The 57,671-nt window shown below is 69.7% G+C and carries 48 protein-coding genes and 1 other RNA gene (2 of these 49 cut by a window edge); 30 read left to right on the plus strand and 19 right to left on the minus strand.

Going from position 1 to position 57,671, the window contains the following annotated elements; translation table 11 throughout:
• Both N798_RS16120 and N798_RS16125 read left to right on the plus strand, forming a co-directional pair.
• Positions 1–715 carry the 3' portion of an alpha/beta hydrolase-fold protein gene (locus tag N798_RS16120; RefSeq protein WP_035950575.1) on the plus strand. 32 nt of this gene lie to the left of the window's left edge, so 715 of the gene's 747 nt are visible here — the last part of the coding sequence; its start codon lies off the left edge, out of view; it ends in the stop codon at positions 713–715.
• A gap of 84 nt (positions 716–799) precedes the next feature.
• The gene (locus N798_RS16125) at positions 800–2,065 is read left to right on the plus strand and encodes an ATP-grasp domain-containing protein (RefSeq protein ID WP_035950578.1); all 1,266 of its coding nucleotides are present in this window, start codon (positions 800–802) and stop codon (positions 2,063–2,065) included.
• Positions 2,066–2,152: 87 nt separating this feature from the next.
• On the opposite strand, the gene N798_RS16130 is transcribed toward N798_RS16125, so the two are convergent.
• The 6 genes from N798_RS16130 to N798_RS16155 form a co-directional block, all read right to left on the minus strand.
• Entirely contained in the window at positions 2,153–3,073 is a 921-nt protein-coding gene (locus N798_RS16130) for an endonuclease domain-containing protein (protein ID WP_035950581.1), read from the minus strand.
• A gap of 165 nt (positions 3,074–3,238) precedes the next feature.
• Positions 3,239–4,903 (minus strand): phosphoglucomutase (alpha-D-glucose-1,6-bisphosphate-dependent), encoded by a 1,665-nt coding sequence (gene pgm, locus N798_RS16135; RefSeq protein ID WP_035950584.1) that lies wholly within the window; start codon positions 4,901–4,903, stop codon positions 3,239–3,241.
• A complete protein-coding gene (gene glgB / locus N798_RS16140) occupies positions 4,900–7,296 on the minus strand; it encodes a 1,4-alpha-glucan branching protein GlgB (RefSeq protein WP_084100907.1) in 2,397 nt (798 codons plus the stop codon). Before glgB ends, pgm begins: the two co-directional genes overlap by 4 nt.
• On the minus strand, positions 7,293–8,783 hold the full coding sequence (locus N798_RS16145; protein WP_052117462.1) for a maltokinase N-terminal cap-like domain-containing protein: 1,491 nt from the start codon (positions 8,781–8,783) through the stop codon (positions 7,293–7,295). The genes glgB and N798_RS16145 overlap by 4 nt, the downstream gene beginning before the upstream one ends.
• Positions 8,776–10,506, minus strand: coding sequence for a maltose alpha-D-glucosyltransferase (treS, locus tag N798_RS16150; protein ID WP_035950587.1), 1,731 nt, complete (start codon positions 10,504–10,506; stop codon positions 8,776–8,778). The genes N798_RS16145 and treS overlap by 8 nt, the downstream gene beginning before the upstream one ends.
• Before the next feature lie 4 nt (positions 10,507–10,510).
• On the minus strand, positions 10,511–12,556 hold the full coding sequence (locus N798_RS16155; protein ID WP_035950590.1) for an alpha-1,4-glucan--maltose-1-phosphate maltosyltransferase: 2,046 nt from the start codon (positions 12,554–12,556) through the stop codon (positions 10,511–10,513).
• A 110-nt stretch (positions 12,557–12,666) separates the two neighbouring features.
• Here N798_RS16155 and glgP point away from each other — a divergent pair, with 110 nt between their 5' ends.
• Complete coding sequence (glgP, locus tag N798_RS16160) at positions 12,667–15,267, plus strand: alpha-glucan family phosphorylase (protein WP_035950593.1); 2,601 nt, start codon at positions 12,667–12,669, stop codon at positions 15,265–15,267.
• Positions 15,268–15,360: 93 nt separating this feature from the next.
• On the opposite strand, the gene N798_RS16165 is transcribed toward glgP, so the two are convergent.
• Genes N798_RS16165 through N798_RS16175 form a run of 3 tightly spaced genes read right to left on the minus strand, consistent with a single transcriptional unit; the run spans position 15,361 to position 19,328 of the window.
• Positions 15,361–15,954 (minus strand): hypothetical protein, encoded by a 594-nt coding sequence (locus N798_RS16165; RefSeq protein WP_035950594.1) that lies wholly within the window; start codon positions 15,952–15,954, stop codon positions 15,361–15,363.
• 36 nt (positions 15,955–15,990) lie between these two features.
• Positions 15,991–17,004, minus strand: coding sequence for a TAXI family TRAP transporter solute-binding subunit (locus N798_RS16170; protein WP_035950597.1), 1,014 nt, complete (start codon positions 17,002–17,004; stop codon positions 15,991–15,993).
• Entirely contained in the window at positions 17,001–19,328 is a 2,328-nt protein-coding gene (locus N798_RS16175; RefSeq protein ID WP_084100910.1) for a TRAP transporter permease, read from the minus strand. Before N798_RS16175 ends, N798_RS16170 begins: the two co-directional genes overlap by 4 nt.
• Before the next feature lie 141 nt (positions 19,329–19,469).
• Between N798_RS16175 and N798_RS17620 the strand changes: the two genes are divergently transcribed.
• The 5 genes from N798_RS17620 to N798_RS16205 all read left to right on the plus strand — a co-directional run bounded on the left by N798_RS17620 (position 19,470) and on the right by N798_RS16205 (position 24,927).
• On the plus strand, positions 19,470–19,805 hold the full coding sequence (locus N798_RS17620) for a hypothetical protein (protein WP_052117463.1): 336 nt from the start codon (positions 19,470–19,472) through the stop codon (positions 19,803–19,805).
• Between the two features lie 231 nt (positions 19,806–20,036).
• Positions 20,037–20,507 carry a hypothetical protein gene (locus N798_RS18940; protein WP_188450356.1) on the plus strand — a complete coding sequence of 157 codons (471 nt, stop codon included), beginning with the start codon at positions 20,037–20,039 and terminating at the stop codon, positions 20,505–20,507.
• Positions 20,508–22,163: 1,656 nt separating this feature from the next.
• Positions 22,164–22,442 (plus strand): hypothetical protein, encoded by a 279-nt coding sequence (locus N798_RS16195; protein WP_035950606.1) that lies wholly within the window; start codon positions 22,164–22,166, stop codon positions 22,440–22,442.
• 120 nt (positions 22,443–22,562) lie between these two features.
• Positions 22,563–24,224: an Eco57I restriction-modification methylase domain-containing protein gene (locus N798_RS16200; RefSeq protein ID WP_035950609.1), complete on the plus strand. Its 1,662-nt coding sequence runs from the start codon at positions 22,563–22,565 to the stop codon at positions 24,222–24,224.
• Positions 24,211–24,927, plus strand: coding sequence for a PaeR7I family type II restriction endonuclease (locus N798_RS16205; RefSeq protein WP_035950612.1), 717 nt, complete (start codon positions 24,211–24,213; stop codon positions 24,925–24,927). The genes N798_RS16200 and N798_RS16205 overlap by 14 nt, the downstream gene beginning before the upstream one ends.
• Before the next feature lie 292 nt (positions 24,928–25,219).
• Here N798_RS16205 and N798_RS18245 read toward each other — a convergent pair whose 3' ends face one another.
• From N798_RS18245 to N798_RS18255, 3 genes are read right to left on the minus strand one after another with little or no spacing between them, the layout of a single operon-like run.
• Positions 25,220–26,209, minus strand: coding sequence for a hypothetical protein (locus N798_RS18245; RefSeq protein ID WP_156971780.1), 990 nt, complete (start codon positions 26,207–26,209; stop codon positions 25,220–25,222).
• A 13-nt stretch (positions 26,210–26,222) separates the two neighbouring features.
• The gene (locus tag N798_RS18250; protein ID WP_156971781.1) at positions 26,223–26,867 is read right to left on the minus strand and encodes a hypothetical protein; all 645 of its coding nucleotides are present in this window, start codon (positions 26,865–26,867) and stop codon (positions 26,223–26,225) included.
• Positions 26,868–26,870: 3 nt separating this feature from the next.
• Complete coding sequence (locus N798_RS18255; RefSeq protein ID WP_156971782.1) at positions 26,871–27,410, minus strand: hypothetical protein; 540 nt, start codon at positions 27,408–27,410, stop codon at positions 26,871–26,873.
• Between the two features lie 940 nt (positions 27,411–28,350).
• Here N798_RS18255 and N798_RS16220 point away from each other — a divergent pair.
• From N798_RS16220 to N798_RS16270, 11 genes are all read left to right on the plus strand, one after another.
• Complete coding sequence (locus N798_RS16220) at positions 28,351–28,998, plus strand: Pr6Pr family membrane protein (RefSeq protein ID WP_035950621.1); 648 nt, start codon at positions 28,351–28,353, stop codon at positions 28,996–28,998.
• A 171-nt stretch (positions 28,999–29,169) separates the two neighbouring features.
• On the plus strand, positions 29,170–29,583 hold the full coding sequence (locus tag N798_RS16225) for a hypothetical protein (protein ID WP_035950624.1): 414 nt from the start codon (positions 29,170–29,172) through the stop codon (positions 29,581–29,583).
• 146 nt (positions 29,584–29,729) lie between these two features.
• Positions 29,730–30,842 (plus strand): peptide chain release factor 2, encoded by a 1,113-nt coding sequence (gene prfB / locus N798_RS16230; protein WP_035950627.1) that lies wholly within the window; start codon positions 29,730–29,732, stop codon positions 30,840–30,842.
• Positions 30,843–30,880: 38 nt separating this feature from the next.
• Positions 30,881–31,357 (plus strand): TY-Chap domain-containing protein, encoded by a 477-nt coding sequence (locus N798_RS16235; RefSeq protein ID WP_035950629.1) that lies wholly within the window; start codon positions 30,881–30,883, stop codon positions 31,355–31,357.
• Between the two features lie 227 nt (positions 31,358–31,584).
• On the plus strand, positions 31,585–32,040 hold the full coding sequence (locus N798_RS17625; protein ID WP_052117464.1) for a hypothetical protein: 456 nt from the start codon (positions 31,585–31,587) through the stop codon (positions 32,038–32,040).
• Positions 32,041–32,141: 101 nt separating this feature from the next.
• Positions 32,142–33,734, plus strand: coding sequence for a hypothetical protein (locus N798_RS16245; RefSeq protein WP_156971783.1), 1,593 nt, complete (start codon positions 32,142–32,144; stop codon positions 33,732–33,734).
• Entirely contained in the window at positions 33,734–34,045 is a 312-nt protein-coding gene (locus N798_RS16250) for a hypothetical protein (RefSeq protein ID WP_035950632.1), read from the plus strand. The genes N798_RS16245 and N798_RS16250 overlap by 1 nt, the downstream gene beginning before the upstream one ends.
• The gene (locus N798_RS16255) at positions 34,042–34,575 is read left to right on the plus strand and encodes a hypothetical protein (protein ID WP_035950634.1); all 534 of its coding nucleotides are present in this window, start codon (positions 34,042–34,044) and stop codon (positions 34,573–34,575) included. The genes N798_RS16250 and N798_RS16255 overlap by 4 nt, the downstream gene beginning before the upstream one ends.
• On the plus strand, positions 34,575–35,678 hold the full coding sequence (locus tag N798_RS18820) for a peptidoglycan-binding protein (RefSeq protein WP_156971784.1): 1,104 nt from the start codon (positions 34,575–34,577) through the stop codon (positions 35,676–35,678). The genes N798_RS16255 and N798_RS18820 overlap by 1 nt, the downstream gene beginning before the upstream one ends.
• Positions 35,671–36,354: an ABC transporter ATP-binding protein gene (locus tag N798_RS16265; protein ID WP_229708314.1), complete on the plus strand. Its 684-nt coding sequence runs from the start codon at positions 35,671–35,673 to the stop codon at positions 36,352–36,354. The genes N798_RS18820 and N798_RS16265 overlap by 8 nt, the downstream gene beginning before the upstream one ends.
• Positions 36,351–37,442, plus strand: coding sequence for an FtsX-like permease family protein (locus N798_RS16270; RefSeq protein ID WP_035950636.1), 1,092 nt, complete (start codon positions 36,351–36,353; stop codon positions 37,440–37,442). The genes N798_RS16265 and N798_RS16270 overlap by 4 nt, the downstream gene beginning before the upstream one ends.
• Before the next feature lie 2 nt (positions 37,443–37,444).
• On the opposite strand, the gene N798_RS16275 is transcribed toward N798_RS16270, so the two are convergent.
• The gene (locus tag N798_RS16275; protein WP_156971785.1) at positions 37,445–38,467 is read right to left on the minus strand and encodes a helix-turn-helix domain-containing protein; all 1,023 of its coding nucleotides are present in this window, start codon (positions 38,465–38,467) and stop codon (positions 37,445–37,447) included.
• Positions 38,468–38,887: 420 nt separating this feature from the next.
• Between N798_RS16275 and N798_RS16280 the strand changes: the two genes are divergently transcribed.
• Positions 38,888–40,294 carry a D-(-)-3-hydroxybutyrate oligomer hydrolase gene (locus N798_RS16280; protein ID WP_229708313.1) on the plus strand — a complete coding sequence of 469 codons (1,407 nt, stop codon included), beginning with the start codon at positions 38,888–38,890 and terminating at the stop codon, positions 40,292–40,294.
• A gap of 119 nt (positions 40,295–40,413) precedes the next feature.
• Here the strand turns inward: N798_RS16280 and N798_RS16285 are convergent, their stop codons facing one another.
• A complete protein-coding gene (locus N798_RS16285; RefSeq protein WP_035950641.1) occupies positions 40,414–41,991 on the minus strand; it encodes an MDR family MFS transporter in 1,578 nt (525 codons plus the stop codon).
• Entirely contained in the window at positions 41,988–42,587 is a 600-nt protein-coding gene (locus N798_RS17635) for a MarR family winged helix-turn-helix transcriptional regulator (protein ID WP_052117466.1), read from the minus strand. Before N798_RS17635 ends, N798_RS16285 begins: the two co-directional genes overlap by 4 nt.
• Positions 42,588–42,746: 159 nt before the next feature.
• Between N798_RS17635 and ftsE the strand changes: the two genes are divergently transcribed.
• The 6 genes from ftsE to N798_RS16320 all read left to right on the plus strand — a co-directional run bounded on the left by ftsE (position 42,747) and on the right by N798_RS16320 (position 49,215).
• A complete protein-coding gene (ftsE, locus tag N798_RS16295) occupies positions 42,747–43,541 on the plus strand; it encodes a cell division ATP-binding protein FtsE (protein WP_084100918.1) in 795 nt (264 codons plus the stop codon).
• Positions 43,538–44,443 (plus strand): permease-like cell division protein FtsX, encoded by a 906-nt coding sequence (ftsX, locus tag N798_RS16300; RefSeq protein WP_035950642.1) that lies wholly within the window; start codon positions 43,538–43,540, stop codon positions 44,441–44,443. The genes ftsE and ftsX overlap by 4 nt, the downstream gene beginning before the upstream one ends.
• Before the next feature lie 283 nt (positions 44,444–44,726).
• Positions 44,727–46,058 carry a M23 family metallopeptidase gene (locus N798_RS18825; RefSeq protein WP_035950644.1) on the plus strand — a complete coding sequence of 444 codons (1,332 nt, stop codon included), beginning with the start codon at positions 44,727–44,729 and terminating at the stop codon, positions 46,056–46,058.
• A gap of 98 nt (positions 46,059–46,156) precedes the next feature.
• Positions 46,157–46,642 carry an SsrA-binding protein SmpB gene (gene smpB, locus N798_RS16310; protein WP_035950647.1) on the plus strand — a complete coding sequence of 162 codons (486 nt, stop codon included), beginning with the start codon at positions 46,157–46,159 and terminating at the stop codon, positions 46,640–46,642.
• A 3-nt stretch (positions 46,643–46,645) separates the two neighbouring features.
• Positions 46,646–48,613 (plus strand): DUF2207 domain-containing protein, encoded by a 1,968-nt coding sequence (locus tag N798_RS16315; protein WP_229708311.1) that lies wholly within the window; start codon positions 46,646–46,648, stop codon positions 48,611–48,613.
• 77 nt (positions 48,614–48,690) lie between these two features.
• Positions 48,691–49,215 (plus strand): type 1 glutamine amidotransferase domain-containing protein, encoded by a 525-nt coding sequence (locus N798_RS16320; protein WP_035950735.1) that lies wholly within the window; start codon positions 48,691–48,693, stop codon positions 49,213–49,215.
• 71 nt (positions 49,216–49,286) lie between these two features.
• Here N798_RS16320 and N798_RS16325 read toward each other — a convergent pair whose 3' ends face one another.
• Complete coding sequence (locus N798_RS16325) at positions 49,287–49,460, minus strand: CsbD family protein (RefSeq protein WP_035950650.1); 174 nt, start codon at positions 49,458–49,460, stop codon at positions 49,287–49,289.
• Positions 49,461–49,542: 82 nt separating this feature from the next.
• Positions 49,543–52,935, minus strand: a complete 3,393-nt coding sequence (locus tag N798_RS16330; protein ID WP_035950653.1) for a pyruvate carboxylase — start codon at positions 52,933–52,935, stop codon at positions 49,543–49,545.
• A 137-nt stretch (positions 52,936–53,072) separates the two neighbouring features.
• Between N798_RS16330 and N798_RS16335 the strand changes: the two genes are divergently transcribed.
• Positions 53,073–53,990 (plus strand): phosphatidylinositol-specific phospholipase C/glycerophosphodiester phosphodiesterase family protein, encoded by a 918-nt coding sequence (locus N798_RS16335; protein WP_308738180.1) that lies wholly within the window; start codon positions 53,073–53,075, stop codon positions 53,988–53,990.
• A gap of 48 nt (positions 53,991–54,038) precedes the next feature.
• Here N798_RS16335 and N798_RS16340 read toward each other — a convergent pair whose 3' ends face one another.
• A complete protein-coding gene (locus tag N798_RS16340; RefSeq protein WP_035950658.1) occupies positions 54,039–54,416 on the minus strand; it encodes a winged helix-turn-helix transcriptional regulator in 378 nt (125 codons plus the stop codon).
• Between the two features lie 107 nt (positions 54,417–54,523).
• On the opposite strand from N798_RS16340, the gene N798_RS16345 reads away from it, so the two are divergent.
• Positions 54,524–55,384 carry an SDR family oxidoreductase gene (locus tag N798_RS16345; RefSeq protein WP_035950660.1) on the plus strand — a complete coding sequence of 287 codons (861 nt, stop codon included), beginning with the start codon at positions 54,524–54,526 and terminating at the stop codon, positions 55,382–55,384.
• Positions 55,385–55,450: 66 nt separating this feature from the next.
• Here the strand turns inward: N798_RS16345 and N798_RS16350 are convergent, their stop codons facing one another.
• On the minus strand, positions 55,451–56,602 hold the full coding sequence (locus N798_RS16350) for a M14 family zinc carboxypeptidase (RefSeq protein WP_035950663.1): 1,152 nt from the start codon (positions 56,600–56,602) through the stop codon (positions 55,451–55,453).
• A gap of 228 nt (positions 56,603–56,830) precedes the next feature.
• On the opposite strand from N798_RS16350, the gene ssrA reads away from it, so the two are divergent.
• Both ssrA and N798_RS16355 read left to right on the plus strand, forming a co-directional pair.
• Positions 56,831–57,197, plus strand: a transfer-messenger RNA (tmRNA) gene (gene ssrA, locus N798_RS17945).
• A gap of 96 nt (positions 57,198–57,293) precedes the next feature.
• Positions 57,294–57,671 carry the beginning of a phosphatase PAP2 family protein gene (locus N798_RS16355; protein ID WP_035950666.1) on the plus strand. The gene runs 462 nt beyond the window's last position, so the window shows 378 of its 840 coding nt (coding positions 1–378); its start codon is at positions 57,294–57,296; the stop codon falls past the right edge of the window.

Below are 57,671 nucleotides of genomic sequence, written 5' to 3' on the forward strand. Positions count from 1 at the left end.
GGGTCACGACGCCCAACTCAGGGTGGTGCGGCACGGCCATTGGGGCCGACCGCTGCTCGCCTTCCCCAGCGAGGGTGGGAGCGCCGGGGACTTCGAGGCCAACGGCATGCTCGACGCCGTGCGCGACCTCGTCGACGCCGGCCGGGTGAGCATCTTCGCGGTCGACTCCATGGACGGCTTCACGTGGTCGGACAACACCGTTCCGACCGACGAGCGGGCGGCCCGCCACGGCGGCTACCAGGCATGGCTCGACGAGCAGGTCGTTCCGTGGGTCGCGGGCGAGACCGGCGGGACGCTCGACCTCATCACCTTCGGGGTCTCGCTCGGGGCCTACCACGCCGTCCAGTTCGCGCTCCAGCGCGCCGACGTCGCAACCCTCGCGATGGGCTTCTCCGGCAACTACGACCCGACGACGTGGAACTCGTGGGGCGACCTCGGTGACGCGACCTACTTCGCCAACCCCGCGGCATACGTGCCGGGTCTGCACGGCGACCACCTCGAGTGGCTGCGGTCGCGGCTCTCGGTGCTGCTCGTCGTGGGGGAGGGGCCCTTCGAGGTGTCGCCGACGCAGTCGCTGCCGCAGACCCGCGCCTTCGCGGAGGTGCTGGCGCGACAGGGGATCCGTCACGAGCTCGACGTCTGGGGGCACGACAGCGCGCACGACTGGCCGTGGTGGCGCCGCCAGCTCGCACACCACCTGCCACGGTTCGTCTGACCCCTCACCCACCTGCCCCGACCGCACCCACCACGACCCAGCGCACCGACCGGACCACCGCAGCACCCGACGAAGGGAACGCACATGGCACCGAAGACCGACCACCTCATCGGGCTCCTGCTCGGCGCGGAGGACGACTGGCCCACCGCCTTCGAGGCGTTGGCGAGGCGGCTCGGGGTGATCCGCACGGCGGACGGTGCCGACCACCGGGTGAGCTCGGAGCGGCTGACCATCGAGCCCTTCAACCTGCGCGACAAGCCCCGGCACGACCTCGTCATCGACCGGCTGGCGCACTGGTACTACCACCCCCGTGAGTGGCTCAAGAAGGTCTCGCTCATGGACGACGTCTACCTGCTCAACAGCCCGTTCACGTTCCAGTCGATGGAGAAGCACTCGGCCTACTGCGCGCTCATGCGGCTCGGGATGCACGTGCCCGACACCGTGCTCGTCCCCTACAAGAACCCCGTCGACAACGCGCGGTGGGCCTACACGTCGAGCCGCTACAACAAGAGCTTCGACCTCGACGCCATCGCCGACGAGCTCGGCTACCCGATGTTCATGAAGCCCTTCGACGGCGGCGCCTGGCGCGGTGTGTCGATGATCAAGGACCGCGAGGCGCTGCACCACGCCTACGACGACTCCGGCGAGATGCTCATGCACCTCCAGAAGGCCGTCGACGGGTTCGAGGTCTTCGCCCGCGCGCTCACCATCGGACCCGAGACGATGACGATGAAGTTCCAGCCCGACGAGCCCATGCACAACCGGTATGCCGTGGAGCACGGCTTCCTCGCCGAGGAGACCGGTCGCGAGGCGGTCACCATCGCCCAGACCGTCAACGCCTTCTTCCGGTGGGAGTTCAACTCCTGCGAGATGCTCGTGCGCGACGGCGTCGTCTATCCCATCGACTACGCCAACGCCTGCCCCGACGTCGCCGTGACCTCGCTGCACTACTACTTCCCGTGGGCGATGAAGGCGCTGCTGCGCTGGTCGATCTTCTGCACCGTCACCGGTCGCAAGGCGCGGACCCAGGTCGACACGGACCCGTGGTTCGCGATCGCCGACGACGAGGGGCTCGACTACTCGGCCAAGCTCACGGCATACCAAGGCCTGGCGGACGACCACTTCGAGACCGAGCGCTACCGGGAGTTCTGCGAGACCTCGCTGCCGCACGTCGACGAGATGGTGCACGAGTGGGTCGGGTCCGAGGAGTTCCGCACGCTGCTCCAGACGACGATCCACCAGACCTACCCGCCGCACGAGTGGGAGAAGTTCGAGGGCCACTTCGGTGGGTTGCTCGGCATGTGGCTGAGCGACGAGCAGCACCGGCTGGGCTCGCGAGCCGACGCCTGAACGCTCCCGGGCTCGCGAGCCCGGGTGCCGCTCCCGAGCCTCGTCAACGGGGCTCGGGGGCGGCATGAGGGCTCGCGAGCCCATCGCTCAGGCGGCGGCGAGCAGACCACGGATACGGGCAACGAGTGCCTCCGGCCGCCTCAGGTCGCTCCACGTCACCCGGACGACCCGGAACCCGGCGGCCCGCAGCCGGTCCTCACGGCGCTTTTCCTCGATGAGGGCACGCCTGCCGTCGAGGCCGTCGTACTTGACTGCACCGTCGAACTCCACCACGACGCGCTCGCCGACGAGGAAGTCGACACGTCCCATGAAGCCGTCGGCGTCGCTCAGCGAGACCTGTGACCGCACGTCCAACCCCGCCCCGACAAGGATGAGGCGCGTCCGCGTCTCACCGGGGGACTCGCACGACGGGTCCACGGCCGCGATGGCGCCGCGCGCCTGACCCGTGCGATAGCGCACCGCGAGCTCGACCAGGCTCTGGGACAGTGCACTGACGGTCGTCATTCCACGCTTGAGTGCGGCGTCCATGGCGACCACGCCGGCCTCCACGCCGCTGCCGACAGCGGTGAGCACGCACGCGTCCGGCACGCTCACTGAGGTGGCCGTTGGGTGGGAGATGAGCGCGCGCTGGGCCGCGGTGGCCACGTGGACGTGGTGCCCGGTCCGGCGCTTGCTCGTCCGCACGGCCGCGACGACATCGACCACGGAGGTGTCCACCGCGAACAGGGGCAGGCCGAGGAGGGCGAGGGCGGCGTGGTGCGAGGCGAGCCACTGCGGGCGGTCGACGAGCACCCCACGGACAGTCAGCTCGTAGCGTGTGTGCGCCGGTGCCGCCTCCCACACCGACGTCTCGACGAGCAGGCCTGGCCTGATCCGGTGCAGGCTCCCCGAACGCACCGAGGCCTCGAGCACGCCGGGCGTCACGTGCGCCGCGAGGGCGAGGCGTCGCGTGACGAGCCCTCGGTGGTCGCGGGCGAGTCGGGCAAGGGAGTGGGGCAGGTGGCTCATCCGCTCAGGGTGCTCCAGATGCCGCCCGACGCCGCGGCGTTCTCCACAGGGAGCCCGAGACGGCGGGGCTCCCGAGCCCCACATGCTGCTCCCGAGCCTCATCAACGAGGCTCGGGAGCAGCATGTGGGCTCGCGAGCCCGGTCGTTCACCTTTGCGGGTATCGCTCAGGTGCCGAGGGCGGCGTCGACGACCTCCTTGGCCTCGGCCTGCACCTGAGCCAGGTGCTCCTCGCCCCTGAACGACTCGGCATAGATCTTGTAGACGTCCTCGGTGCCGCTCGGCCTCGCCGCGAACCAGGCGGACTCGGTGACGACCTTGAGCCCGCCGATCGCGGCACCGTTGCCCGGCGCCTCGGTGAGCTTGGCCGTGATCGGCTCTCCCGCAAGGCTTTCGGCACTCACTCCGTCGGCGCTGAGCGCCCCCAGACGGGCCTTCTGCTCGCGGTTCGCCGGGGCGTCGATGCGGGCGTATGCCGGTGCGCCGTGCTTCGCGGTGAGCTCGGCGTAGTGCTCGCTCGGGCTCTTGCCGGTCGCCGCGAGGATCTCGGACGCGAGCAGCGCGAGGATGATGCCGTCCTTGTCGGTCGTCCACACCGAGCCGTCCATCCGCAGGAACGACGCGCCCGCCGACTCCTCGCCACCGAAGGGGCCGGAGCCGTCGAGCAGCCCCGGCACGAACCACTTGAACCCGACCGGCACCTCCACGAGTCGCCGCCCGAGGTCCTCGGCGACGCGGTCGATCATGGAGCTCGACACGAGCGTCTTGCCGACGAACCCGTCCTCGCGCCACTGCGGACGGGCGCCGCCGTAGAGGTACTGGATCGCCACGGCGAGGTAGTGGTTCGGGTTCATGAGCCCGGCGTCGGGCGTGACGATGCCGTGCCGGTCGGAGTCCGCGTCGTTGCCGGTCGCGATGTCGTAGTCGTCCTTGCGGCCGATGAGTGAGGCCATGGCGCTGGGGGAGGAGCAGTCCATGCGGATCTTGCCGTCCCAGTCGAGCGTCATGAAGCGCCACGTCGCGTCGACGAGGGGGTTGACGACGGTGAGGTCGATCCCGTGCCGGTCGGCGATGGCGCCCCAGTAGTCGACGGCTGCGCCGCCGAGCGGGTCGGCGCCGATACGGACGCCCGCCTCCTTGATCCGGGCGAGGTCGACGACCGAGGGCAGGTCGGCGACGTAGGTCCCGAGGAAGTCGTATGCCGTCGCGCCGGCACGTGCTCGCGAGAAGGGGATTCGCTTCACGCCCTCGAGACCGACCTTGATGAGCTCGTTGGCACGGGCGGCGATGACCTTCGTCGCGTCCGAGTCTGCGGGTCCGCCGTGCGGCGGGTTGTACTTGAACCCGCCGTCGCTCGGCGGGTTGTGCGACGGCGTGACCACGATGCCGTCCGCGAGACCGGCACCGGACGGCATACGGTCGACGCCGGAGACCTTGCCGCGGTTGGCGACGAGGATCGCGTGCGACACCGCGGGGGTGGGGGTGTAGCGGTCGGCGGAGTCGACGAGCACGGTGACGTCGTTGGCGGCGAGCACCTCGAGGGCAGACGCCCACGCGGGTTCGGACAGGCCGTGGGTGTCGCGCCCGAGGAAGAGCGGCCCGTCGAATCCCTGCTCGCGGCGGTAGTCGACGATCGCCTGGGTCGTCGCGAGGATGTGGTCCTCGTTGAACGCCGTGTTGAGCGACGAGCCGCGGTGCCCCGACGTGCCGAAGGCGACCTGCTGGTCGACGTCGTCGGGGTCCGGCTTGAGCGCGTAGTAGGACGTGACGAGGTGCGGCACGTCGACGAGGTCGGAGGGCTGGGCGGGCTGCCCCGCGCGGGACTCGGTCATCGTTCCTGCTCCTCGATCGCCGGGGTGGGGATGGTGACGGTGCGGTGCCGCATCTTCGACGCCGTCCCGGGGGCGGGCACGTCGTCGCGGACCGACTGCTGCGGTGCCGGCGGGCGGGTCGGCGCCGGCTCGGCGACCGGCTCCTCCGTCGTGTCCTCCGTCGCGTCGGCGGCGTCATGGGCGTCCTCGCCACCCTCCTCGACGACGGGCGCGAGGTAGAGGGCGGTGAGCCCGGCCAGCCGCACGACGACGTGCCAGGGCTGCGAGTTCCACGGCTCCTCGACGGCGTCGAGGACGAGGTCGGCCTGGCTGGGGGTGCCGTGCTGGTCGTAGCCGCTCGTGTCGAGGACGACCTTCCACTGTCCACCCGACGGCACACCGACGCGCAGCCACTCCTTGGCGTCGCCGCCGAAGTTGACGACGCACGCGACGACGTCGCCGCCCTGTCGCGACGGCTCGGCGAAGCGGACGAAGGAGTAGGTGTTGCCGCCGTTGTCGTCGGCGTCGAGCCACTCGAACCCGGCGGGCTGGCTGTCGAGCGCCCAGAGCGCCGGGTGCTCGCGGTAGACGCGGTTGAGCTCCTTGACGAGGTTGTGCACGCGGTAGTGCGCCGGCTGGTCGAGCAGCCACCAGTCGAGCGACTTGCCGTCGGCCCACTCGCTCGGCTGCGCGAACTCGCAGCCCATGAAGAGCAGCTGCTTGCCCGGGTGCGCCCACATGTAGGCGAGGAACGCCCGCACGGTGGCGAGCTGGTCGGTGCGGTTGCCCGGCGCCTTGTTGACGAGCGAGCCCTTGCCGTGGACGACCTCGTCGTGGCTGATCGGCAGGACGTAGTTCTCGCTGAAGGCATACATGAGCGCGAAGGTGAGCAGCCCGTGGTGGTGCTGGCGGTGGTAGGGCTCCTCGCCGAGGTAGCGCAGCGAGTCGTTCATCCAGCCCATGTTCCACTTGAGCCCGAAGCCGAGGCCGCCCTCGCTCGTCGCCCTGGTGACACCCGGCCACGACGTCGACTCCTCGGCGATCGTCACGATGCCGGGGACCCGCTTGTATGCCGTGGCGTTCGTCTCCTGGAGCAGCCCGATCGCCTCGAGGTGCTCACGGCCGCCGTGGACGTTGGGCAGCCACTCGCCGTCCTTGCGCGAGTAGTCGAGGTAGAGCATCGAGGCGACGGCGTCGACGCGCAGCCCGTCGACGTGGAACTCCTCGAGCCAGTAGAGCGCGTTGGCGACGAGGAAGTTCCGCACCTCGAGGCGGCCGAAGTCGAAGATGTGCGTGCCCCAGTCGGGCTGGTCGCCGCGCCGCGGGTCCGGGTGCTCGTAGAGGGGGAGCCCGTCGAAGCGGGCGAGCGCCCATTCGTCCCGCGGGAAGTGCCCGGGCACCCAGTCGAGGATGACGCCGATCCCGGCCTGGTGCAGGGTGTCGACGAGGTACTTGAAGTCGTCCGGCGTCCCGAAGCGCGACGTCGGGGCGTAGTAGCCGGTGACCTGGTAGCCCCACGACGGGCCGTAGGGGTGCTCCATGACGGGCAGGAACTCGACGTGGGTGAACCCGAGGTCGACGACGTAGTTGACGAGGTGCTCGGCGAGCTCGCGGTAGGTCAGGCCCTGTCGCCACGAGCCGAGGTGCACCTCGTAGACGCTCATCGGGCCGGTGTGCGGGTTCGACTCGGCGCGCCTGGCCATCCACTCGTCGTCACGCCACGTGTGCCGTGCCTCGTCGACGACCGAGCCGGTGCGCGGCGGCTCCTCGGTGCGTCGAGCCATTGGGTCGGCCTTGGTGCGCACGATGTCGTCGGCGCCACGGATCTCGTACTTGTAGGTCGCGCCCGCGCCGACGCCGGGCACGAAGAGCTCCCACACGCCGCTGCTGCCGATGAGCCGCATCGGGTGGATCCGGCCGTCCCAGCCGTTGAAGTCGCCGACGACCCGCACCGCCTTGGCACGCGGGGCCCACACCGCGAACGACGTGCCACGCACCGCGCCGAGCGGGCCGGGGTACTCGTGCACGCGGGCACCGAGCACGGTCCACAGCTGCTCGTGACGCCCCTCGCCCACGAGGTGCAGGTCGACCTCGCCGAGCGTGGGGGCGAAGCGGTAGGGGTCGTCCTGGACGTGCTCGTAGCCGTCGCCCCAGTCGACGAGCAGCCGGTAGTCCATCGTCTCGGTCGTGCCCGGACGCACGGCCGACCACACGCCCTCGGCCTCGTGCTCGAGCGCCAGCTCCTCGCCGTCGGCGAAGCGCACCCGCACCGACGCAGCCATCGGCCGCATCGCCCGGATCCGCAGGCCTCCGTCCTCGAGGTGCTGTCCGAGCAGGTCGTGCGGCTGCTGGTGGCGCCCATGGATGAGCGCGTTGATCGCGCCGCTGACTTCGTGGGCGGGTGTCGGGGTCACGGGGTGTCCTCCTGGGAGTGGGACTGCGGGGCTGCGGCGTGCTGCTGGAACCCGGATGCGAGGCGCTCGATGGCCGCGAGCGGGATGTCGACCCACGCCGGGCGGTTGCGCACCTCGTAGACGACCTCGTACATCGCCTTGTCGAGCTCGAACGCGGCGAGCAGGGCGGCCCGGTCGCGTGGGTCCTCACCGGCGGTCGCGGCGTAGCCGTCGAGGAACGCCTGCTGCGCCGTCGTCACCCACTCGCGCGCTGAGCCTCCGGTCTCGTGCTCGACGGCGCCACCGGCGTAGTCGAAGCTGCGGAGCATGCCGGCGATGTCGCGGATCCACTGGTCGGGCTGGACGCGCTCGGACAGCGGCCGCAGCGGCTCACCCTCGAAGTCGAGGAGCACCCATCCGCCATCAGGCGTGTGGAGCACCTGACCTAGGTGGTAGTCGCCGTGGATCCGTTGCAGCGCAGGCCAGCTCGCGTTCTCGGCGGCGTCGAGCACCGACCCGACGGCGTCCTCCAGGTGGTGCAGCGCACCCACCTCGGCGGCCGCCGTGGCATAGCGCAGGCGCATCCCGCCGAGGATCTCACGGACGACCTTCTGGTCGGTGGGCGTCGTGCCGAGCGCCTCGGCCAGGGTCGCGTGCACCTCGGCCGTGGCCTCGCCGAGGGCGCGCGCCGGACCGCTGAAGTCCTCACCCGAGCGCACGGCGGCGGCGGCCACGCGCCACGCGTCCTCGACCCCCGGCAGGAACTCCTGCGCGAAGGCGAAGTGCCCGTATGCCGTTCGCTCACCCTCCGCGGACGGCTCACCGCTCCCGTCGGGCTCGGGCCACTGCCCGGCGACCGACCCGACGACGGCGGGCACGCGGGCGCATCCCGCCTCGCGCAGCGCCGACTGGAGCACGACGTCGGGGTTCTCGCCGGCCGAGAGCATGCGGAAGACCTTGACGATGACCGGCACCGACGCACCGGAGGAGTCCTCGCAGTCGAGGATGACCGAGGTGTTGGACTGCTCGCCCGAGAGCACGCGCGAACCGACGACGCGCACGTCGCGCGACCACGCCGCACCCGGTGTCGCCACGACGGTGTCGTCGAAGGCGTCGCTCGCGGCCGTGGACTCCGCATGCACCCGGCCCTGGACGAGCTCGAGGAGCTGACCGGCATACACGGGGTCGTGCGGTGCGTCGTAGACCCAGCGCGGTCCGAGGACCGAGTGCTCCATCGTGCCGACGAGGGCGTGCTCGGCACCCTCGAGCGGCGCGCCGCGGTAGGTGAGCGGCACCTGGTAGACGACGGGCCGGGGTCCCGAGGCGTCGGCGACGACGAGGACCTCGACACCCACCTCGCCCGCGGGGTCGCCGAGTCTCCACGACGTGAGGCGACGGACGTCGGGGGAGGTGCCCTTGCCGGCATACCAGCGCTGTGAGCCCATCCACGCCTGCACGAGCTCGACCTTCGTCGGCGTGAGGGTGGCGCCCTTGTGGAGCTCAGCCACGGTGCTGCGCCTCCGACCGGCTCTCCTCGCCGACGCGCAGCCAGAAGAAGTCGCGGCTGCCCATCGTGATCGTCACGCGGCCGTCGGCGGCGATCCACGGGAAGTTCGCGCCACCGAAGAGGTCGAAGAGCTGCTTCTCGCCGAGGTGCTCCGGCAGCTGGATCGTCGCCGCCTGCGGCTTGTCCGAGAGGTTGTTGATGCAGAGCACCGTCTCGCCCGGGTGGTCGCGGTCGCCCGACCACGAGCGCGTGAAGGCGAGGATCGACTCGTTGTCGGTCGGCGTGATGACGAAGTCGCCGAGGCCGAAGGCCGGGTGCAGCCGGCGGACGCCGAGCATGCCGCGCAGCCAGTGCAGCAGAGAGTGGCCGGTCGCCATCTGCGCCTCGACGTTGACGCCGTTGTAGTGGTAGACGAGCGAGGAGATGACGGGCAGGTAGAGCTTGCCCGGGTCGGCCGCCGAGAACCCCGCGTTGCGGTCCGGGGTCCATTGCATCGGCGTGCGGACGGCGTCGCGGTCGTTGAGCCAGATGTTGTCGCCCATGCCGATCTCGTCGCCGTAGTAGAGGCACGGCGAACCGGGGAGCGAGAGCACGAGGGCGTGGATGAGCTCGATCTCGGCACGGCTGTTGTCGAGCAGGGGAGCGAGGCGGCGCCGGATGCCGACGTTGGCGCGCATGCGGGGGTCGGGGGCGTACCAGCCGTACATCGCGGCACGCTGCTCCGGCGTCACCATCTCGAGGGTGAGCTCGTCGTGGTTGCGCAGGAAGGTGCCCCACTGCGTGCCCGCGGGGATCGCGGGCGTCTCGGCGAGGACGTCGATGATCGGCTGCGCCTTCTGCTCGCGCAGCGAGTAGTAGAGCATCGGCATGACCGGGAAGTGGAAGCACATCTGGCACTCGGGGTCGTCCTCGGTGCCGAAGTAGTCGACGACGTCGGCGGGCGGCTGGTTGGCCTCGGCGAGCAGGATGCGGCCCGGGTACTCCTCGTCGACCATCCTGCGCAGCTTGGCGAGGAACTGGTGCGTCTTCGGGTGGTTCTCGCCGTTGTGGCCCTCCTCCTCGTAGAGGTAGGGCACGGCGTCGAGGCGGAAGCCGTCGATGCCCATGTCCATCCAGAAGCGGACGACCTCGAACATCGCGTCGTGGACGGCTGGGTTCTCGAAGTTGAGGTCCGGCTGGTGGCTGAAGAAGCGGTGCCAGAAGAACTGGCGCCGGATCGGGTCGAAGGTCCAGTTCGAGGTCTCGGTGTCGATGAAGATGATGCGGGCGTCGGTGTACTTGTCGTCGGTGTCGGACCAGACGTAGAAGTCGCCGTAGGGACCCTCGGGGTCGCTGCGCGAGGCCTGGAACCACGGGTGCTGGTCGCTCGTGTGGTTCATGACGAAGTCGGTGATGATCCGGATGCCGCGGGCGTGCGCCTCGGTGATGAGCTGCTGGAACTCCGGCAGCGTGCCGAACTCGGGGAGCACCTGCGTGTAGTCGGCGATGTCGTAGCCGCCGTCACGCAGGGGGCTGGCATAGAACGGCGGCAGCCAGAGACAGTCCACGCCGAGCCACTGGAGGTAGTCGAGCCGGTTGATGACGCCCTGGAAGTCGCCGGCGCCGGACCCGTTGGAGTCACCGAAGGCCCGGACGAGCACCTCGTAGAAGACGGCCGTCCTGAACCACTCGGGATCGTGCTTGAGCCCCGGCTGGGGGAGTCCGAGTCCTTGCGTCGCCGTCACGTCGTCAGTACCTCTTCAGCTCGATGATGTGGACCGGCTCGTGGTCCGGTCCGAGGTGGACCATGGTCTCGCGCAGGAAGTCCCACCACTGGTCGGTGATGAGGTCGTGCGCGCGGAAGCCCTCGTCGGGGTGGAGCCCCATCGCGGGCATGTCGAAGACGACGCGGCTCCAGCGGGTGCTGTGCGGGTCGAGGTTGGCGATGACGATGACGACGTCCTCGTGCTCCGGTGCGCCGGTCGTCGGGTCGGCCGGGACGACGCGCCGCTTGCTGAACGCCATGATGTTCTCGTCGTCGACGTGGTGGAAGGTGATGTTGCGCAGCCAGTGCAGCGCCGGGTGGGCGCGCCGGATCTCGTTGAGCCGCCTGAGGTACCACGCGAGCGACTGCCCCTCCCGGGACCCGCCGGGCTCGTAGTCCTCCCAGTGCCGGTTCTTGTACTGGTACTTCTCGTTGTCGATCTGCTCCTCGGCGCCCGGGCGCGCGACGTGCTCCATGAGCTCGTAGCCGGCGTAGATGCCGTAGGTCGGGACGAGGGTGCCCGCGAGCGCCGCGCGCAGCTTCCACGCCGCGGGCCCGCCGAACTGCATGTAGGGAGTGAGGATGTCGTGCGTCGTCGGCCAGAAGCTCGGTCGCATGTAGTGCGCGGTCTCGGTGGCGAGCTCCTCGACGTACTCCTGCAGCTCGGGCTTGGTGTTGCGCCACGCGTAGTAGGTGTAGCTCTGCTGGAAGCCGACTTTGGCGAGGGTGCGCATCATCGCCGGCTTCGTGAACGCCTCGCTCAGCCAGATGATCTCCGGGTGGTCACGCGCGACGTCCTGGATGAGCCACTGCCAGAACTCGACCGGCTTCGTGTGCGGGTTGTCGACACGGAAGAGCGTGACGCCGTGGTCGATCCAGACCTGGACCATCCGGCGCATCTCGGCGTAGGCACCCGCGGGGTCGTTGTCGAAGTTGAGCGGGTAGATGTCCTGGTACTTCTTCGGCGGGTTCTCGGCGAAGGCAATGGTCCCGTCCGCACGCGTCGTGAACCACTCCGGGTGCTCCTTGACCCACGGGTGGTCGGGCGAGCACTGGAGCGCGATGTCCATGGCGACCTCGAGCCCGAGACGCCGCGCCTCCGCGACGAAGGCGTCGAAGTCGTCGAACGTGCCGAGGTCGGGGTGGATCGCGTCGTGCCCGCCGTCGGGGGAGCCGATGGCGTAGGGGCTGCCCGGGTCCTCGGGTCCGGCGTCGAGGGTGTTGTTGGGACCCTTCTTCGCCGCCTGGCCGATCGGGTGGATGGGCGTGAGGTAGATGACGTCGAAGCCCATGCCCGCCACCGCGGTGAGCCGCTTGGCCGCCGTGCGCAGCGTGCCCGAGCGCCACTCGTGCGTCGTGTCGTCGTAGACCGCGCCCTCGCTGCGGGGGAAGAACTCGTACCAGGCGCCGGTGAGCGCGAGCTCCCTCTCGACGAGGAGCGGGTATGCCGTGCTCGGGCTCACGAGGTCCCTCACCGGGGTGGTCGTCAGCTCCTCGTGCACCGGTCCGTGGGTCACGGCCGACAGCCGCGCCAGCGGGGGACGGCTGTCGTCGGTGAGGGCCGTGAGCCCGGTGAGGACGATGTCGCGGCCCGCGGGGCTGCGGCCCTCGGACTCGGCGGCCCGCTCGAGGAAGAGTGCGCCCTCCGCGAGCATGAGGTCGGTGTCGACGTCCGCCTGGACCTTGATGGTCGCGTCGTGCTCCCAGGTCCCGAACGGGTCGGACCATCCCTCGACGCGGAACGTCCACATGCCGGGACGATCCGCGGCGACCGTGGCCTCCCAGGCGTTGAGCCCGGGGTTGGTGCAGACCATCGGCGAGACGTGGTCGACGCCATCCGGGTCGGTGAGGACGACCGACGCGCCGACGGCGTCGTGGCCCTCGCGCAGGACGGTCGCGCTGACGAGGAACTGCTCTCCGACCACGCACTTCGTGGGTCGGGCCCCTCCGTCGACGAGGGGCTCGACGTCGAGGACGGGGATGCGGCCGATGGGGGACTGGGGAGGAGTGCTCAGCGGCGTTGCGGTCACGTGCCGACGCTATCGTCCTCGTGCCGTCGGGGACGAGTTGTGACCGCAGTCGGAAACAGTGGGCGGAAACGTTTCCGCCACGCCGGGGCGTGACCTTAGGATGCACCCTCGTGAAGGCCATCCGTCGCTTCAGCGTCCGCCCCGTCCTGCCCGCCCGCATCGCCCCGCTGGGCGACCTCGCGATGAACCTGCGCTGGAGCTGGCACCCCCCGCTGCGCGACCTCTTCGAGAGCATCGACCCCAAGCGGTGGGCCTCCGTCGGCGCCGACCCGGTGGCGATGCTCTCGGCGACGTCCGTCGAGGAGCTCGACGCCCTCGCCGCCGACGACGCCTTCGTCGCCCGCGTGGAGGAGGCGAAGCAGGGCCTCGACCGCTACCTCGGGGAGGACCGCTGGTACCAGCAGTGGTCCGCGGAGCAGGGTGACGCCGGTGCTCCGTCGTCGATCGCCTACTTCAGCCCGGAGTACGGCATCGCCGCCGCCCTGCCGCAGTACTCCGGTGGCCTCGGCATCCTCGCCGGCGACCACCTCAAGTCCGCCTCCGACATCGGCGTGCCGATCGTCGGGGTCGGCCTCTTCTACAAGACCGGCTACTTCCGCCAGAGCTTCAACCGCGACGGCTGGCAGCAGGAGGACTACCCCGTCCTCGACCCCGACGGCCTGCCCCTGTCGCTGCTCCGCGAGGAGGACGGCACGCCGTGCCACATTGTCCTCGGGCTTCCCGGTGGCCGTGAGATCCGCGCCCAGGTGTGGCGCGCGCAGGTCGGTCGCGTGCCGCTGCTCCTCCTCGACTCCGACGTCACCGGCAACGACGACGCCGCCCGCGCCGTGACCGAGCGCCTCTACGGCGGCGGCGGCGAGCAGCGCCTCCAGCAGGAGATGCTCCTCGGCATCGGCGGCGTCCGCGCCCTGCGCCTGTGGTCGCGCCTCACCGGCGCCCCGACGCCCGACGTCTACCACTCCAACGAGGGCCACGCGGGCTTCCTCGCCATCGAGCGGATCAGCGAGCTCGTCACGAGCGCCGGCCTCTCCTTCGACGAGGCGCTCGAGGCCGTCCGGGCCGCGACCGTCTTCACGACGCACACGCCGGTGCCCGCCGGCATCGACCGGTTCGAGCGCCGCCTCATCGAGATCTACTTCGGCGGCGACCTCGCCCCCGCCGGCGTGCCGCTCGACCGCCTCCTCGCGCTCGGCGCCGAGACCTACGAGGGCGGCGACGCCTCGGTCTTCAACATGGCCGTCCTCGGGCTCCGCATCGCCCAGCGCGCCAACGGCGTCTCGAAGCTCCACGGTGTCGTCAGCCGCGACATGTTCGACGGCCTCTGGCCGGGCTTCGACGCCGACGAGGTGCCGATCACGAGCATCACCAACGGCGTCCACGGCCCGACGTGGGTCGACCGCAAGGTCTACGAGCTCGCCGACCGGCACTCCGACGCGGTCGACATCGACACGACCGTGCTCGACAGCACGGACTCGTGGAAGGCGATGGCCGACCTCCCGCGCGACGAGGTCTGGGCGACCAAGCGACAGCTGCGCGAGCAGCTCGTCCGCGAGGCCCGGGCCCGGATGCGCGCGTCGTGGGTCAAGCGCGGCGCCTCCTCGGCCGAGCTCGGCTGGACCGACGAGATCCTCGACCCCGACATCCTCACGATCGGCTTCGCCCGCCGCGTGCCGACCTACAAGCGGCTCACGCTCATGCTGCGCGACCCCGCCCGCCTCAAGAAGCTGCTGCTCGACCCCGAGCGCCCGATCCAGATCGTCATCGCCGGCAAGTCGCACCCGGCGGACGAGACCGGCAAGCAGCTCATCCAGCAGATGATCAAGTTCACCGACGACCCCGAGGTCCGGCACCGCATCGCCTTCCTGCCGAACTACGACATCGCGATGGCCCAGCACCTCTACCCGGGCTGCGACGTCTGGCTCAACAACCCGCTGCGTCCCTTCGAGGCGTCGGGCACGTCGGGCATGAAGGCCGCCCTCAACGGCGCCCTCAACCTCTCGATCCTCGACGGCTGGTGGGACGAGTGGTTCGACGGCAACAACGGGTGGGCGATCCCGACCGCCGACGGTGTCGAGGACCCCGACCGCCGCGACGACATCGAGGCCAACGCGCTCTACGACCTCATCGAGAACCAGGTCGCGCCGCGCTTCTACGACGTCGACGAGAACGACCTCCCGCAGAACTGGCTCGCCATGGTGATGCACACGGTGTCGACCCTGGGCCCGAAGGTCCGCGCGAGCCGCATGGTGCGCGAGTACACCGAGCGTCTCTACGTCCCCGCGGCCCGCTCCGGATGGGCGATGCGCGATGGTGACTATGCCGGCGCGAAGGACCTCGCGGCATACGCCACGAAGGTCAAGGAGGCCTGGCCCAAGGTGAGCGTCGACCACGTCGAGTCGACCGGTCTCGGCGACAGCCCCGAGATCGGCGAGACCCTCCACGTCAACGCCTACGTCTCGCTCGACGGGCTCGACCCGGCCGACGTCGAGGTGCAGGTGGCGCACGGCCGCACGAACCACCGCGGCGACGAGCTGCACGACGTGACGACGCTGCCGCTGCACCACTCCGAGACCTACGAGCAGGGCCGCCACCAGTTCTCCGGCGACCTCGTGCTCAAGACGAGTGGCGCGTTCGGCTACACGGTGCGGGTCGTGCCCAAGCACGCCGGCCTCGCGACGCCCGCGAGCCTCGGCCTCGTCGCCACCGCCTGACGCCCCAGCTTTTGCTCCCCATGCGGGAACGTTGAGGGTCCGGAGGGAACATTTCCCTCCGGACCCTCAACCTTTCCTCCGTATGCCGGCCCCTCACCAGATGAAGCGGGGCAGCATCCAGAGGACGAAGCCGAGGACGACGGGCAGGGCCACGGCCGCGGAGCCGTGCTTCTGGACCGGCTCATGGCCGGTCCAGCCGACCGCCCGCCGCATCCGCAGCGCCACGACGACGAGCCCGGCACCCAGACCTCCGGCCAGCAGCCCGAGGCCGACCCGCTGCAGCGCGCCGTAGGTCCCGGTCCACGTCGTCGCGACCCGCTCGCCGGCAGCCTCGAGTCCGACGACGTCGCCGTCGGGCTGCGAGAGCATGACGCCGCGGGTCACCTCGGCGCCCCGCAGTCTCGCCGAGGCCCGGTCAGGCAGCGACACCTCCTCGGCACGTCCCGACGCCGGCTCGAGGTCCCAGTCGTCGCCCGCATCCCGCCGTGAGTAGTGGGGACCGTCGACCGTGACGTCGGTGCGCACGAGGCACATCCCGCTCGCCTCGCTCCCGCACGTCCGGCCCTCCGCGACGACGCCACCCCACCGGGCGGCGCCGACCGCGTTGAGAGCCGTGAACAGACCGACGACGAGGAACACGACGCCGAGTGGGAGCAGCACGAACGGCCGCGCGAAGACCTTGCCCATCGACGGCCCTGTCGTTCCGTCCCCGTCGATCGAGCCTCAGCCGAGCTCGTCGAGCGCCTTCTGCGACCCCGGGTGCAGCTCGACCGGCTCGGACTCCTTGGCCGTCGCCGGGTCGAGGTCCTTGGCCGCCGGGTGCACCTTCTCGAGGTCGGCCTTCTTGTCGAAGAGCAGCTTGGTCAGCGCGCAGGCGTTGTTCTCGGACATGTCCGAACGGACCAGCAGCACGTTGGGCACGACGACCGTCTTCGCGTCCGCCGGCGTCTTGTAGGTCGCCGCCGGGATGACGTCCTCGGCATAGACCGGGTTGACCTCCTTGAGCTTCGGCAGCAGGGGAGTGATGTCGATGAACTGGACCTGGTCGCCCATCGCCGTCATGAGGTCGGTGATACCGCCGGTCGGCAGGCCACCGGACCACACGAGCCCGTCGATGCTGCCGTCCTTCATGCCGTCGACGGTCTTGGTGAGGTCCAGCCGTTGCGCCTGCACGTCCTTGGCCGGGTCGAGCCCGGCAGCCTGGATGAGCCGGTTGGCGATGACCTCGGTGCCCGACTTCGGCGAGCCGGTCGAGATGCGCTTGCCCTTGAAGTCCTCGACCTTCGTGATGCCCGACTTCTTCGACACGACGACCTGCGTGTAGTTCGAGTAGATCCGCGCGAGAGCCTTGACGTCGGCCTTCTTGCCCTCGAACGCGCCCTTGCCGGTCACCGCGTCGGCCGCGGTGTCGGCGAGCGAGAACGCGATGTCGTACTTCTTGTCGACGAGCTGCTGGATGTTCTGCACCGATGCACCGGTCTCGGCCGCGGTCGCCTTGAGCTCGGTGTTGGCGCTGATGACCTGCGCGAGGCCACCGCCGAGCGCGTAGTAGACGCCCGTGCTGTTGCCCGTCGCGATGGTGATCTGGCCGGCGCTCGCCGTGCAGTCGTCTCCTCCAGATCCCCCGCTCGCCGCGGAGTCGCTGGTGCGGTCCTGCTTGCCACCGCAGCCGGCGAGGGCCAGTGCGGTGACCGCGGCCACCGCGACGACGGATGTGCGAACTCGGTTGCGACTCATGCCTTTTCCTCCAGTTTGGTGGTGCCTTCGTCAGCTGTGGGGGTATGCCGTGTGCTCGCCCTCGTGAACCACGCGAGGGCCACGGCGGCGGCGAGGAAGACGAGCCCGACGCCGATCGAGAACGGCTGCAGATAGAGCAGGAGCCCGGCGGCGGGGACGCAGAGGGCGCGGACGACGGGCTTGACCGGGCCGAAGAGCCAGCCGCCCGTGATGACCGCGAGCGCGGCGACGGCGAGCATCGACACCACCGTCGTCCAGACGATCGAGAGCGCGTCGCCCTGCATGAGCAGGTGCGAGCCGTTGTCGGTGATGACGAAGGCGAGCGGCGCGAGGAAGGCGGGCAGCGTGTACTTCCACGCGTTCCACATCGTCCGGATCGCGTCACCACCGGTGATCGCCGATGCGGCGACGGCCGCCAGAGCCGTCGGCGGTGAGACCTCGGAGAGGACGGCGTAGTAGAAGATGAACATCGCCGTCTCCGGCGCGCTCACCCCGAGCGTCTGCAGCGCCGGGCCGATGACGACCCACGCGATGATGAACGACGCCGTCACCGGCACCGCGAGCCCGAGCACGGCGATCGCCACGGCCGCGAAGACCGCGGTGAGGACGAGCACCCCGGTCTCGTTGCTCGTGAGCGCCTGCGCCGCGGACACGAGCATCGACGCGAGCGACTGGCCGATGCCGGTCTTGACGATGACCGAGGTGATGATGCCCGCCGCGGCGCACACCGAGGCGACGGGCAGGACCGAACGCACACCCATGGCGAGACCGCGATAGAGGTCCACGGCATACGCGCGCAGTGCCTGGGGGAGCGGGAGTCGCGACGCGTCGGGGTCGAGCGGATCGCGGCCCGAGACGAGGCGCTCGACGAGGCCGAAGAGGGCGGCGACACCGGTCGCGTAGACGACCGCCTTGAAGGGCGGGATGCCGAGCGCGAGGAAGCCGACGATGACGAAGAGCGAGAGGAAGTGGTAGCCGAAGCGCATGAGGAGCTGGAGCGCGCTGCGGGTCGCGACGTGCACCTCGCGGGCGCCGAAGCGGCGGGCGTCCATCTCGACGGCGAGGATGATGCCGAGGTAGTAGAGCAGCGTCGGGATCGTCGCCCAGAGCAGCACCTGGAGGTAGTTGACGCCGAGGTACTCCGCGATGATGAACGCCGCGGCGCCCAGGGTCGGGGGCGAGAGGATCGCGCCGATGCCGGCCGCGGCGAGCATGCCGCCGGCGGCTTCACGGGGGTAGCCCGCTCGTTTGAGGATCGGCCACGAGACCGAGCCGAGGCTCACGGCGGTCGCGGTGCCGGAGCCGCTCACGGTGCCGAGGAGGAAGCCGCTCAGCGCCACGGTGCGACCGGGCGCACTCGAGCTCTTGCGGAACGCCGCGAACGAGATGTCGATGAAGAAGCGGCTCGCACCGGTCGCCTCGAGCACCGCGCCATAGATCGTGAAGAGGACGATGTAGGTCGCGGCGACGTCGAGCGGGATGCCGAAGAAGCCGGACGCGTCGTTGTAGAGGCCGTTGATGATGTCGCCGAAGTTCATGCCCGCGTGGCTGATCGACCACGACACGGGCAGGAAGCCGCCGTAGTAGGCGAACGCGAGGAAGACCGCGCAGACGATGGGCAGGACGAGCCCGGTCGTGCGGCGGGTCGCCTCGATGACGAGGAGCAGCAGCAGCGTGCCCATCGCGACGTCGACGGCGCCGAGCGAGCCCTGCCGGTCGAGGAAGGCGTTGAACCCGCCGCCACCGTCGCCGATCGTCACCGGGAGGACGGGGTAGAGGCAGACGAGCAGGGCGAGGGCGGCGAGGGCCCAGTCGAGGATGCCGGGGTCGTCGCTGCCGGGCGCCGGTCGCGCCGGTCGCGCCGGTCGCTCCGGTTGCGCCGTGGTCGCCTCGGTGTCGTCGCGTATGCCGTCCCGCTCGGTCTCGCTCGCGCGTGCGCGTCGACGGGTGGCGCGGTAGCAGACGAAGACGAGGGGGAGGACCGCGGCGAGGAAGAGGATGAGGTAGTACTGCCCGCCCTGCCGCAGCGGCGAGAACACCTGGTAGAGCACGAACATCGACACGAGGAAGCAGACGGCGGTGAGGACCTCGTCGAGCCGGGGGGACAGGCGGCGGCCGGGGCGCTCCTCGTCGTACTCGCCGATGAGCCCCTCGACGTCGGTCGTCGACTCCTCGCGGACCTCGCGCAGGCTCGTCGACGTCGTGGCGGACGAGTCGCCGGCGGAGCGGGCGTCAGCGGAGCCGGCGGGTGCGTCGGCAGGGTCCGGAGGCACCGTCCGCTCGACGTCGTCGCCGGACCGCGTGACCTCCGTTGGTCGACCCATGGCACCCCAACCTAGTCAGAGGATGGGCCGTTCGGGCCGGTGGCGGGTCGCCCATCTGGCGACGGACGAACGGGGCCGAAGGCCTCTGTTCCGGTCGGCGCCACCGGCCCACGCTGGACGCAGGCATCGAGGAGGTGCGCGATGGACTGGGACCTGGGCCTGCGTGGTCTCGGCACGCTCGTCGCCCTGTCGCTGGCGTTCGGCGCGGTTGCCGGGCTGCTCGTCGGTAACGGCGTCGCCCATCGCCTGGACGCCATGGCCGTCACGGCGCTCGCGTGCACCGCCGTCGGGATCGTCGTCAGCGAGGTCGTCCTCGGGTCGAGCGGGGAGGCCCAGCCGGTCGACAGGCTGGCGCGCAGCGGTGTGCTGGTGGCCGGCGCCGTCACGACGGTCGTCGTCGTGCTCGTGATGCGTCGCATGTCCCACCGGGGGGCGCCGAGGGCGCGGGGCCGGACAGCCGGAGGTCGGCGGGCATAAGGGCGGTGGCCGCGCGGCGGGGAGGTCGGCGTGCCGCCGCTCGAGTGGCTGGGTCCCGCGTGGCTGGTTAGCCTGTGGTCTGGGTTCGACCGAGGGGCTGTGGACAACGCCACGGCGCTAAGGCCGAATCCTGCTTGCATGGCCGGGTCGGTGGGACCGACGGGTCAGGGTCGGAGGTCGCGCGTGAGCCGGGAAGGCGAGCGCGCGCAGCACTGGGGAAGGGGGCGCGTCGTGGACGCCGTGCGCACCGTGGAGGCCGAGGTTCGTGAGCTCGTCCGTCGCTCCGGGGTCGACCCCGCCCGCGACCCGAAGGCCGTGCAGCGGCTCGTACGCGACGCCGTCGCCGACTACGACCAGCGCTCGATGCACGGCGGCATGCCCGTCCTCAGTGACGTCACGCAGGCGGAGAAGTCGGTGTGGGACACCGTCGCCGGGTTCGGACCGCTGCAGCAGTACTTCGACGACCCGACGGTCGAGGAGATCTGGATCAAAGATCGAGTGCCAGCCGGCTTTTCTCGCTCCGCAGGATCGACCCAGCGCGCAGGCACAGGCTGCGTCTTCTCTGACAAGGAACGAGGCGACGTCCCGGGTGGAGTACTCGTCTGCCTAATGGCTGCGGGTCTATTTGCGGTCGCCATGACGATGGCAGAGAACCAGATCGATTCAGTCTTAGCGTGGGCAGCTCGATTGATTCCTTGGTGATGCGCTGACTGCTGGATCGCCGGTATACCTTGCACAACCACCAGGCAATGATCGACTACCCGTCGGGAGCAACAGGGCATCGTCCAACACGCGATTAGGCCGTCAACCACGCAAACGGCTTGTCGTGACCTGATGTGTGCTGCGAAACGCTCAAACCCAAGAGGCCGATCCGCCCAGTCCGTTGGGTGAGGCAGCAAGGCGTTCACCCGAACGAGAATCGAGACAGGTTCACCCGCCTCGCACGACCACCTGATAGATAGCCTGTCGCGATGGTTGCGACACACCCGTGGGCTCTTGAGCGGTTGGAGGGCGTCAGCACCGCCGCCATAGCCCGTCGAGAAGGCGTCTGCCATCAATGGGTCTCTCGCGTGACCAAACCGTATGGCCCGTTTCCCCGCGCTGGTACTCCCTCTCGGGAGACCGTAGCTGTCTGGGTGCGAGAGCGATGGGCTGGCAAGTCGGCTGCTCAAGTGGCTCGGGAGCACGGCGTCAGCGTCGAGCGGGTGCAGCGCGCAACACGAGAACATGGCCCTTTCACAAACAAGTTCCAGATCGACAAGCACGTCACGATCACTCAAATCAGCGATCGACTACGCGTGCCAGTACCCACGCTCTGCAAGTGGGTATCGACGGGATTCCTTATCGCTCCTCAGGTGTCCTCGAAGCGGCGGCTCTGGACGGTGGAGAACTTCGAGGACTGGCTCGAGCGAGCCGCACTTGAGACCTGTCCCCTGTGTGGAGCCATGACCCGAGACCAAGCGCGGCACGCAGGAGCCGTGCACCGGTGACAGATCTCTCATCATCTCTAAGCCGGGGGCCTGGGTTGGCGTACACCGTCCCTGCAACGACATAACGCGCAGGCGCAGAGGCATGGATCAATGACCGCTTACGGCGGGTTGTGAAGGTAGCTTTCCGCGGCTTCAGATTGCCAAGGCGTTCAGCCGGGATCAACTGGCGCAGCGCGAACGCGGCGATGTCGCCTATCTATCACGAGCCCCTGACCCGTTACACCGTTGTTGAAGCCCACCGCGGCTCGGTATTCCGGCCACGACATCACGCGTCAGCGGTGTCAGGGCGTGGGCCATGGGTCCGCGCAACTAACGGTTGAACCTGAATCAGGAAGATGTGTCCATCATCGTCGCGAACAGTCGCGCTGATCGACGGCTGATGACACCGACTGATGGCTCCCGTGTACGCCTCGCTCTCGTCAAAGGCCTTGTCGGCTGCCTTCTGCGGCGATCTCGGCTCGGCGGGCAAGGCCGAGCGTCTGCATAACTTGGGCGACGTGAGTCTCGACGATGCGCGGCGACAGGTAGAGGCGTTGGGCGATTTCCGATTGGTGTTGCCGCCCACGAGAAGTCGAACCAGTCCATCTCGGCATCAGTGTTGCTCCCCCATCCGCTCTTGGGCCGAGGTAGTGCCCTACACGGCCGGCGGGCACAGCGGTCGCCACGGTGTCCTCGCGAGCAGGGTCGCGGATGGCCCGCAACGTTTCGTCTTGGTCCCCGAGCCAGGACAGGTGGTCCGAGCCAGCGCGCTCCAACAGCTCAGCGCCAAGGATCTGGTCGGCCATCTCGCGACCGCACTCCACCGGTATCTCCATGTTCTGAGTTGAGTGAATGAGAAGGTGGGAACTCGGATATCGGCCAAGGTGTCGTGGGCGTCGACGTCGAGGTGGAGCCTCAGCGAGGCGGCAACGGCCCCCGGAGAATAGACCAGCCGCTGGTCCCCGAGACGGCGACGATTCTGCTCACCGCCGCGAGGTGCGCGACCTCGTCGAGCGGATGCCCAAGTCGTCCGGCCGACGCCCGCCTCGCCTCGGACCTCCAGCAGTCCTCGGCGGCCATGGTTCTCAACCCTCTAGCCGGTAAGGCCTACCTCGATGCACCGCTCGACGTACAGCGGGCGGTGCTCCGCTCGGCGATGAAAAGGTGACCGTCCTGCCAGCCCGAAGCGCGGCAGAACATCGACTGACGAGCAGCTGCTGATCGTGGGCACGGGCGCATGATGAGTCCGCGTCAAGCCGCTGTCAGGCCTCGCAGCTAGGGTCAGGCTGTGCCCGACTCTGACTGGACCAACTACGGAGAGATCTTCACGCGCCGATGGGTAGTGGACACCATCTTGGACGCTGTCGGTTACTCGTCCGAGGCCGACTTGACGACCCTTCGGCTGTGCGAGCCGTCTTGTGGTTCAGGTGCCTTTCTGGGCCCGATCGTCGAGCGGCTGATCGCGAGCGCGAAGCGTCATGGTGTTCCGCTAGACGTGCTGGCCGGTGCGATTCGTGCCTACGACTTGCAGCCCGAGCACGTCGATGTGTCTCGACGGAAGTGCGTCGATCTGTTGCTCGCGGCTGGGGTCGATTCATTAGTTGCTGTGAAGCTGTCGGAGCAGTGGGTCAAGGTCGCTGACTTCTTGATTGACCCGGTTGATGAAGAGCCGGTCGACGTTGTGGTCGGGAACCCGCCGTACATCCGGTACGACGACCTTCCCTCGGCGGTGGCGACGGCCTATCGGCTCGGCTGGCCGACAATGCGTGGTCGAGGCGACATCTACGTTGGCTTCTACGAGCGCTCGCTGCTCATGCTCAAGCAGGGTGGCCGGGTCGGTTTCATCTGCGCCGACAGGTGGATGCGTAACCAGTACGGCGCACCGCTGCGGGCATTCGTCTCTGATGGCTTTGCGGTTGAGCAGGTGTGGACGATGCACGACGTGGACGCGTTCGAGGCCCAGGTCTCCGCCTACCCCGCAATCACTGTCATGAGCCGACGCCCTCAGGGTTCTGTCGTTGTTGCCGACACTACGTCCGCCTTCGGGGCGTCGAGTGCAGTAACGCTGCTTGAGTGGGCACAGAACGCGGAAGGATCCAGCGGCTTTTCCGACGTAGGCGTAGCGGCTCACAGAGTGCCGCATTGGTTTGAAGGGTCGGAACTGTGGCCGACGGGCTCGCCGGCCCGACTGGCCTTGATCGAGCTGCTGAATGACAATTTCGAGCCGCTTCACAACCCGAACACGGGCACCAAGGTCTCGATCGGCGTTGCCTCCGGCGCAGACAAGGTGTACGTCACGAAGAACCCAAACGTGGCCGAGCCCGACCGGATGTTGCCACTAGCGATGCGGCGTGACCTCATGCGAGGCGAATTCGAGTGGCAGGGCAACTACCTCGTCAACCCTTGGGACTCCGATGGCCAATTGGTCGACCTTGCGGACTATCCCCGCATGGCGGCGTACCTCAGCGAGCATCCCGGCTTGAAAGACCGGCACGTCGCCAAGAAGGCCCCCGCTTCATGGCATCGCACGATCGACAAGGTGACGCCCGGCCTCACTGAGAAGCCCAAGTTGCTCCTGCAGGACATGAAGGCGCACATCCACCCGGTGCTCGAACCGGGTGGCCACTATCCGCACCACAATCTGTACTACGTCACCTCGGACTCTTGGGATATGGAGGTTCTGGGCGGACTGCTGTTGTCGCGGATTGCGCAGGCATTCATCGAGGCCTACTGCGTCCGAATGCGTGGCGGCACGCTGCGCTTCCAGTCGCAATACTTGAAGAAGATCCGAGTGCCCGATCCGGGCTCTGTGAGCGAAGCAACTGCCGAGGCGCTTCGAACGGCTTTCCGCCAACGTGACGTTTCTGCTGCGACGCTCGCCGCTGCGCAGGCATACTCCATCGACCCTGCGCACTACGAGCTAATGGAGACACCCGTTGCTACAACCTGACGAGATCGAGCCGCTACTCATCAATTTCTGGGCGAGGCGAGGCGAGTCCGCGCAGCGTCTTGCGGCCGCAGGGCGCTCCAACACCGGTGCTCAAGCGCGAGATGCCCTTCACATGCAGAGCATGGCTACATTCGTGCGCCAAATGTTCATCGACGCGGGGCTCGACTCGAGCGACGTGGTGCTCGATCGCGCCGTTCCAGGCTTCTACCGACGCTCCAAGGAGTGGGACGTGGTGGCGATGCGTAAGGGCCACCTCGTGGGCGTCGTCGAGCTGAAGTCGCAGGAGTCGAGTCCGGGCAACAACGCGAACAACCGACTTGAGGAAGCGGTCGGGAGCGCGGTCGATGCACACACGGTGCAGGACTACTCAGGCGTGTATGGCGATCTGGGTGTGTGGGCCGCCTGGTGCATGACCTTCAACGCCAACTGTGAGACCGGCGCCCCCGTGGGTTACAAGTTCAACCGCGCACCGCTGTTTTCAGTCGACCCGGAGTTCGAGCCGATGACCTACGCGTCCCAATACGAGATTGCGGTCCAACGATTTATCGCCACCAACGTCTACAACGCGGCATGGATGCTTACTACCTGGATCAACGCGGACAGTTCCATCGGCTACTACGAGCCGGTGCCGACCGCGACGGCGGCAACACTCCGCACCCAGATAGAGGCACGCGTCCAGTTCGCCCTGCAAGTCCTTGGATAGGTTTGGCTTTCTAAGCTCCTCGCATTGTATTGGTGGACCCCAGGCCCAGCCGACTCCCCAAAGTCCTGAGAATCGAATCGCGGACGTGTGTGGAGGCCCGACCTGAGTCGATCCAAGCCTACTCGTCCACGATCGGGGCGATGGTCCTCCTCTCCGGCGCTGTCCTCACCGGCGCCCCGCCTGCAATTCCGCCCCTGAGTCGGTAGAGCTGAGAAGCCACGCAGCGGTTCCTCTACCTAACGGCATTGACGTCGATGCTGGGCACGCCAACGATGCTCATCGATGAGTGAGCTCAGAGCCGTGCAAGTATGTCGCGCAGCAGGTCGCGTGCCTCTTGTGTGAACGCTTGGCGGTTGGTCCGCCTCCATTCAGAATCCGCGCTATGCACTCGCTTTAACTCAGGAAGCAACTCAAATGCCGTGTCCTGCAGCAGCTTCAGGCCTTCCTCCTCATGCGTCATCTCCTCGTCCAACGCAAGGTCATATTCGCTCTGTCCCCGATATATTGAAAACTGACCGCTTGCCGTGACCTCCAGCGAGGCGCGCAAAGAGAGCGCTTCGGACCAAACAACAAATTTGGCAGGGCCAAATCGGTTAAGAGTGCCAGCTAGAAGCGCGAGCAACTCCGGCCGGTCCATCTCCACGCCTCGCGACATGTTGGTAGGTCGATAGGCCATATCCTGATTGGACATCGACCGGACGTTGACGACTTCTAGGTCGTCGTTCAGTTGCGGGTCATGGGTGGCGCGATACAGAATCCACCGGAAAAAGTCGTCGTCTCCGAATTCTAAGTCGTTTGAGTCACGCATCACTGCGGCCGAGTCGTCCACGCTCTGTAGTAGGTCTTCCACTGCAGGAATGACGTGGGCTCGAAGGCGCGTGTCATTTCTCTCGCCTAGCAAACCCAGCACTTCGCCATCCTCAACGCCCTCGGCGAATGTGATGTCCGCGGCTCTAAGCCGGGCAGTGACTCGGCTGTCCGCCTCTACGCCGAACACGCGTTCCAGTGTTCGGTCAGGCTCGTCCCAGTAGAGCCGTGCGCGCACCTGGTCGGGGTAGTCCTCCGACTCAAGAACTGGCTCTGGGCGGCCACCGGTGGGACGGTTGCGGAGTACCTGCCCGATAAGTTGGTCGGTGTCGTCCCTGACCGAACCCCATCCGCGGGTGCCTGGTTCCCCGGTGTAGCGGGCGTCCCTTAAGGCGGCCGCGATGTCCTCTAAAGGTGCGCTCGTCAGTATTCGGACTGGCGTTACCGAGATCTGTCCAGATGTCGTCGTCGGCATGCGTCCCCCATGTCTAGCTCAGCTCGACGGCCTTCACCGAGGCGTCAAGGTGTACCAGACGCGCGAGCGCGCGTCCTCTTCTACTAGAAGATCGCAGCGCATATTTTACCTTGCAGCGGACGGGGAGGCCCTTGCTCACCGGTTCCCACTCGACGCGCGTAAGCGCCACCGTCCCGACCTGGTCAAGGTCAGGCAAGTTGTGTTCAAAGCCTGCTGTCGCCATCTGGAACGTGATGTTCGTCGGCGACATGTCCTCGCTGAGGTGAAACACCCCATCAGGTATCACCCGGATGTAGAGCCACACCTGCTCCTTGGACAGGCGACGCATCAGGATCCAAGAAAGCAAGGACCGGTCAGGGGCTTGAACCTCGTGTGTGATGAGACGTCGCTTTCGAGAGTCGCTAGAGCGAATGGAGAACACACGGTCCTCAACGACGACTTTGTCACTCTTCCACACCAGCTTCAGAGAAGGAATCTTCCAAATTCTCGTGCTTGCGAGCCCCGAGAGGGCTAATGCCACAACGACTGCGAACGCTTGTGCGGCTAGGAACGGAGGAGTCCACCCGAATTCCTCTTTGATCCACAAGACCGCAAGGTAGCTTAATAAGGCGGTGGCAGTGCGCAGCAGCCCGTCGATCGGGCCGAACCATGATTTCACCTGTCAGGATCCGGTCCCGTAGCCGAGAGCCCGCTCAAGATCCTCGCGGAAACGTTTGAACGACTCATCTCGCCGGTATCGAATCTCTCCATCCCGGTTTACTTGCAGTTCCTCCGCAGAGTGCGGTATCCGGGCCGTTATGCTAACCACCACAGCATCATTTTCGAGAATGACCAAATCAGCCGATTCTAAGGAACCGTGCAATTTCACGATGTTCTTCAGTGACGCTTCGAGTCCTTCTTCCAGCTCCGACGGCAGAGGCTCAAAGTTTGAATCTCGAAGGTCCAGTTCAGAGATGCGGTACCCATGTTGAGCCAACTCGTGTGCCAACTCAAGTAGCCCCCGGGTTCCGAGGATCTTCGGCCGAGTGCCATTTTCCTTATCCTCGTAGTCCCACGGCCGGGCATCGACCCTCTGGTCGACCGCGTCAAGAAGCTCCGCGCCGGACGGGCCGGGCTGCACGACGAGCTGCTTTGTCGACACGTACGGCATCATGCCACCGCCCACCGACGGGTGATGGCATACGGAGTTCTTGGGCGCCATGCTGGGTGCATCGAGGGCTGGTCGCGGAAGCGCGAGGCCCCAGCGCAGAGGGCCACCAGCACCGACACTGGGTCAGCGCTCGTGGCATCGGCGTCGTCGGTCATCGTGCATCCCTTCTGGCTTGGTGGAGAAACTTGGGGGAGATATCGCGCCTAACCCGGAGGTGTAGGCCGCGCGGCAAGGGGAGGGGCTCCCCGCCAGGCCCTCGGCGGCAGCCTCCCGGCAATGGGTTAACCCCCGGGGAACTTTTTCTTCGGCCGGGGAATGGTGTGGGTGGGTGCCCCATGGCTGGCGGTGAGGCGCTGCTGGGTAGGGCCAGCTGACGCCTACCGGCAAAGTAGGTGAGGTTCAGCTACCCAACGACGGGGGCGCGGATCTCGTGTCCGGCGCGGAGTGACCTCTGGCTGTCGACGACGGTCGCCCGTTCGGTCTGTGCCTTGCGGATGGTGCCTACCGTTGCTCGGTTTTCGCCGAGGTTGGGCCGGTGAAGGGTGATGCCGGCGCGGAGCCCGTTTCAGGCCAGGAGTTAACGGACGTGGGCTCGCTCGACATCGCCTGTTCCGCGTCGCCACGCCTCACCACTGGCGTCCGCGGCATACCGAGGTGGTGTCGGTGAGGCGGTCCCGCTGAGCAACGCGACCGTCCAGCAGACCGCGGCCGACTACGTGTCGCGCCGACCCCCGGCCCGAGACACTGACCGAGTGGGGTCTCGGCAGCAGCACCGGCACCCCCGACGGGACGAGCGCCGTCGTCAGCTTGTCCGGGGTCGCCGACGTGCCGTTCGTCGGCTGGCTCCTCGGTGACGGCGTGACGATCACCGTCACCTCACGCGCCCGCGCCGACCTCGTCCGGTAGCCGCGCGCATCCACGCCACGCCGTCCCACCTTCGCGAAGGCCGAGGTTGCGGTGTTTCGGCGGGAGACGCAGCGACAATGACCCCGTGGACACCGCGCGGTCGGCCCGCTCCTGGCACCTTCTCACTGCCGTCGTGGCCTGGGTGGCCCTGCTGCTGCAGCTCGTCCTCGTCGTGCGGGGCAGCGTCGTGCTCGACGACGCGGCGCCGCCGGGACTGAGCACGCGGCTCATCCGCTACATCTCCTACTTCACGATCCTCACCAACTTGCTCGTCGCCGTGACGACGACGACGCTCGCGCTGGCGCAGGACCGCTACCCGACGTGGTGGAAGGTGCTCCGGCTCAACGCGATCGTGGGCATCACCGTGACCGGGCTCGTCCACTGGTTCCTCCTGCGGCCGCTGCTCGACCTCGACGGCGCCGACTGGCTCGCCGACAAGCTGCTCCACGTCGTCGTGCCGCTGCTCGCCTTCGTCGGCTGGGCCGCCTTCGGGCCGCGTGGCAAGGCGGAGCGCCGGCTGCTCCTCGCCTCGCTCGCCTACCCGGTCGGATGGCTCGCCTACACATTGGTGAGGGGAGCGGTGACCGGCTGGTACCCCTACCCGTTCCTCGACGTCGGGCTGCACGGCTACGCCGGCGCACTGGCCGCCTGTGCCGGGGTCGCCGTCCTCTTCGTCGCGCTGACGTGGGGGTTCATCGCGGCCGACCGGCGACTCCCAGAAGGGCGACGCTGACCCGAAACTGACCCGAACGGAGGAAAGCAAAATGCCTCCGACGGGCTACGGGCATTTCCGACAATCCTCGGACAGCCCTTCGCGTGCAGGAGAACGATCGTGGGTCAGGAGCCTGCCGCACCCAGGCGACGCTCCCGTCACCACGGCGGTGCTCCGAGAAGGGGATCCGTCATGCACCACTTCGCCTCGCGCCTGGTCAAGTCCGTGGCGCTCACCGCGGCACTGGGCCTCGCGACCGCCACAGGAGCTGCAGCCCACGAGTGCTACAACGCCAGCCGCTCCGACAAGGGCAACGAGATGGCCGGCTCCAAGTCCCAGGCCTGGTTCACGCTTCACGTCTCGGACATCATCGCCGGGGAGGTGGCAGAGGACATGTACGACGCAGAGACCGGCGAGTGCATCCTCGGGGAGCTCGAAGCCAGCGGAGTCCCCGCGTCGTTCACCATCAAGATCCGTGCCGGCAAGGACGGTCTCGTCGGCGGTCCCAACAACGCGGACGGCCACGGCATCGACCACATCTTCCCGGCCTACGGCGACTCGATCATCGGCGCCTACGACACCTGCGGTGTCGAGCCGCCCATGTAAAGACGCGGGGGGCGGTGGCGGGTGGCCGGGACAGGGTCGGTCACCCGTCACTCGTCCACCAGCACACAGGCCACGGACCGACGATGGGGCGACGGCGGGCGGCGCGTGGTGAGGACACGGCATACGGGCACGTAGTCTTGGCTCTCGTGGCCACCGACTTCACCCAAGAGATCAAGGACCTGCGCACGACGATGACCTCCGTGCGCGAGGTCACCGACCTGACCGCGCTCGAGGCCCAGATCAGCGACCTCGAGAGCCAGGCGGCGGCCCCCGACCTCTGGGACGACCAGGAGAAGGCGCAGGCGGTCACCTCCGCCCTCTCCCGGGCCAAGGCCGAGTTCGACCGCGTCACCGGCATGGACGCCCGCATCGACGACCTCGAGGTCCTCGTCGAGATGGGCCAGGAGGAGAACGACGCCGAGACCCTCGCCGAGGCCGAGAAGGAGCTCGTCAAGGTCAAGAAGGCCGTCGGCGAGCTCGAGGTGCGCACCCTGCTGTCCGGTGAGTGGGACGAGCGCGAGGCCGTCGTGACGATCCGCGCCGGCGCCGGTGGCGTCGACGCCGCGGACTTCGCCGAGATGCTCATGCGCATGTACCTCCGCTGGGCCGAGCGCCACGGCTACCCGACCAAGGTCATGGACACGTCCTACGCCGAGGAGGCCGGCATCAAGTCGGCGACCTTCGAGGTCAACGTCCCCTATGCCTACGGCAACCTCTCCGTCGAGGGCGGCACGCACCGCCTCGTGAGGATCAGCCCCTTCGACAACCAGGGTCGCCGTCAGACGAGCTTCGCCGCCGTCGAGGTCATCCCCCTCATCGAGCAGACCGACTCCATCGACATCCCCGAGAACGAGCTCAAGATCGACGTCTTCCGCTCATCAGGCCCCGGCGGCCAGTCGGTCAACACGACCGACTCCGCGGTGCGCATGACCCACATCCCCACGGGCACGGTCGTCTCGATGCAGAACGAGAAGTCGCAGATCCAGAACCGCGCCGCCGCGCTGCGCGTCATGCAGTCCCGCCTCCTCCTGCTCAAGCGCGCCGAGGAGGCCGCCGAGCGCAAGGAGCTCGCCGGTGACGTCAAGGCGAGCTGGGGCGACCAGATGCGCTCCTACGTCCTCAACCCCTACCAGATGGTCAAGGACCTGCGGACCGAGTACGAGACCGGCAACCCCACCGCGGTCTTCGACGGCGACATCGACGGCTTCATCGAGGCCGGCATCCGCTGGCAGATCGCCGAGCGCAAGGCCGAGGACTGAGTCCCGTAGCGGGGCAGTGGATCTGACGGGAGCAACCCATGACGTATGCCGTGGAGCCACCTCCCGGGGGACCGGTCGACTGGGGCGCGTGGTCCCGTGACCTCGCCGCCACGATCCGGTCGCTCGCCGACGGCGACTCCGTCACCGTCACGGTCTCGGAGTTCCCGCGACCGCACCTCGTGCGCAAGGCGAGGTTCTTCGGGGTCATCCCGGCCCGCTACGAGGACATGGCTCCGTGGGTGCGGGTGCGGCGGGACGAGGACCACGCCGTCTGCGAGCTCGTCGGCAGCGAGGAGTTCGGCGGCGACTTCTTCTTCAGCCCCGACGAGGAGTCGACGCTGGCGGAGATCGGGTGGCGCGAGCCCGGACCGATCTCCATGGAGGAGCGGGTCTGGAACCGGTGGTTCCCCGACGACGTGACGCAGACGGCATACCTCTCGAGGGACGACGCGCAGGCGGCGGCCGAGCTCGTGACCCGCACCCTGCGCGACGTCGTCTACGCCGCCGAGGCGTGACACAGACGCCGTCCCAAAGGGCCATGACCGGTAGTTGACACCCTCGAGACTACCGCGCTGAAACCAGCGAATTCTGCTGTGCAACAGCGGAATTCACCTTCCCGATTTTGTGTGCCGGCAGCGGTGCGAGCCGCGCCGTCCCGAAGTCCTTGTCCCCCTCTTGCAGCCGGACCTACGTTGCAGCCAGTCCCACCACAACGAGGTGGGGGACGACGAAAGGGGAAGGTATGAACAAGATCCTCCGTCGGTCCGTCTTCGCAGCAACTGCGGGGGCGGCCCTGGCCGGGGCCACCTTGGTCGCGGCGCCGGCACAGGCGTTCACGTCGAGCAGCTCCGTCTACGTCGGTGGCACGAACTACTACGTCAAGGCGTGGTCGTGCAACCTCTACTGGAGCTCGTGCAGCTGGGACGCCGAGACCTCGATGTCCAACTCGAAGAGCTTCACCCACCGCGGTGACGTCAAGGCCAACGGCATCAGCGTCTCGATCACGATCTCCGCCGACGCGGGTGCCACGATCACCGGCAACTCGACCACATTGGCGACGGCCAGGGAGTCGGGCTACGGCCGCTACAACTACATGGCCGGCGTCGCCCGCCCCAGCGTGTTCTCGGTCTCCGTCGCGTCGCGTTCGCGCCTCGACACCGCCGCAGCCGACCCCAGCTCCGGCTGGACCACTTGGTGACGATGAGCTCGACACCGGGCCCCCTCCCCGCAATGGAGGGGGCCCGGCCCTCGGCAAGCCTACGGCCGCACGGCGTCCGTCGGCTCGTCGGAGCCGCCCTCGTGGCGGCCGTCGTGGCCTCGCTCACCGCCTGCCGACCGAGTTCGGACGACGAGGGCGGTGCGGCCGCGCCCGGGGCCGCAGTCGCCGGCGCGTCCTTCCGCTCCTCGAACGGCCTCTACTTCCCGCCCGAGCTCTGGAGCGCCGTGGGGGAGTCCCGCGAGGCCGGCATGCTCCGGGCACTCGCCACCGCCCAGGCCGGTGGCGCCCTCGACCGCACCCCGTGGGCGGCGAAGGACACCCCCGCCCTGCTCGCCGACGAGTCCTCGCCCCTCGAGGCGGCGTGGCTCGTGGCGCAGGGCTCCGAACCGGTGGGTGCCGGTTCGGGGGACGGGTCCACGCCACCGACCGGGTGGGCCCTGGCGATCGCCTCGGGCGAGTGGCTGCAGGTGTGGATGGCCGACGACCTTGACCGCGCCCGCGGGGGGCGAGCCGTCCTCTCGGCTGCCGACCGCAGCCGACTGGAGGCGGCCCGCACGGGGGCGGACGCACTCGGGCAGCACGTCGCGGCCGCGGTCCTCGCTCGCCGGGACGGTGTCTCCGGCGCGCCCTTGCCCACCCTTCCCGAGCGCGCCCGCACCGACAGCCCTCGCGAGGCGGCGCTGCTGCTCATGCTCCGCGGACTCGGGGGTGAGCCGCCGGAGGTCCACAACGCGGGCCTCGTCCCGAGCCTTCTCGCGGCTGCCCGCACCGACGACTGGGTGCTCTACTACCTCACCCGGGCCTATGCCGCCGCCGGCCGCCTCGAGACTGCCCGCGCGGTGCTCGCCCGCTTCGACTCACGCCGGGTCCTGCCCGACGGGTCCGTGCTCGAGGTGCCCGAGTTCAACGGCTCGGTCGGCTCGACCTTCCGCATGGTCCGCTACCACTCCGGACGACAGGACCTCGACGACTTCCTCGGCAAGGGTGGCCGCGCGGAGCTCGCCCGCACCCTCTCCGGGCAGCGCGCGGTCGACGCACTGCACGGCCTCGCCGTCACCGCCACCCTCGCGCTGCTCGACCCGGCGTCGGTCCCTGCCGACGAACGGCAGAAGGTGGTCGACGAGGCCGTCACCACACTCGTGCCCGGGACCGGTCCCATGACGCTGGAGCAGGCTGTGGCCTGGACCCAGCTGGCGGAGTACGCCCGGGCGCTGGCCGTGCCGATGCCCTACCGCGGACTCGCCCCCACCGCCGTCACCCGGTGGCAGGAGGTCAGCCCCGACGTGGCCGCCCCGACCCTCGCCAGGTTCCTCCGGGCGAGGGGCGTCGCCGCCAAGGAGGACCGGCAGGTCGCGGCGCTGCTGCCCGTGCTCCGCAAGGGCCTCACGAGCCGGCCGGCCGCCGAGATCGAGAGCTCCATCCTCGTCACCGGCTCCCTCGCGCTGCACGACATCGAGGGGGCATGGCCACTCGCGCCCTCGGTGGTCTCGGCCGCCCTCCGGGGTCGTTGGGGTGGGTGCCGCGGAGACTTCGACGGCTACCTCCGCGAGTCCGCGGCCTCCTCGTCGGTGTGCAACGTCGACGACTCGTATGCCGCGCTGGACCTGCCGGACGCCCTCCCGTCGGCCGCCTCGGCCGCCGAGGCCGCCCCCTCCGTCGGAGGCGTGGCGTGATGTCCTCGCGCACGCGATCGCTCGCCGGGCTCGCCGTGCTCCTCCTCGGTCTCAGCGGCTGCGGCTCCGACGCGCCCCCGCCCGAGGTGTCCGTGGCGTGCCCCGCCGGCACGGTCGAGGTGACCGTGACGAACCGGGCCAGCGAGGTCGAGCGCTACACCGTCCACGTGGCCTTCGAGCGGGCCGGCGACACCGAGCGCGAGGCCTACTCCTCGAACGACGTGGACCCCGGTGCGACCGCCATCGTCACCGACTCCCGACCGGACGAACCAGAGACCTGCTCCATCGAGAGAACCGAGGTGTTCCGATGAACCTGCTTCCTCCCGCGCTCGCTCGTCGGGCCTTGCGCACCCTGGGCGCGGCCGGCGTCCTCCTCGTCGTCGGGCTCGGGACGACGGCGTGCACGAGCGCGGATCCCGCGCCCGCCCCTGCGGTCTCCCGCACGACCGACGACGCCGCGGCGAACGACGCGCTCTACCGGTGCCTCATGGACCAGGGCTTCGCGGTGACGCGCGGCGCCGGGGGGGCCATCGAGTTCAAGGACCCCGAGGACACGCAGGGGGCGAGCTACACGACGGCACGCAGCCAGTGCCTGCGCGACCTCGAGGCCGACGGCACGGTCGTCGCCGCCGGGGCGAGCCTCACCGCGCAGTACGCATCGATGTCGCGCCTCCACGCCTGCCTCACCACCAAGGGGATCACGATGGCGGCCTGGCCGACGGAGGCGGTCTTCGTCGAGAAGGACGGCGCCTTCAACGTGCTGTCCGCGGCCGAGGAGGTCACGATGGAGCGCGCCGCCGGGCTGTGCCCCGACGAGGTCGCGGCCCTCGAGGCGCAGTGATGCGCGCGACCGCGCGGCTGGGACGCCGACTCGCCGGCGTCGTGGCGCTCCTCGTCATCCCGGGCACGGCCTTCGTCGCCGGCCGCAGCAGCCTCGCCGGTGTCGAGCGGGCGAGCGCCGGCGTCGTCGCCGGCCCGGCCGCCGTCGAGTGGACCGTCAAGCAGGAGCGGGTCGGCCGGACCCTCAGGCTGCCGGCGACGCTCCGCCTCGTGGACAGTCCCGGACCGCTCGTGGGTGTGGCAGGCATGCTCACCGCGCTGCCTCCCTCGCAGGGCCGGACCGTCTCCTCCGGCGACGTCGTGGCCGAGGTGGACCTGCACCCGATCGTGGCGGGGCAGGGCACCGTGCCGGCCTTCCGCCCGCTCCAGGTGGGCACCGTCGGGCCGGACGTCGCGCAGCTGCGTCGCTTCCTCTGCACCGAGAAGGTGCTCACGTCCTGCGCTGCCAGCACGACGTTCTCGCCGGCCGTGCGCTCCGCGGTCAAGGCCTGGCAGAAGTCGCTGGGGGTCACGCAGACCGGTGTCGTCCAGCCCTCGGAGGTCATGTGGCTCCCGGAGCTGCCGGCTCGGGTACGGCCGGCCACGACGGCCGCCGTCGGCAACCGGGTGACCGCCGACGACAGGCCCGTGCTCACCGCTGGTGGCGCGCCGACTCTCGACGTCCGCGTCACGCCCGCCCAAGCCAAGCTGGTGCCACCGGGTGCACCTCTGACACTGGGCCAGGTGACGGGTCGGGTGACCGGCGCCTCCGCAGCCGTCTCGTCCGGTCCGGACGCCGAGCAGGCTGAGCAGGCCATGACCCTCGACGTCGCCGGTCCGGACGGCCGGGAACCCTTGTGCGCCAGCGCCGGTCCGTGCGCGTCGCTTCTCGGGTCGGCGCTGAGCAGGAGCGTCACGGTCGACGTCGCGGTCGTCCCGTCGCGCACCGGCACGGGAGTCCCGGTGCGCGCCGTCCTCACCGGTGCCGACGGAGCGACATATGTGCGCGGCGTCGACGGCACCCGAAGGCCCGTCACCGTGGAGGCGACGGCCGGTGGGCTGTCGATCGTCACCGGGCTGCGCGTGGGGGAGCGGATCCTCGTCAACGAGGCTCCCCGTGGCTGAGACCGTCGTCGTCCCCGTGGCTGAGCACACGGGCGCGCCGAGGGTCGTCGCCAGGGACCTCACCTACGGCTACCGGCGTGACGTCCCCGTCCTCGACGGGGTCGACCTCGATCTGCGGCCCGGTGAGGTCGTGGCGCTGACCGGACCCTCCGGCCGGGGCAAGAGCACCCTGCTCTACCTCCTCGCCGGACTGCTCCGGCCGTGGTCGGGGACGGTCCGGCTCGACGGCGTCGACCTCGGCGAGCTGGCTGACGCGGAGCGCTCGCTGCTGCGGGCCCGGACCTGTGGCTTCGTCTTCCAGGACGTCGTCCTCGACCCGCGTCGCCGCATCCTCGACTCCGTCCTCGAACCCGCCCGGTATGCCGGCCACCCACCGAAGCGGTGGGTTCCACGTGCGCTCGGTCTGCTCGAGTCGATGGGGGTCGCCCTCCAGGCGGACGCGCGCCCCGGCGAGGTTTCCGGCGGCCAGGCCCAGCGCATCGGTGTGTGTCGTGCGCTGCTCATGGAACCCGGCGTCGTCTTCGCCGACGAACCGACGGGGAACCTCGACCATGCGTCCGCCGAGGCGGTCCTCGACGCGCTCGACGGAGCGGCCCGCCGTGGCGCCGTCGTCGTCATCGCCACGCACGACGACCGTGTCGTCGACCGCTGCACCTCCAGGGTCGTGCTGTCGTGAGGCCGGCGGCGATCCTCGGCGAGGCCTGGTCGAGCGCGCTCGCCTCGCGCGCCTTCTCCATCCTCTTCGGGGGGCTCGCCGGCGCGGTCGTCCTCGCGGTCGTCCTGCTCACCGCGCAGGTGCAGGCGCAGCGGGAGTCCGTGCGCGTCGCCTTCGAGCGTGAGCAGTTCCGCACCGTCGTGCTGGTCGACAACCAGGACAAGGGCGTGCTGCCGCCGGAGATGCCGAGCCGGGTCTCGTCTCTCTCGACGGTGACCAGGGCGTGGTCGTCGTCCGAGGCGTTCGAGGTGAGCAACGGCAGCCTGGCGGAGGGGGCGCGGGCGTCGGCACACATGCTCGAGGCCGACTGGTCGCGGTTGCCGATCACCCTCACGAGCGGGCGCCTCCCGAACGGCCCCGACGAGGCGGTCGTCGACGACGGCAGTGCAGCCGCGCTCGGCATCGACTCCACCGGGGGCTGGGTGCACGACGACCTCGGGCGCGCGTGGAGCGTCGTGGGCTCCTTCGTGCCCGACCACGAGCGCGCGCCCAGGTCGGTCCTCGTGCCGTGGTCCGGCACGACGCCGCCGCGCTCGGTGACGGTCGTGGCCGGCTCGGCCGCCGACGTCGACGCGACCGTGAGCAGTGCGGCCGGACTCGCCGACGTCACGGGCCCGACCGACCTCACGGTCGAGCGCTCCACCGACGCGGCAGCCATCGGCGGTGACGTCAGGTCGACCGTGGAGGCGTGGGCGGTCGTCATCGTCGCCACCGTCATGGGCGCGGGTGTCCTCGTCCTCGGCCTGCTGTCCCTGCTCATGGTGCACAGCCGCCGGCAGGAGTTCGGACGGCGTCGCGCCCTCGGAGCCGGACGCGGCGCGATCGTGGGACTCGTCGTGGCCCAGGGCGTCCTCGTCATCGCGCTCGGTGCCGTGGCCGGAGCCGCGGCCGGGTCAGCCGTCGGGTGGGCCCTCTGGGCACAGCTCGTCGATCCCTCGCTCCTGGCGGCCCTCGTCGTCGCCACGGTGGCGCTGGCCGTCTCGGCACAGGTCCCCTCCGCGGTCCTCGCCGGCCTGCGCGACCCGGTTCGCGTGCTGCGAACCGCCTGACGTCACTCGAAGGGGCTGTCGATCCATCCCCGGGCTGCAGCCCGCAGGGCGAGGTCGAAGCGGCTCCGCGCATCGAGGGTCACCGCGATGCCGGCGACGACGCGGCGCACCGTGCGCGTGGACTGGCCGGTGGCGCGGGCGATGGCCTCGTCCTTGTGGCCGAGCGCGAGCATGTTGAGGATCGCGAGCTCCATCGGCCGGGGCCCGTCGAGCGGTGACGGTGGCACCTTCGCCGTGAGCGGCTGGGAGTCCTTCCAGACGAGCTCGAAGAGGCTGTGGAAGAGATGGACGATGCTGCTGTGCTCGACGACGACGGCACCCTCGGCGGCCACCTCCGAGTCGAGCGGGATGACCGCAACCCGACGGTCGAAGACGAGCAGCCGTGTCGGGAGGGTGGGTCGGGTGCGGATCTTCACCCCCATGCTCACCGAGTCGAGGAGGTGGTGGGCCACGGCAGCGTCACGGTAGAAGGCCTCGATGCAGATCATCCGCAGCGTGACGCCGCGCTCGAGCAGGCCCTGGTCGAGTCCTCGACCCTCCGCGGCCGCCTCGACGGAAGGCTGGGTCGTGACGAAGGAGCAGACCTCGTCGCGCACGTCCCGGCCGAGCTCGGCGAGGCGCTCCATGACCTGCTCGCGCCGGTGCAGCGTGACGATGCCCGGACTGTCCAGGTGCAGGCCGGTCCCGCCGAAGACTCCGGACAGACGGTCGACGAGCAGCCGTGCGTCGGCCAGCTCGTCCATGTGGAAGGACGCGAGCTTCTCGCGCTCGGCGAGCAGGCCCCCGAGAGCGGCCCGTGGGTGGATGAGCCGCCACCCGGGTTCCTCGTCGTCGGAGGGAGAGATGACACCGAGGTTGACGAGGTGGTCGAGGCTGGTGCGGACGACCTTCTCGTCGAGCCCGCAGACCGCGGCGATGCCTGCCGCGTCGAGCCACTGCTGGGCGACGACGGCCTCGAGGACCGCGATGAGCACGTCGCCCCGGACGTCGCCCCGCCCGAACGTCTCCGTTGGCCCCGGCCGCATGCGGTCATGGTAGGCGATCACCGTCCGGGCGACGTGGCGCCCGGACGGTGTCGGGGCGTCGCCGCCGGCCCCGGGTCAGGTCCGGGTCACCAGCAGACGACGCAGAAGCCGTTGACGCCGGAGAGTGCGCCCTGGAGGGCGACGAGGATGTCGGCGAAGGACGGCGTGAAGGCGAGGGTGGAGAAGAAGGCCATGTCGTGATTCCCCTTGCTGGTGGTGGTGATGGCTGTGGTGAGGATGGTGCAGCGTCAGCGTCACACCCGGCCCGGCGGCCCGCTGACGTTTGGCTGTCCGCTAACGGCTTGTCCACTTCCGGCAATGGCTACAGCGAGCAAACCTCGCCGCACCACACATGCCCGTCCCGCGGAGTGGCCTCACGTCACATGGGCACGGACCGGGCGCGCGAGGATGCTGACGCCCATGCGCCCGACAACGACGTCTCCACGCACCCTCCTGGCGGCCGTGGCCGCCCTCGCCACGACCCTGACCCTCACGGTCGCCGCACCCCAGGCCTCGGCCGACCGGGCGAGCGACAAGCCCGGTGGCGGCCACTGCGCCCGCCAGTCCAAGATCGCCGTCCCCGGCGCCGAGATGCAGAAGGTCGCCTGCCTCGACGACCTCACGACGGCGAGCACCGTCGTCACCGGTCACAGCAAGGCCGCCGACTTCGCCGGCCTGCACACGCCCGGCACGGTCAACCCGACGGGCATCCCCGGCATCCAGGTCGACGGCTACTTCCCGGACACCTCGACGACGAACACGAACAACGGCTGGAACCACGACAGCCAGTTCGTCATCCGCATCCCGGACGACTGGAACGGCGGCCTCGTCGTCACGGGCGCACCGGGCAACCGCACGCAGTACGCCAACGACTTCATCTGGTCGGACTGGGTGCTCTCCAAGGGCTATGCCTTCGCGAGCACCGACAAGGGCAACATCGGCCTCAACTTCTTCGACGACGGCTCGGCGCCGGGCGGCAGTGTGCGCGAGTGGAACTCGCGCGTCACCGAGCTCACCGTCGCGACCAAGAAGGTCCTCCAGCAGGTCCGCGCGAGCAAGCCGAAGCACACGTGGATGGCCGGCATCTCCAACGGCGGGTACCTCGTCCGCTGGCAGCTCGAGAACCGCCCCGACCTCTACGACGGCGGCCTCGACTGGGAGGGCACGCTCTTCCGCGCGGACGGCCCGAACCTCCTCACCTACCTGCCGACCGCGCTCAAGCACTACCCCTCGTATGCCGCCACCGGCAGTCCCGAGGCCCACGCGGCGATGATCGCGGCCGGCTTCGCCCCCGGCAGCGAGTTCCTGTGGCCCTTCCACCACCAGGTCTACTGGGACCTCACGCAGCGGATCTACCGCGAGGAGTTCGACCCGACCTTCGACGGTGACACCAAGGCGGGAACGCCCTACTGCGCCAGCGGAACTCCGCAGTGCGACGCCGACTACGACTACGCGAGCCGCCCGGCGTCGGTCAAGGAGGCGGTCCGCTCGGTCGAGCTCACCGGCCGGATCGGCAAGCAGCTCATCACGGTCCACGGCGACATGGACACCCTGCTGCCGATCGGCACCGACTCCGACGTCTACGACGAGCTCATCGACGACGCCGGCAAGGGCGACCTGCACCGCTACTACCGCGTCGAGGACGGCACCCACACCGACGCGCTCGTGCCGGCGTTCCCGGACCGCCTGCGTCCGCTCCTGCCGTGCGCCCGCTCCGGGTTCGACGCCCTCACTTCGTGGGTCGAGGACGGCACCACCCCGCCGGCCGACGCCACCGTGACCCGGCCGACCTCGGGCGACCTGCTCCACACCTGCGCCCTGTCCTGACCCCCGACCCCGGGATGAACGACTGATTGCCCTTTTCGTCCCGAACCGGGACCGCGAGCGGACCGCGGCGGCGGACGAAATGGGCAATCAGTCGCGGGTGGGGGTGCTGGAATCGGCAGTCAGTCGATGGGCTGCTCGAGGCCGAGCGGGTCCTTCTCGTCGTGCTTGGCGACCGTCGTCCGCAGCTCGGTGTGCGGCATGAGCGCGACGGCGACGAGCGTGACGACCGCGACCGCGGCGGCGATGAGGAAGATGTGGCCGGTGCTGTCGCCGTAGGCGTGACGGACGATCGTGATGACCTGCTCCGGCAGCGCGCTCAGGTCGAGGCTCCCGCCGCCACCGCTCGTGTCGGCGGGCACCGGGAGCTTCGCGTCGCGCAGCCCGGTGGCGATGTGGTCGCCGACCCGGCTCGCGAGCACGGCGCCGAGGACGGCGATCCCGACCGTGCCGCCGAGCGAGCGGAAGAAGCTGACGACGCCGCTCGCCGCCCCGATGTCGCGCACGTCGACGGTGTTCTGGACGACGAGCACGAGGTTCTGCATGAGCGTGCCCTGCCCGAGGCCCATGAGGACCATGTAGGCAGACAGGTGCCAGATGGGCGTGGTGTGGTCGGTCGGGCCCATGAGCGCCAGGCCGGCGATGAGGACGACCGTGCCGACGAGCATCCAGGGCTTCCAGATGCCGGTGCGGGTGATGAGCTGCCCGGACACGGTGGCGCCGACCATGCTGCCGAGGATGAGGGGCAGCATGAGGAGCCCGGCCTCGGTCGGCGAGAAGCCCTGCGCCACCTGGAAGAACTGGCTGAGGAAGACCGACGTGCCGAACTGCGCGATACCGACGGCGATGCTCGCGATGATGGCGAGGGTCGTCGTGCGCTCGAGGAGGATCTTCGGCGGGATGAGCGGCTCGGGGTGGCGGCGCTCGACGAACACGAGGGCGACGACGGCGAGCGCGGTCGGGACGAGGAACTCGGCCGTCTCGACGGAGACCCAGTCGAAGCTGCGCCCGGCGAACGAGACCCAGATGAGCGGCAGGCTCGCGGCGATGGAGATGAGGACCGCGCCCCACCAGTCGATCCGCACCCGGCGCCGGACGTGCTGGAGGTGGAGGAACTTCTGGAGCATCGCGAGGCCGAGCAGAGAGATCGGCACGGCGGCCCAGAAGCACCAGCGCCAGCCGACGCTGTCGACGAGCAGACCTCCGAGGAGCGGGCCCGAGACCGTGGCGACGGCCATGACGGCAGCCATGTAGCCGCTGTAGCGACCGCGCTCACGCGGCGGGATGATCGAGCCCATGATCGCCTGGGCGAGGGCCATGAGGCCGCCGACGCCAAGGCCCTGGAGCGAGCGGGCGCCGAGCAGCTGCGGCACGTTCTGGGCGAAGCCCGCGGCGAGCGATCCCAGGAGGAAGAGCACGCCCGAGACCTGCACGAGGAGCTTCTTGTCGAAGAGGTCCGCGAGCTTGGACCAGATCGGGCTCGAGACGGTCATCGCGAGCAGGGTCGTCGTGACGACCCAGGTGTAGGAGGTCTGGCTGCCCTGGAGGTCGCCGATGATCGTCGGCAGGGCGGTGCTGACGATGGTCGAGCTCACCATGGCCACGAAGAGCATGGAGAGCAGGCCGGTGAGGACCTCGAGCACCTCCTTGTGGCTGAGCTCGGGTTCCCGGGTGAGGGTGGGGGAGGCGGTGGCGGTCATGCGGGTCCTTGGGTGTCGGTGCGCGAGTCGGTGTCGTCGCTGTCGTCGGCGGTGGCGGTGCGCGGGTCGGTGTTGTCCGTGTTGTCGGTGTCGTCGGTGTCGAGGGCGGTGCTGGTCCGGGACCGCACCGCGGGGGAGGAGCCACCGAGCGCGGGGATGATGTGGTCGGTGATCTCGTCGAGGGTGCGGGCCGCGCCGGTCGCGGTCTCGGCGTCCCAGTCGGTAAAGTGCTCACGCATCCGCTCGACGTAGGCCAGGCGCAGAGACGCGAGGCGGGCGCGGCCCTCCTGGGTGAGCGAGACGAGCTCGGCCCGGCCGTCCGCCGGGTCCCTGCGCCGTTCGACGAGGCCCTCGGCGGTGAGGGAGACGAGCTGCCGGCTGATGACCGAGGGTCCGACGTGCAGGCGCTCGGCGATGAAGCCCGAGCGCGCGTCGCCGTGGTCCTCGAGGACCTTGAGCAGCGTGACGTCGGTCGGCGACAGGCCTCCCGGCAGCTGCAGCCAGAGGTGCGACGCCGCCCGCAGCGAGCGGGTGAGCCGGAACAGGCTCGAGGCGAAGAGCTCGAACTCGTCGCCGGCGAGGGATTGCTTGACCATGTCAACCATTGAACTCCCTTTGGTTGCGTCAAGCAACTTCATAGACCCAGCGGCCACGGGTGTTACACGCCGTCCTGCCACGAGGTGCCACGAGGGCACAGGTGCGGAACCTATGCTCGGGGCGATCCCACCCCCGAGCCCTGAGGCCTGCCACCAGCGATGATTCGGTTCGACAACGTCACCAAGGTCTATCCGAGGTCGACCCGGCCCGCGCTCTCCGATGTCAACGTCAACGTCGAGCGCGGCGAGTTCGTCTTCGTCGTCGGGCCGTCCGGCTCCGGCAAGTCCACGCTGCTCCGGCTCGCGCTGCGTGAGGAGCGGGCGACGTCGGGCACGGTCCTCGTCGCGGGCCAGGACCTCGGGTCGCTCTCGGCGCGCAAGGTCCCGCGCTTCCGTCGCGAGATCGGCGCCGTCTTCCAGGACTTCCGCCTCCTGCCCGGCAAGACCGTGGACCAGAACGTCGCCTTCGCGCTCCAGGTCATCGGCAAGCCGTCGTCGGCCATCCGCCAGCTCGTCCCGGAGACCCTCGAGATGGTCGGGCTCGAGGGCAAGGGCAAGCGACTTCCGCACCAGCTCTCCGGTGGTGAGCAGCAGCGCGTCGCCATCGCCCGGGCGATCGTCAACAAGCCGCAGATCCTCCTGTGCGACGAGCCGACCGGCAACCTCGACCCCAAGATCAGCCTCGACATCGTCCACCTCCTCGACCGCGTCAACCGGACGGGCACGACGGTGGTCATGGCGACGCACGACGCCGACACGGTCAACCAGCTCCGCCGCCGGGTCGTCCAGCTCGACGAGGGCCGGATCGTGCGCGACGAGCAGCACGGCACCTACCTCGCGCCCGTGGTCCCGGAGGAGTCCCCGGTCGAGGACCCCGAGGCCGTCGAGGACGCGGAGGTCGCCGAGGAGATCGGCGACCTCGACCCCGAGCGGTTCGGAGGGGAGGACCGATGAGGGCCGGGTTCATCGCCGGCGAGGTCTGGTCGGGCCTGCGGCGCAACCTCTCGATGGCCCTCTCGGTCATCCTCGTGACGATGGTGTCGATGTTCCTGCTCGGCCTCGGGCTGCTCGCCCAGCGGCAGGCCGACACGATGAAGGGCTACTGGTACGACCGCATCCAGGTCTCGATCTACCTCTGCACCGACAACTCGCTCCAGCCCAACTGCCAGGGCCAGGCCGCGACCGAGGCGCAGGAGCAGAGCATCAGGACCCAGCTCGAGGCACTGCCCGAGGTCAAGGCGGTCTTCCAGGAGTCCGAGGAACAGGCGTTCGAGCGCTTCAAGGAGCAGTTCCGCAACAGCCCCATCACCGGCAACGTCCAGCTCGGGGACATCCCGCAGAGCTTCCGCGTCCAGCTCTCGGACCCGACGAAGTATGCCGTCGTCACGAGCCAGTTCGAACGCGCACCAGGGGTCGCGAGCGTCCAGGACCAGGAGAAGGTCCTCAAGCGGTTCTTCCAGATCATCAACTGGATCACCGGCTTCTCGGTCTTCCTCGCCGGCCTCATGGTCATCTGCGCGACGCTGCTCATGGCGACGACGATCCGGCAGGCTGCCTTCATCCGACGGCGAGAGATCGGGATCATGCGTCTCGTCGGCGCCTCGAACTGGACGATCCGTATGCCGTTCATCCTCGAGATGCTCGTCGTGGCCACGCTCGGCGTGGCGCTCGCGGTCGGGATGCTCTGGGTCGGGCTGAGGCTCATCTTCAACGCCGGCTTCAACCAGGTGGTCCTCAACAAGGCGCTCATCGGCGCCGGCGACGTCTGGGCGCTCACGCCCTGGCTCTTCGGCGGGGTCATCTTCATCGCCGTGCTCACGAGCGTCGTCACCCTGCGCCGCTACCTGCGCGTCTGAGCCGCTCGGGCCTGCTCGGCCCGCTCGGCTCCGCTCGGCCCCGCTCGGACCGTCGAAGTCCGCCCGGCACCCCGCACGAAAAGCGGCGATTCGCCAGCGCGGCGGTGACTAGTCAGCCACCATGGAGGTGGCCCCTCGGCGCCACGTGGACGAGCCGCCACCCGACATCCGGGCCAGGACCTTGCCCGGAAATGTTCCCAAACGGAGGTGACTCGTGTTACCAATGGTGACCATGTGGCGAACCCCTGCGCCCCGCACCGCCTCCGCGCGCCGAGTGACCGGCATGTCGGTGGCCCTGCTGGCCTCCCTCGCCATGGTGGCCCCGGTCTCGGCCTCGCCGAGTGCCGACCCCGACCCGTCGAAGCAGAAGCGCAGCGTCGACGCGCAGATCAACCAGCTGCGTGAGGACCTCCACGAGACCAACGCCGACCTCGCCAACGCCTACATCGCTCTGCGCACGACCCAGGCCCGGCTCCCCGGTGCCCAGGCGGCGCTGACGCAGGCCCAGGCGGCCGCATCGCGGGCCGAGGTCGCCAACGCCATGGCCGCCCAGGAGCTCGAGGTCGCGCAGGCCAACGAGACCAAGGCGCAGGACGAGCTCGCCGCCACGAGCAAGGAGATCCGCGAGAGCCGTGGCCAGGTGGCCCAGTTCGCCGCGCAGATCTACCAGGAGCAGGGCTTCGGCGAGCTCGACATGGCAATGACGTCGACGACGCCGCAGCAGTTCGCCGACCGCATCGCCCTCATCGGCACCGTCATGGACCTCCAGGGCCAGTCGATGGTCAAGCTGGCGACGGCCAAGGCATCGCAGACGGCGCAGGAGGACCACCTCTCGGCCCTGCGCGCCGACTCCGAGAAGGCCAAGCGCAAGGCCGAGGCGACGCTGTCGGCCGCCAACGCCGCGCGTGACCGGGCCACGGCCGCCAAGGCCGCCCTCGACGCGCTCGCCGCGCAGCAGACCAGGCAGGCGGCCACCGTCAAGGCACAGTCCGTCGCCGAGCAGGGACGTCTCGCCGCGGCCCAGGCGGAGTCCGCCCGACTCGGCGCCGTCATCAAGGCCCGCGCCGCCGCAGCCCTGCGCGCCGCGAAGATCCGTGCTGCCGCCAACGCCAAGGCCAAGGCCGACGCCGCGGCCCGCGCCGCTCGCAACAAGAGCAAGGGTGGCGGGGGGTCCAGCAGCGGCTCGAGTGGCTCCAGCGGCTCCAGCGCAGGCTCGAGCGGCGGACCGCTCAGCGCACCCACGACCAAGGGTTGGATCAGCTCCGAGTTCGGCATGCGGTTCCACCCGATCCAGCACGTGTGGCGCCTGCACAGCGGTCGCGACTACGCCGCTCCCTGCGGGACGCCGATCAAGGCGGCCGCAGCGGGCACCGTCATCGAGGCCGGCTACAACAGCGGCTACGGCTACCGCGTCATCATCGACCACGGGGTCATCGGCGGCGTCCACCTGGCGACGACCTACAACCACCTCCGCTCGATCAAGACCCACGGCGGCCGCGTGGGTCGCGGCACCGTCGTCGGCTACGAGGGCTCCACCGGCAACTCCAACGGATGCCACCTCCACTTCGAGGTCTACGAGGACGGCAACTTCGTCGACCCGCGCAACTACCTCTGAGGCGTGCTCGCCACACCGCGGGGCGCCGTGCGAACACAGGCGCGCGGACGGCATACGCTGACGTAGCGTGTCGCACGAACTCGAGGAGGTGGGCGTCCATGGCAAAGGCCGGGAGAAAGAAGCAGGATGACGGGCGCAAGCTCGTCGCCAGCAACCGCAAGGCGCGCCACGACTACCTCATCGAGGACACCTACGAGGCCGGTCTCGTGCTCATGGGCACCGAGGTCAAGGCGCTGCGGATGGGGCGCGCGAGCCTCGTCGACGGGTGGGCGAGCTTCAGCGGTGACGAGCTGTGGCTCGAGGGGGTGCACATCCCGGAGTACGTCTCGGGGACGTGGACCAACCACACGCCGCGACGCCGTCGCAAGCTCCTGCTCCACCGCAAGGAGCTCACCAAGATCCTCCAGGCGACCCGCGAGAGCGGGCACACGATCGTCCCGCTCCAGCTGTACTTCAAGGACGGCCGGGCCAAGGTCGAGATCGCGGTCGCCAAGGGCAAGAAGGAGTACGACAAGCGCCACGCACTGCGTGAGCGCCAGGACCGTCGTGAGACCGAGCGCGCGCTCGGCACCTACAGGGGGTAGCCAGTGACCGGTCGGCTTCGGAGCTGGGCGGCGGCGCTGGCCGCTGCCGCATGCCTCGCCATCCCGCTCGGAGCCACCCTCGGCGTGCCCACGGCGTCCGCCTCACCGGCGTCGGTCGTCGGCTTCGTCCCGATGGACGACGACGCCGCCGCCTTCAACGTCGCGTATGCCGTCCAGGAGGACGGATCGATGAAGGTCACCCAGCGCATCCGCTGGGACTTCCCGGACGGCGAGGAGCGCCACGGGATCTACCGCACCATCCAGACCCGCGCCGGCTACCAGGACTCGACGACGCAGTACCGCCACTACGAGCTGTCCGACGTCGAGGTCACGTCGCCGACGGGTGCGCCGACCGACACCGACATCTCCGACTTCGGGGCCTACGAGCAGGTGCGGATCGGCAGCCCCGACGAGACGGTCGAGGGGGTGCACGAGTACGTCCTCACCTACTCGCTCGCCCACGTCGTCAACGACATCGGCGACGGCACCGCCGAGCTCTACTACAACCACATCGACCCCTCGAACGAGTACGCCTACCGCAACGTCAGCGCCGACGTGACCGGTCCGGTCCCCGCGACGCAGGTCGCCTGCTACTGGGGTGCGCTCCAGGAGGACACGACGTGCACCGGGACGGCCGGTGCGACCTCGCGCTTCACCATCCCCGACATCTCGCCCGGGCAGGGCGCGACGATCGTCGTGTCCTGGCCGCGCACCGCGTTCGGCGACCTCACCCCGGACCTGCGCGAGACCGGCGACGACGGCGCCTTCGGCGGCGGCTACGACCCGGGGCCCTCGCTCACGCCGGAGCAGAGTGGCTACCTCGGCGCCGCCCTCGCCGGCAGCGGCGTGCTCCTGCCCCTGCTCGCCGGCGGACTCATGGGGCTGCTCGTGTGGACCCGGGGCCGTGACGAGGTCTACGCCGGACTCACGCCGGGCCTGTCGCCGGGCGTGGGGGAGAGTGCCCCGGTGGTGCGCGGCGGCGCGCCGACGGTGGCAGTGCAGTTCAACCCGCCGCCCGGAGTCCAGCCCGGCATGGTCGGCACGATCATGGACGAGAAGGCCGACGTCGTCGACGTCACGGCCACGCTCATCGACCTCGCGGTCCGCGGCCACCTCACGATCACCAACGAGGAGCGCGGTCGCTTCCGCAGCGACGACTGGATCCTGCGCCGCCAGACCCCTCCCGCCGGCGCCGCGGCTCTCGCACCCTACGAGCAGCGGCTGCTCGACGGCGTCTTCTCGACGGCCGACGAGACCCGGCTGTCGGCGCTCAAGAACCACTTCTCGAGCACGCTCAAGCAGGTCCAGTCGATGATGTACACCGAGGCCGTCCAGCGGCACTGGTTCCGGCGCTCGCCGGACGCCCAGCGCGCGGGCTGGGTCGGTCTCGGCTTCCTCGTCATGGGGCTCGGCGTCCTCGCACTCTTCTTCGGCACGGGTGCGCTGGGGGCGCTCGGTGGTGGCGCCCTTGTCGCCAAGGGCTGGGTCTTCGGCATCGGCCTCATCGTCGCCGGGCTCATCGTCCAGCTCCTCGGTCGCCGGATGGCCTCCCGCACCGCCGAGGGAAGCGCCGTGCTCGCCCAGTCCCAGGGCTTCGAGCGCTACATCGCGACCGCGGAGGCCAACCAGATCCGTTGGGAGGAGGCGCAGGACGTCTTCTCGCGGTTCCTGCCCTACGCCATCGTCTTCGGCCTCGCCGACCGGTGGGCGACGGTCTTCGAGGAGGTCGCGACCGCCGCGGCCGCAGCGGGCCACGTCATCGCCGCGCCGACCTGGTACGCCGGGCCGATCACGGGATGGAACTTCGGACATGTCGCCTCGAGCATGGACTCCTTCTCGACCCAGGCGGCCGGCACCTTCGTCTCGACACCGGGCTCGTCCGGCGGCTCGGGCCTCGGCGGCGGTGGGTTCTCGGGCGGCGGTGGCTTCTCCGGTGGCGGTGGCGGCGGAGGCGGCGGCGGGTCCTGGTAGGCATGCGGACGGCATACGCGGACATTTCGCCACGTCCTAGCACCCGATCGAGGGCCGTCATGTGGTGGCCTGAGGACATGACCAAGAAGATCGCGTTTCTCACCGCCCCCGAAGGCATCGAGCGGGTCGAGCTCACCGACCCCTGGGACTCCGTCACCGGCGCCGGCCACTCGGCCACGCTGCTCAGCACCGAGTCCGGCACGGTGCAGACCTTCGACCACCTCGACAAGGCTGAGACCCGGCCGGTCGACGGACTCGTCAAGGACGCGTCGGTCGACGACTACGACGCGCTCGTCCTGCCCGGTGGCGTCGCGAACCCCGACGCGCTGCGCATGGACGCCGACGCCGTCGCGTTCGTGAAGGCGTTCGTCGAGTCGGGCAAGCCCGTCGCCGCCATCTGCCACGCGCCGTGGACCCTCGTCGAGGCCGGGGTCCTCGAGGGCCGCACCCTCGCCTCGTGGCCGAGTCTGCAGACCGACATCCGCAACGCCGGCGGCACGTGGAAGGACGAGGAGGTCGTCGTCGACGACAACCTCATCACGAGCCGCAACCCCGACGACATCCCCGCGTTCACCAAGGCGCTGCTCGACGCCGTCGGCTGAGCCCCCCCGCGAACGACGAAGGACCGGCCCCCTCCCTGTGGGGGCCGGTCCTCCGTATGCCGTGTGGCGCCTCAGTTCTTGAAGGCGTCCTTGATCTTCTCGCCGGCCTGCTTGATGTCGGCCTTGGACTGGTCCGCGCGACCCTCGGCCTCGAGGCGCTCGTTGTCCGTCGCCTTGCCGGTGGCCTCCTTGGCCTTGCCGCTGGCGTCCTCGGACATGTTGTCGATCTTGTCTCCGATACCCATGGTGAAGCTCCTTGGTGTTGCGGATGAGGGATCTGCATCGACTGGGGGCGCCGCTCCTTGACGCCGGGGATGCTCCTTCACGCTAGCCGATCGAGAGCACCAGAAGGAGATCTCCGCCCTCCACTTGTTGGTGACCGCCGATGGCGAGGCGCTCGACCGTGCCGGACGAGGGCGCGGTGATGCTGGCCTCCATCTTCATCGCCTCGATCGTCGCGACGACGGCGCCCGCCTCGACCGTGTCTCCCTCGGCGACGTTGGGGGTGACCACGCCGGCGAAGGGCGCGGGAACGTGGGCCGGGTTGCCGGGCTCGGCCTTCTCGGCGGCCTTGACGTCGACCTTGATCGCGTTGTCGCGCACCGTGATCGGGCGGAACTGTCCGTTGAGGGTGCACATCACGGTGCGCATGCCCTTGGCGTCGGCCTCACCGATCGAGGAGATGCCCAGGAGGAGCCGCTTGCCGGCCTCGATCTCGACCTCGTACTCGCGAGACTGGTCGAGGCCGTGGAGGAACTCGACCGTGCCGAGCACGGACAGGTCGCCGAAGCGCTCGCGCGAGGAGAGGAAGTCCTTCGTCGGCCCGGGGAAGAGCAGCTCGTTGAGGGTGGCGCGGGGGTGGGCCTCGAGCGCCTGCTCTTGCTCGGTGGTGAGCTCGGTGACGCGCGGCTTGCCCTGGCGGCCTTGGAGCGCCTTGGTGCGGAACGGCTCGGGCCAGCCACCCGGCGGGTCGCCGAGCTCGCCCTCGAGGAAGCCGATGACCGAGTCGGGGATGTCGTAGCGGGTCGGGTTCTCCTCGAAGTCCGCCGGGTCGGCTCCGGCGCCGACGAGCGCGAGCGCGAGGTCGCCGACGACCTTGCTGCTCGGGGTCACCTTGACGATGTTGCCGAGGATGCGGTTCGCCGCGGCATAGGTGTCCTCGATGTCCTCGAACCGGTCACCGAGCCCGAGGGCGATCGCCTGCTGGCGCAGGTTTGAGAGCTGCCCGCCCGGGATTTCGTGGAAGTAGACACGGCCGGTGGGGGAGGGCAGCCCGGACTCGAAGGGGGCGTAGAGCTGGCGCACGGCCTCCCAGTAGGGCTCGAGCGCGAAGACGTGGTCGATGTCGAGACCGGTCGGGCGGTCGGTGCCGTCGGTGGCGGCGACGAGGGCCGAGAGTGACGGCTGGCTCGTCGTGCCCGCCATCGCCGCGCAGGCCGCGTCGACGGCGTCCACCCCGGCGTCGATGGCGGCGAGCAGCGTGCCGACCTGGCCGCCGGCGGTGTCGTGCGTGTGCAGGTGGACCGGCAGGTCGAACCGCTCGCGCAGCGCCGTGACGAGGGTGCGGGCGGCGGGCGCCCGCAGCAGCCCGGCCATGTCCTTGATGGCGAGGACGTGGGCGCCGGTGTCGACGATCTCCTCGGCGAGGCGGAGGTAGTAGTCGAGCGTGTAGAGCTGCTCGCCCGGGTCGCTGAGGTTGCCGGTGTAGCAGAGCGCGACCTCGGCGACCGCCGTGCCGGTGTCGAGCACCGCCTCGACGGCGGGGCGCATCTGGCTCACGTCGTTGAGCGAGTCGAAGATGCGGAAGATGTCGAGCCCTGACCGCGCGGCCTCGTGGACGAACGCGTCGGTGACCTTGGTGGGGTAGGGCGTGTAGCCGACGGTGTTGCGACCGCGCAGGAGCATCTGGAGCGGGATGTTGGGCATCGCCTCCCGCAGCAGCGCGAGCCGCTCCCAAGGGTCCTCGCTGAGGAAGCGTAGGGCCACGTCGTAGGTCGCGCCGCCCCAGGCCTCCATCGACAGCAGCTCGGGGGTGAGCCGCGAGACGTGCCCGGCGACGTGGAGCAGGTCGCGGGTGCGCATCCGGGTGGCGAGCAGCGACTGGTGCGCGTCGCGGAAGGTGGTGTCGGTGACGGCGACCTCGGTGCGCTCGCGCAGGCGCCGCGAGAACTCGGCCGGGCCGACCCGCTGGAGCAGGTCCCGCGAGCCGGGCGGCACGGGGGAGTCGAGGTCGAGCACGGGTAGCTTGGCGCGGGGCCGCACGCGGGTGCGCGCCGGACCGTGTGGCTGGTTGACCGTGACGTCGGCGAGGTAGGTGAGCAGCTTGGTGCCCCGGTCGGCGGGCGTGCGCGCGTTGAGCAGCTCGGGGCGCTCGTCGATGAACGACGTCGTCGCCCGACCGGCCTGGAAGACGGGGTCTGCGAGGACGCCCTCGAGGAAGCGGATGTTGGTGGAGACGCCACGGATCCTGAACTCCGCCAACGCCCTTCGCGCGCGCCGGACCGCCATGGGGAAGTCGCGCCCGCGGCAGGTGAGCTTGACGAGCATCGAGTCGAAGTGCGCCGAGACGCGAGCCCCGACGAAGACCGTGCCGCCGTCGAGCCGCACCCCGCCGCCGCCCGCCGAGCGGTAGACGGTGATGGTGCCGGCGTCGGGGCGGAAGCCGTTGGCCGGGTCCTCGGTGGTGATCCGGCACTGCAGGGCGAAGCCGCGCAGCCGGATGTCCTCCTGGCGCAGGTCGAGGTCGGTGAAGTCCTCGCCCGAGGCGATGCGCATCTGCGAGACGACGAGGTCGACGTCGGTGACCTCCTCGGTCACGGTGTGCTCGACCTGGATGCGCGGGTTCATCTCGATGAAGACGTAGCGACCGTCCTGTCCGAGGAGGAACTCGACGGTGCCGGCGTTGACGTATCCGATCTCGCGCGCGAACCGCACGGCGTCGGCGCACATCCGTTCGCGGGTCTCGGGGTCGAGGTTGGGGGCGGGGGCGATCTCGACGACCTTCTGGTGGCGGCGCTGCAGCGAGCAGTCGCGCTCGAAGAGGTGGAGGACGCCGGCCTCGCCTCCGGTGCCGTCGCTGAGGACCTGGACCTCGATGTGCCGCGGGTCGACCACGGCCTCCTCGATGTAGAGCGTCGGGTCGCCGAAGGCGGCGTCGGCCTCGCGCTGGGCCGCCTCGAGCGCCTCGCGAAGCGCCGACGGCTCCTCGACCCGGCGCATGCCACGCCCACCGCCGCCGGAGACCGCCTTGACGAAGACGGGGAAACCGATGTCGGCCGCAGCGGCCTCGAGCGCGTCGAGGTCGGTGCCCGCCTCGGACCCGCGCAGCGTCGGCAGCCCGGCGGCGCGGGCGGCGGCGATCGCCTTGGCCTTGTTGCCGGTGAGGTGCAGGACCTCGGCCGGCGGGCCGATGAAGGTGATGCCGTTGGCCGCGCACTCCTCGGCGAGCAGCGGATTCTCGGAGAGGAAGCCGTAGCCGGGGTAGATCGCGTCGGCGCCGCACTCGACCGCGACGCGCACGATGTTCTCGTGGTCGAGGTAGGCGCGGACCGGGTGGCCCTCCTCGCCGATCTGGTAGGACTCGTCGGCCTTGAGCCGGTGCTCGCTGTTGCGGTCCTCGTGCGGGAAGACGGCGACTGTCTTCGCACCGAGCTCGGTGGCGGCGCGGAACGCGCGGACGGCGATCTCGCCCCGGTTGGCGACAAGAACCTTGCGGAACACGGCATACCTCCGTCGGAAGGAGCGGCTTTCGCGAAAGCGTAGTGACCGACCAGCCCGTGAGACCGTTCGCCCACAGTGCGGACGCTCGTCACCTTCTCGACGCGCGGGATCCGCCGTGGCGCGGGAGGGTGGACGACATGACCCGTATGCCGTTCACTCGCCTCCTCGTCGCCACCGCAGCCGCGCTCGGCGCGGCTCTCGCCGGTCCGGCCGCCGTCGCACCGGCCGCGTCCGCGGCCCCTGCCTCCGCCACGTCCGCCCCCTCGATCGCCGCGGCCGCGCCGTGGTCGAGCGTGCAACCGCTCGAGCGTGCCCACGCGCACAACGACTACGAGCACGACCGCCCCCTGTTCGACGCCCTCGACCACGGGTTCACCTCCGCCGAGGCCGATGTCTGGCTCGTCGACGGCGAGCTCTACATCGGGCACGACGGACCCGACCTCGCGCGCACGCTGCGCGGCACCTACCTCGAGCCGCTCGCGCAGCGGTTCCGCGAGAACGGCGGGTCGGTGCACCGCCAGTGGCGTGACACCTTCCGGCTGCTCGTCGACGTCAAGAGCGAGGGCACGGCCGCGTGGCCGGTCATCGAGAGCCAGCTCGCCGACTACCCGCAGCTCTTCACGGCATACCGGCAGGGGAGGGTCCACGAGCGCGCCGTGACGGCCGTCATCTCGGGCAACCGCGACCTCGCCGCGATGCAGGCGGCGACGACGCGGTTCTCCTTCTACGACGGCCGGATGGGCGACCTCGGTGGTCCGCTCGGAGCCGAGCTCGTGCCGCTCATCAGCGACAACTGGACCAAGCACTTCACCTGGCTCGGCGTCGGCCCGATGCCCGAGGCCGAGCGCGCCAAGCTGCGCACGATCGTCGAGACCGCGCACGCCCGCGGCCAGGAGATCCGCTTCTGGGCGACGCCGGACGCCACGGCCCCGAACCGCGAGGCCCTGTGGCGTGAGCTCGTCGCCGCCGACGTCGACGTCCTCAACACCGACGACCTCGCCGGCCTCCAGTCCTTCCTGCTCGCGGAGGACCCGGAGGAGCAGGCCGCAGCCTGACCGTCCGTCTGGAACGGGCCCGCCGCTGCTTCCCTGAGGGCGCCGCCGTCACGCAGAGGCGGCGTCCTCGACGATGTCGGGGGCGTGGACGACGACCCAGTCCATGAGGGGGACGAGCAGCGCGGCGAGCTCGCGTCCGCGCTCGGTGAGCGAGTACTCGACGTGCGGCGGGACGACGGGTCGCGCGTCACGCAGGACGAGCCCGTCGGCGACGAGGGTCCGCAGGGTCTGCGCGAGCATCTTCTCGCTCACGCCCTCGGCCCGCCGTCGCAGCTCGCTCCATCGCCGCGCCTCGCCGTCGGAGAGGGAGAGCAGGACGAGCAGCCCCCACTTGCTCATGACGTGGTCGAGGACGGTGCGGCTCGGACACCCGGCGGCGAAGACGGCGTCGGGGAAGTGCCGCTCCAGCGGGTTGCTCACCTTCATGTAGGTACCTTACGTGAAAGTGGGTACTTCCTGATGGGAAGTATGCCGTCCGGTCCCTCGTTGGTCGGGAGTGTCAGCACGTCGCCACCTCCCTCGAAAGGCCCCCCATGACCTCCATCCTCGTCACCGGCGCCACCGGCCGCCTCGGACGGCTCGCCATCGACGCCCTCCTCGCTCGCGGCGTCGACCCCGCCTCGGTCTCCGCGCTGGTCCGTGACGCCGACCGCGGCCGCGACCTCGCCGACCTCGGCATCGACGTGCGGGTCGGCAGCTACGACGACCTCGGCTCGCTCGACCTCGCCCTCAAGGGAGTCGAGCGGCTCCTCTTCGTCTCCGGCTCCGAGGTCGGCCGGCGGGTCGAGCAGCACGGCAATGTCGTCGACGCGGCCGTCCGGGCCGGCGTGGGGCTCGTCGCCTACACGAGCATCACTCGGGCGGACACCTCGCCGCTCGGCCTCGCCCCCGAGCACCTCGCGACCGAGCGGGCCCTCGCCGCCTCGGGCCTGCCCCACGTCCTGCTCCGCAACTCCTGGTACGTCGAGAACTACACCGGACAGGCCGCGCAGCAGATCGAGCACGGCGTCGTCCTCGGAGCCGCCGGCGACGGTCGGGTCAGCGCCGCGACCCGGGCGGACTACGCCGAGGCGGCGGCCGTCGCCGTCCTGTCCGACGACCTCGCCGGGCAGGTGTTCGAGCTCGGTGCCGACGAGGCATTCACGCTCGGCGAGTACGCCGCCACCCTCGCTGAGGTGGCGGGTGCACCGGTGGCCTACCGCGACCTGTCGGTCGACGACTACACCGCTGCGCTCGTCGGTGCCGGTCTGCCCGAGGGCTACGCGCGGGCGCTTGCCGAGAGCGACGCGGGGCTGCGTGACGGCGCGCTCCTCGTCGAGACCGGCGACCTCTCCCGACTTCTCGGTCGCCCGACGACCCCGCTCGCCGAGGCCGTGCGCAGCGGCCTGCGCTGACGCCACGACCGGACGGCCTCCCCTCGAGCGAGGAGAGGCCGTCCGTCGTGCGGTCGCGGGTCAGCGTCAGCCGTGCTGGTGCTCCGGCGCCTCGACCGGCTCGCCCCGCTCGGGCAGGTTCTCGACCGGCGCGAGGTCGGTGGAGAGCCAGGACCCGTCGGCCACCGAGCTGAGCAGCGCGTAGCCGGTGGTCTCGGCCGTCTTGGCGATGTAGCCCGCCGACTTCTGGCCGATGTCACCGCGCAGCTCGAAGAGGACGGACGCGGAGCCGAGCAGCGCATAGGCGTTGCGAGCGATGCCCGGGGTCGTCGTGCTGGGGTAGCGCGTGATGTTGGCGTAGCCCTTGTTCTCGACCGAGTTGAGCATGACCGCGACGGCGCGCTGCGAGTCCTCGACGTCCTGCGTCCACGCGTCGCCGAGCCCGAGCCGTGCCGCTTCCGCGTCGGCGTTGGGCCACATAATCGAGCCGGTGATCATCCGGCCGTCGTCGTCGACGTAGGTGCCCTGGTGGTGGTAGTCGACGACGAGGGCGGGCTGGCGCTCGTCCCAGAGGAGCCGCATGGCGATCGCCTCCGGCACCGGGTTGAGCGTGTCCGCACCGGCGATGTAGGGGTGGTCGTAGGCCGACGCCGAGTAGGAGTGGTAGCGGTTGATGTCGTAGCCCCGGCCCACCTGGTAGAAGGGGTCGCAGGGCGCCGCGGTGCAGCGCGTGTCGAAGTTCTGGCGCCACGGTGTGGTGCGGCCGGCGGTGTCGACGACGTCGGCGTCGAACCCGTCGACGTTGACCCGCGGCACGATGGTCACGGTCAGCGCGTCGCGGATCTCCTGGGAGGCGGCCGACCCGTTGGCGAGGGTGCGGATGAGCGAGAGCATGCCCTCGCTGACGACGAACTCGTCGCCGTGCTGGTTGGCGATGAACATGACGTCGGTCGGGCCGTCGCCGATCGTCACGACCGGGATGTCGCGTCCCGTGTTGCTCTGCAACGGGGCCGCCGCGAGGTCGAAGGACCCCTTGGCCGAGGCGTCGACCTGGCGCAGGGTCGACCACAGCTCCTCGTAGGAGTGGATGCCGTTGAGGTTGGTCCCGCCCCACGGGCCACCCGGGGTCGTCGGCGGTGGGTCGGCCACCGACGTGGTGGCCGGGACGGCCGCGAGCGCGCAGGCGGTGAGGCCGACGACGATCGCGGACCTGAGACGGGACGGGCGGCGTGCTGACATGGGCGGGTCCTCCGGGTCGGACGGTGCCGGACGGGCTCCTCGCCGCAGATCGGTGGCGTGCAGCCGCGTCCTGCCTGGGTCCTTGGGACGCTAACGAGTTACCCGTGGGTCCGCTCGTCGAGCGATCCGTGGTGGCGCGTGGCCCACGGCGGAAAGAATTCGAGCCCGTCTTGCGTTGGCAGGTAGAGTTCCTGTCACAACTCAACAGCGTGGGATGAGCCCCCTCAGGGGGGTGATCGGTTTCGACATTGGTCGGCGGATCAAGGGAAGCGGGTCGAGGATGCACGGTCATCTCGTCAACGCTCCGTGCAAACCAATAGGTGCCAACTCCAAGCGCACCGACTTCGCCCTCGCCGCCTGAGCGAGCCCGAAGTCCGTTGGCCTAGGCTCGATCTCGGCCTAGTCACCAGCGTCAGCTAGAGATCTTGCTGCGGCTCCCTCGTCGGGGGGAGTCGCGGGACTCCAATCCGACTGGGCCTGTCGGGGAACGTGTGCGCGCGAGCCCCGGGGCCGAGAAAATCCACAGCGCACTGCACCCGGAGAAGCCTTGGTTTCCCGTCAGTGGACGCGGGTTCGATTCCCGCCACCTCCACCACCGAGCTCATCCCACGAGCGACCGCACCCGGTCGACCGGTTCGCCGGTCGGCCGGGTGCTCGCGTCTGCGGGCGTGTTCGTGTGTGACGATCTCGTATGCCGTCCGCCCCCCTCCCGCCGTCCTCGTCACCTCCCGAGGACGAGCGGATCGGCGACCGCGACCTCGCCGACTGGCGCACCGACGCCGGCCGCCTCGTCGTCCGCGGCGCCGCGCGCGGAGCGACCCTCGTCGCCCGGCTGGGTCGCTGGTCGGTTGCCAACCTCGCCCTCCTCCTCACGGTCGGGGTCGGGCTGGCCGTCGTCTGGGGCTTCGCGGCGACCTCGGCCGAGGTCTACGAGAACGTCGTCGACCGCGACGGCATCTCGGTCGTCGACCAGCCGGTGCTCGACTGGTCGGTGGCGGCCCGCACGCCGATGACCGAGCGCCTCGCCACCGACTTCACGGACCTCGGCGGGACCATCGGCATGCCGGTC

The organism is Knoellia flava TL1, assembly GCF_000768675.1.
Lineage (GTDB): Bacteria > Actinomycetota > Actinomycetes > Actinomycetales > Dermatophilaceae > Knoellia > Knoellia flava.

Excerpts from the sequence above, each read along its gene's own strand:
- N798_RS16125 (WP_035950578.1), top strand. The coding sequence starts at position 800 with ATGGCACCGAAGACCGACCACCTCATCGGGCTCCTGCTCGGCGCGGAG.
- N798_RS16130 (WP_035950581.1), bottom strand. The coding sequence starts at position 3,073 with ATGAGCCACCTGCCCCACTCCCTTGCCCGACTCGCCCGCGACCACCGA.
- pgm (WP_035950584.1), bottom strand. The coding sequence starts at position 4,903 with ATGACCGAGTCCCGCGCGGGGCAGCCCGCCCAGCCCTCCGACCTCGTC.
- N798_RS16165 (WP_035950594.1), bottom strand. The coding sequence starts at position 15,954 with ATGGGCAAGGTCTTCGCGCGGCCGTTCGTGCTGCTCCCACTCGGCGTC.
- N798_RS16170 (WP_035950597.1), bottom strand. The coding sequence starts at position 17,004 with ATGAGTCGCAACCGAGTTCGCACATCCGTCGTCGCGGTGGCCGCGGTC.
- N798_RS16175 (WP_084100910.1), bottom strand. The coding sequence starts at position 19,328 with ATGGGTCGACCAACGGAGGTCACGCGGTCCGGCGACGACGTCGAGCGG.
- N798_RS17620 (WP_052117463.1), top strand. The coding sequence starts at position 19,470 with ATGGACTGGGACCTGGGCCTGCGTGGTCTCGGCACGCTCGTCGCCCTG.
- N798_RS18245 (WP_156971780.1), bottom strand. The coding sequence starts at position 26,209 with ATGCCGACGACGACATCTGGACAGATCTCGGTAACGCCAGTCCGAATA.
- N798_RS18255 (WP_156971782.1), bottom strand. The coding sequence starts at position 27,410 with ATGGCGCCCAAGAACTCCGTATGCCATCACCCGTCGGTGGGCGGTGGC.
- N798_RS16225 (WP_035950624.1), top strand. The coding sequence starts at position 29,170 with ATGCACCACTTCGCCTCGCGCCTGGTCAAGTCCGTGGCGCTCACCGCG.
- N798_RS16235 (WP_035950629.1), top strand. The coding sequence starts at position 30,881 with ATGACGTATGCCGTGGAGCCACCTCCCGGGGGACCGGTCGACTGGGGC.
- N798_RS17625 (WP_052117464.1), top strand. The coding sequence starts at position 31,585 with ATGAACAAGATCCTCCGTCGGTCCGTCTTCGCAGCAACTGCGGGGGCG.
- N798_RS16250 (WP_035950632.1), top strand. The coding sequence starts at position 33,734 with ATGTCCTCGCGCACGCGATCGCTCGCCGGGCTCGCCGTGCTCCTCCTC.
- N798_RS16255 (WP_035950634.1), top strand. The coding sequence starts at position 34,042 with ATGAACCTGCTTCCTCCCGCGCTCGCTCGTCGGGCCTTGCGCACCCTG.
- N798_RS18820 (WP_156971784.1), top strand. The coding sequence starts at position 34,575 with ATGCGCGCGACCGCGCGGCTGGGACGCCGACTCGCCGGCGTCGTGGCG.
- N798_RS16275 (WP_156971785.1), bottom strand. The coding sequence starts at position 38,467 with ATGCGGCCGGGGCCAACGGAGACGTTCGGGCGGGGCGACGTCCGGGGC.
- N798_RS16280 (WP_229708313.1), top strand. The coding sequence starts at position 38,888 with ATGCGCCCGACAACGACGTCTCCACGCACCCTCCTGGCGGCCGTGGCC.
- N798_RS16285 (WP_035950641.1), bottom strand. The coding sequence starts at position 41,991 with ATGACCGCCACCGCCTCCCCCACCCTCACCCGGGAACCCGAGCTCAGC.
- N798_RS17635 (WP_052117466.1), bottom strand. The coding sequence starts at position 42,587 with ATGGTCAAGCAATCCCTCGCCGGCGACGAGTTCGAGCTCTTCGCCTCG.
- ftsE (WP_084100918.1), top strand. The coding sequence starts at position 42,747 with ATGATTCGGTTCGACAACGTCACCAAGGTCTATCCGAGGTCGACCCGG.
- ftsX (WP_035950642.1), top strand. The coding sequence starts at position 43,538 with ATGAGGGCCGGGTTCATCGCCGGCGAGGTCTGGTCGGGCCTGCGGCGC.
- N798_RS18825 (WP_035950644.1), top strand. The coding sequence starts at position 44,727 with ATGTCGGTGGCCCTGCTGGCCTCCCTCGCCATGGTGGCCCCGGTCTCG.
- smpB (WP_035950647.1), top strand. The coding sequence starts at position 46,157 with ATGGCAAAGGCCGGGAGAAAGAAGCAGGATGACGGGCGCAAGCTCGTC.
- N798_RS16320 (WP_035950735.1), top strand. The coding sequence starts at position 48,691 with ATGACCAAGAAGATCGCGTTTCTCACCGCCCCCGAAGGCATCGAGCGG.
- N798_RS16325 (WP_035950650.1), bottom strand. The coding sequence starts at position 49,460 with ATGGGTATCGGAGACAAGATCGACAACATGTCCGAGGACGCCAGCGGC.
- N798_RS16335 (WP_308738180.1), top strand. The coding sequence starts at position 53,073 with ATGACCCGTATGCCGTTCACTCGCCTCCTCGTCGCCACCGCAGCCGCG.
- N798_RS16340 (WP_035950658.1), bottom strand. The coding sequence starts at position 54,416 with ATGAAGGTGAGCAACCCGCTGGAGCGGCACTTCCCCGACGCCGTCTTC.
- N798_RS16345 (WP_035950660.1), top strand. The coding sequence starts at position 54,524 with ATGACCTCCATCCTCGTCACCGGCGCCACCGGCCGCCTCGGACGGCTC.
- N798_RS16350 (WP_035950663.1), bottom strand. The coding sequence starts at position 56,602 with ATGTCAGCACGCCGCCCGTCCCGTCTCAGGTCCGCGATCGTCGTCGGC.